Annotated in this window: 59 protein-coding genes, 2 tRNA genes and 1 riboswitch (1 of these 62 running past the window's edge); of the genes, 26 read left to right on the top strand and 35 right to left on the bottom strand. The window is 64.9% G+C overall.

Annotated features, from left to right (window positions below; translation table 11 throughout):
• From V6X73_RS09075 to mutY, 18 genes are all read right to left on the bottom strand, one after another.
• Window positions 1–381, bottom strand: partial view of an ABC transporter substrate-binding protein gene (locus V6X73_RS09075; RefSeq protein ID WP_367959613.1) — the 5' end (the start) only. 633 nt of this gene lie to the left of the window's left edge; 381 of the gene's 1014 nt are visible here — the first part of the coding sequence; it begins with the start codon at window positions 379–381; its stop codon lies beyond the left edge, outside the window.
• Between the two features lie 81 nt (window positions 382–462).
• The gene (gene uraD, locus V6X73_RS09070) at window positions 463–981 is read right to left on the bottom strand and encodes a 2-oxo-4-hydroxy-4-carboxy-5-ureidoimidazoline decarboxylase (RefSeq protein WP_367959611.1); all 519 of its coding nucleotides are present in this window, start codon (window positions 979–981) and stop codon (window positions 463–465) included.
• Window positions 978–2312: a guanine deaminase gene (guaD, locus tag V6X73_RS09065; protein WP_367959610.1), complete on the bottom strand. Its 1335-nt coding sequence runs from the start codon at window positions 2310–2312 to the stop codon at window positions 978–980. Before guaD ends, uraD begins: the two co-directional genes overlap by 4 nt.
• Window positions 2309–4729: a xanthine dehydrogenase molybdopterin binding subunit gene (gene xdhB, locus V6X73_RS09060; RefSeq protein ID WP_367959609.1), complete on the bottom strand. Its 2421-nt coding sequence runs from the start codon at window positions 4727–4729 to the stop codon at window positions 2309–2311. The genes guaD and xdhB overlap by 4 nt, the downstream gene beginning before the upstream one ends.
• Complete coding sequence (xdhA, locus tag V6X73_RS09055; protein WP_367959608.1) at window positions 4722–6176, bottom strand: xanthine dehydrogenase small subunit; 1455 nt, start codon at window positions 6174–6176, stop codon at window positions 4722–4724. The genes xdhB and xdhA overlap by 8 nt, the downstream gene beginning before the upstream one ends.
• Window positions 6173–7006: a xanthine dehydrogenase accessory protein XdhC gene (xdhC, locus tag V6X73_RS09050; RefSeq protein WP_367959606.1), complete on the bottom strand. Its 834-nt coding sequence runs from the start codon at window positions 7004–7006 to the stop codon at window positions 6173–6175. Before xdhC ends, xdhA begins: the two co-directional genes overlap by 4 nt.
• Window positions 7007–7096: 90 nt before the next feature.
• Complete coding sequence (gene uraH / locus V6X73_RS09045) at window positions 7097–7447, bottom strand: hydroxyisourate hydrolase (protein ID WP_367959605.1); 351 nt, start codon at window positions 7445–7447, stop codon at window positions 7097–7099.
• Between the two features lie 57 nt (window positions 7448–7504).
• Window positions 7505–9079 (bottom strand): BCCT family transporter, encoded by a 1575-nt coding sequence (locus V6X73_RS09040; protein ID WP_367959604.1) that lies wholly within the window; start codon window positions 9077–9079, stop codon window positions 7505–7507.
• 11 nt (window positions 9080–9090) lie between these two features.
• The gene (locus V6X73_RS09035) at window positions 9091–9726 is read right to left on the bottom strand and encodes a LysE family translocator (protein ID WP_367959603.1); all 636 of its coding nucleotides are present in this window, start codon (window positions 9724–9726) and stop codon (window positions 9091–9093) included.
• 67 nt (window positions 9727–9793) lie between these two features.
• Window positions 9794–10231: a bactofilin family protein gene (locus tag V6X73_RS09030; protein WP_367959602.1), complete on the bottom strand. Its 438-nt coding sequence runs from the start codon at window positions 10229–10231 to the stop codon at window positions 9794–9796.
• Entirely contained in the window at window positions 10221–11186 is a 966-nt protein-coding gene (locus V6X73_RS09025; protein ID WP_367959601.1) for a M23 family metallopeptidase, read from the bottom strand. The genes V6X73_RS09030 and V6X73_RS09025 overlap by 11 nt, the downstream gene beginning before the upstream one ends.
• Window positions 11179–11574, bottom strand: a complete 396-nt coding sequence (locus V6X73_RS09020) for a bactofilin family protein (protein WP_367959600.1) — start codon at window positions 11572–11574, stop codon at window positions 11179–11181. Before V6X73_RS09020 ends, V6X73_RS09025 begins: the two co-directional genes overlap by 8 nt.
• Window positions 11575–11628: 54 nt before the next feature.
• Window positions 11629–11704, bottom strand: a tRNA-Phe gene (locus V6X73_RS09015).
• A gap of 39 nt (window positions 11705–11743) precedes the next feature.
• Complete coding sequence (locus V6X73_RS09010) at window positions 11744–12571, bottom strand: bifunctional allantoicase/(S)-ureidoglycine aminohydrolase (RefSeq protein ID WP_367959598.1); 828 nt, start codon at window positions 12569–12571, stop codon at window positions 11744–11746.
• Window positions 12568–13101 carry an ureidoglycolate lyase gene (locus tag V6X73_RS09005; RefSeq protein ID WP_367959597.1) on the bottom strand — a complete coding sequence of 178 codons (534 nt, stop codon included), beginning with the start codon at window positions 13099–13101 and terminating at the stop codon, window positions 12568–12570. The genes V6X73_RS09010 and V6X73_RS09005 overlap by 4 nt, the downstream gene beginning before the upstream one ends.
• Complete coding sequence (gene puuE / locus V6X73_RS09000; RefSeq protein ID WP_367959596.1) at window positions 13098–14033, bottom strand: allantoinase PuuE; 936 nt, start codon at window positions 14031–14033, stop codon at window positions 13098–13100. The genes V6X73_RS09005 and puuE overlap by 4 nt, the downstream gene beginning before the upstream one ends.
• Before the next feature lie 10 nt (window positions 14034–14043).
• The gene (locus V6X73_RS08995; RefSeq protein WP_367959595.1) at window positions 14044–14310 is read right to left on the bottom strand and encodes an oxidative damage protection protein; all 267 of its coding nucleotides are present in this window, start codon (window positions 14308–14310) and stop codon (window positions 14044–14046) included.
• Window positions 14307–15344 carry an A/G-specific adenine glycosylase gene (gene mutY / locus V6X73_RS08990; RefSeq protein ID WP_367959594.1) on the bottom strand — a complete coding sequence of 346 codons (1038 nt, stop codon included), beginning with the start codon at window positions 15342–15344 and terminating at the stop codon, window positions 14307–14309. Before mutY ends, V6X73_RS08995 begins: the two co-directional genes overlap by 4 nt.
• 74 nt (window positions 15345–15418) lie before the next feature.
• On the opposite strand from mutY, the gene V6X73_RS08985 reads away from it, so the two are divergent.
• From V6X73_RS08985 to V6X73_RS08965, 5 genes are all read left to right on the top strand, one after another.
• Window positions 15419–15895, top strand: coding sequence for a host attachment protein (locus V6X73_RS08985; RefSeq protein WP_367959592.1), 477 nt, complete (start codon window positions 15419–15421; stop codon window positions 15893–15895).
• A gap of 76 nt (window positions 15896–15971) precedes the next feature.
• Complete coding sequence (modA, locus tag V6X73_RS08980; protein WP_367991097.1) at window positions 15972–16754, top strand: molybdate ABC transporter substrate-binding protein; 783 nt, start codon at window positions 15972–15974, stop codon at window positions 16752–16754.
• Window positions 16751–17422 (top strand): molybdate ABC transporter permease subunit, encoded by a 672-nt coding sequence (modB, locus tag V6X73_RS08975; RefSeq protein ID WP_367959589.1) that lies wholly within the window; start codon window positions 16751–16753, stop codon window positions 17420–17422. The genes modA and modB overlap by 4 nt, the downstream gene beginning before the upstream one ends.
• The gene (gene modC, locus V6X73_RS08970; protein WP_367959588.1) at window positions 17419–18498 is read left to right on the top strand and encodes a molybdenum ABC transporter ATP-binding protein; all 1080 of its coding nucleotides are present in this window, start codon (window positions 17419–17421) and stop codon (window positions 18496–18498) included. The genes modB and modC overlap by 4 nt, the downstream gene beginning before the upstream one ends.
• 90 nt (window positions 18499–18588) lie before the next feature.
• Window positions 18589–18771: a hypothetical protein gene (locus tag V6X73_RS08965; RefSeq protein WP_367959586.1), complete on the top strand. Its 183-nt coding sequence runs from the start codon at window positions 18589–18591 to the stop codon at window positions 18769–18771.
• A gap of 7 nt (window positions 18772–18778) precedes the next feature.
• Here V6X73_RS08965 and V6X73_RS08960 read toward each other — a convergent pair.
• Window positions 18779–18852 (bottom strand) — tRNA-Gly (locus tag V6X73_RS08960).
• A 113-nt stretch (window positions 18853–18965) separates the two neighbouring features.
• Between V6X73_RS08960 and thiS the strand changes: the two genes are divergently transcribed.
• From thiS to V6X73_RS08925, 7 genes are all read left to right on the top strand, one after another.
• Window positions 18966–19187, top strand: a complete 222-nt coding sequence (gene thiS, locus V6X73_RS08955; RefSeq protein ID WP_367959585.1) for a sulfur carrier protein ThiS — start codon at window positions 18966–18968, stop codon at window positions 19185–19187.
• A 9-nt stretch (window positions 19188–19196) separates the two neighbouring features.
• Window positions 19197–19994: a thiazole synthase gene (locus V6X73_RS08950; RefSeq protein ID WP_367959584.1), complete on the top strand. Its 798-nt coding sequence runs from the start codon at window positions 19197–19199 to the stop codon at window positions 19992–19994.
• Complete coding sequence (gene trmB, locus V6X73_RS08945) at window positions 19991–20686, top strand: tRNA (guanosine(46)-N7)-methyltransferase TrmB (protein WP_367959583.1); 696 nt, start codon at window positions 19991–19993, stop codon at window positions 20684–20686. The genes V6X73_RS08950 and trmB overlap by 4 nt, the downstream gene beginning before the upstream one ends.
• A gap of 30 nt (window positions 20687–20716) precedes the next feature.
• A riboswitch (cobalamin riboswitch) is annotated at window positions 20717–20907 on the top strand.
• Between the two features lie 145 nt (window positions 20908–21052).
• Window positions 21053–22933, top strand: a complete 1881-nt coding sequence (locus V6X73_RS08940) for a TonB-dependent receptor plug domain-containing protein (protein WP_367959582.1) — start codon at window positions 21053–21055, stop codon at window positions 22931–22933.
• 17 nt (window positions 22934–22950) lie between these two features.
• Entirely contained in the window at window positions 22951–23772 is an 822-nt protein-coding gene (locus V6X73_RS08935; RefSeq protein ID WP_367959581.1) for an ABC transporter substrate-binding protein, read from the top strand.
• Complete coding sequence (locus V6X73_RS08930) at window positions 23769–24752, top strand: FecCD family ABC transporter permease (RefSeq protein WP_367959580.1); 984 nt, start codon at window positions 23769–23771, stop codon at window positions 24750–24752. The genes V6X73_RS08935 and V6X73_RS08930 overlap by 4 nt, the downstream gene beginning before the upstream one ends.
• Window positions 24749–25510: an ABC transporter ATP-binding protein gene (locus tag V6X73_RS08925; RefSeq protein WP_367959579.1), complete on the top strand. Its 762-nt coding sequence runs from the start codon at window positions 24749–24751 to the stop codon at window positions 25508–25510. The genes V6X73_RS08930 and V6X73_RS08925 overlap by 4 nt, the downstream gene beginning before the upstream one ends.
• Here V6X73_RS08925 and V6X73_RS08920 read toward each other — a convergent pair.
• Complete coding sequence (locus tag V6X73_RS08920) at window positions 25483–26025, bottom strand: hypothetical protein (RefSeq protein ID WP_367959577.1); 543 nt, start codon at window positions 26023–26025, stop codon at window positions 25483–25485. The genes V6X73_RS08925 and V6X73_RS08920 overlap by 28 nt on opposite strands.
• 37 nt (window positions 26026–26062) lie before the next feature.
• On the opposite strand from V6X73_RS08920, the gene V6X73_RS08915 reads away from it, so the two are divergent.
• Window positions 26063–26842, top strand: coding sequence for an exodeoxyribonuclease III (locus tag V6X73_RS08915; protein ID WP_367959576.1), 780 nt, complete (start codon window positions 26063–26065; stop codon window positions 26840–26842).
• Between the two features lie 9 nt (window positions 26843–26851).
• Here the strand turns inward: V6X73_RS08915 and V6X73_RS08910 are convergent, their stop codons facing one another.
• The 3 genes from V6X73_RS08910 to V6X73_RS08900 are packed head-to-tail and all read right to left on the bottom strand — an operon-like array spanning window position 26852 to window position 29547.
• Window positions 26852–27127 carry a glutathione S-transferase N-terminal domain-containing protein gene (locus V6X73_RS08910; RefSeq protein WP_367959574.1) on the bottom strand — a complete coding sequence of 92 codons (276 nt, stop codon included), beginning with the start codon at window positions 27125–27127 and terminating at the stop codon, window positions 26852–26854.
• Between the two features lie 15 nt (window positions 27128–27142).
• Window positions 27143–28132, bottom strand: coding sequence for a thioredoxin-disulfide reductase (gene trxB, locus V6X73_RS08905; RefSeq protein WP_367959572.1), 990 nt, complete (start codon window positions 28130–28132; stop codon window positions 27143–27145).
• Between the two features lie 26 nt (window positions 28133–28158).
• Window positions 28159–29547 carry an AmpG family muropeptide MFS transporter gene (locus tag V6X73_RS08900; protein WP_407810754.1) on the bottom strand — a complete coding sequence of 463 codons (1389 nt, stop codon included), beginning with the start codon at window positions 29545–29547 and terminating at the stop codon, window positions 28159–28161.
• Between the two features lie 164 nt (window positions 29548–29711).
• Here V6X73_RS08900 and ppc point away from each other — a divergent pair, with 164 nt between their 5' ends.
• Together ppc and pyrE are read left to right on the top strand one after the other, a co-directional pair.
• Window positions 29712–32354 carry a phosphoenolpyruvate carboxylase gene (gene ppc / locus V6X73_RS08895; RefSeq protein WP_367959569.1) on the top strand — a complete coding sequence of 881 codons (2643 nt, stop codon included), beginning with the start codon at window positions 29712–29714 and terminating at the stop codon, window positions 32352–32354.
• 4 nt (window positions 32355–32358) lie between these two features.
• The gene (gene pyrE / locus V6X73_RS08890; protein ID WP_367959568.1) at window positions 32359–33000 is read left to right on the top strand and encodes an orotate phosphoribosyltransferase; all 642 of its coding nucleotides are present in this window, start codon (window positions 32359–32361) and stop codon (window positions 32998–33000) included.
• Here pyrE and argB read toward each other — a convergent pair.
• From argB to coaBC, 5 genes are all read right to left on the bottom strand, one after another.
• Entirely contained in the window at window positions 32997–33905 is a 909-nt protein-coding gene (gene argB / locus V6X73_RS08885) for an acetylglutamate kinase (RefSeq protein WP_367959567.1), read from the bottom strand. The genes pyrE and argB overlap by 4 nt on opposite strands.
• A gap of 106 nt (window positions 33906–34011) precedes the next feature.
• Window positions 34012–35091 carry a cytochrome-c peroxidase gene (locus tag V6X73_RS08880; RefSeq protein WP_367959566.1) on the bottom strand — a complete coding sequence of 360 codons (1080 nt, stop codon included), beginning with the start codon at window positions 35089–35091 and terminating at the stop codon, window positions 34012–34014.
• A 91-nt stretch (window positions 35092–35182) separates the two neighbouring features.
• Window positions 35183–36562, bottom strand: coding sequence for a phosphomannomutase/phosphoglucomutase (locus V6X73_RS08875; RefSeq protein WP_367959565.1), 1380 nt, complete (start codon window positions 36560–36562; stop codon window positions 35183–35185).
• Window positions 36563–36585: 23 nt separating this feature from the next.
• The gene (gene dut, locus V6X73_RS08870; protein ID WP_367959564.1) at window positions 36586–37041 is read right to left on the bottom strand and encodes a dUTP diphosphatase; all 456 of its coding nucleotides are present in this window, start codon (window positions 37039–37041) and stop codon (window positions 36586–36588) included.
• A complete protein-coding gene (coaBC, locus tag V6X73_RS08865) occupies window positions 37028–38236 on the bottom strand; it encodes a bifunctional phosphopantothenoylcysteine decarboxylase/phosphopantothenate--cysteine ligase CoaBC (RefSeq protein WP_367959562.1) in 1209 nt (402 codons plus the stop codon). The genes dut and coaBC overlap by 14 nt, the downstream gene beginning before the upstream one ends.
• Window positions 38237–38319: 83 nt before the next feature.
• Between coaBC and radC the strand changes: the two genes are divergently transcribed.
• Window positions 38320–38994 (top strand): RadC family protein, encoded by a 675-nt coding sequence (gene radC, locus V6X73_RS08860; RefSeq protein WP_367959560.1) that lies wholly within the window; start codon window positions 38320–38322, stop codon window positions 38992–38994.
• 19 nt (window positions 38995–39013) lie between these two features.
• On the opposite strand, the gene rpoH is transcribed toward radC, so the two are convergent.
• From rpoH to ftsY, 4 genes are all read right to left on the bottom strand, one after another.
• Window positions 39014–39901 carry an RNA polymerase sigma factor RpoH gene (gene rpoH, locus V6X73_RS08855; protein ID WP_367959558.1) on the bottom strand — a complete coding sequence of 296 codons (888 nt, stop codon included), beginning with the start codon at window positions 39899–39901 and terminating at the stop codon, window positions 39014–39016.
• A 72-nt stretch (window positions 39902–39973) separates the two neighbouring features.
• Window positions 39974–40894, bottom strand: coding sequence for a permease-like cell division protein FtsX (ftsX, locus tag V6X73_RS08850; protein ID WP_367959557.1), 921 nt, complete (start codon window positions 40892–40894; stop codon window positions 39974–39976).
• Complete coding sequence (gene ftsE / locus V6X73_RS08845; protein WP_367959556.1) at window positions 40894–41550, bottom strand: cell division ATP-binding protein FtsE; 657 nt, start codon at window positions 41548–41550, stop codon at window positions 40894–40896. The genes ftsX and ftsE overlap by 1 nt, the downstream gene beginning before the upstream one ends.
• On the bottom strand, window positions 41547–42563 hold the full coding sequence (gene ftsY / locus V6X73_RS08840; protein ID WP_367959555.1) for a signal recognition particle-docking protein FtsY: 1017 nt from the start codon (window positions 42561–42563) through the stop codon (window positions 41547–41549). The genes ftsE and ftsY overlap by 4 nt, the downstream gene beginning before the upstream one ends.
• Window positions 42564–42650: 87 nt before the next feature.
• On the opposite strand from ftsY, the gene V6X73_RS08835 reads away from it, so the two are divergent.
• The 4 genes from V6X73_RS08835 to coaD all read left to right on the top strand — a co-directional run bounded on the left by V6X73_RS08835 (window position 42651) and on the right by coaD (window position 46448).
• Window positions 42651–43994, top strand: coding sequence for a M16 family metallopeptidase (locus V6X73_RS08835; protein ID WP_367959554.1), 1344 nt, complete (start codon window positions 42651–42653; stop codon window positions 43992–43994).
• Entirely contained in the window at window positions 43994–45310 is a 1317-nt protein-coding gene (locus V6X73_RS08830; RefSeq protein ID WP_367981367.1) for a M16 family metallopeptidase, read from the top strand. Before V6X73_RS08835 ends, V6X73_RS08830 begins: the two co-directional genes overlap by 1 nt.
• Window positions 45311–45314: 4 nt before the next feature.
• Window positions 45315–45869 carry a 16S rRNA (guanine(966)-N(2))-methyltransferase RsmD gene (gene rsmD, locus V6X73_RS08825; protein ID WP_367959551.1) on the top strand — a complete coding sequence of 185 codons (555 nt, stop codon included), beginning with the start codon at window positions 45315–45317 and terminating at the stop codon, window positions 45867–45869.
• Between the two features lie 75 nt (window positions 45870–45944).
• Window positions 45945–46448: a pantetheine-phosphate adenylyltransferase gene (coaD, locus tag V6X73_RS08820; RefSeq protein ID WP_367959549.1), complete on the top strand. Its 504-nt coding sequence runs from the start codon at window positions 45945–45947 to the stop codon at window positions 46446–46448.
• Here coaD and V6X73_RS08815 read toward each other — a convergent pair.
• Both V6X73_RS08815 and V6X73_RS08810 read right to left on the bottom strand, forming a co-directional pair.
• Window positions 46445–46822, bottom strand: a complete 378-nt coding sequence (locus tag V6X73_RS08815; protein WP_367959548.1) for a hypothetical protein — start codon at window positions 46820–46822, stop codon at window positions 46445–46447. The genes coaD and V6X73_RS08815 overlap by 4 nt on opposite strands.
• The gene (locus V6X73_RS08810; protein WP_367959547.1) at window positions 46819–47235 is read right to left on the bottom strand and encodes a hypothetical protein; all 417 of its coding nucleotides are present in this window, start codon (window positions 47233–47235) and stop codon (window positions 46819–46821) included. The genes V6X73_RS08815 and V6X73_RS08810 overlap by 4 nt, the downstream gene beginning before the upstream one ends.
• Window positions 47236–47501: 266 nt before the next feature.
• Between V6X73_RS08810 and V6X73_RS08805 the strand changes: the two genes are divergently transcribed.
• Together V6X73_RS08805 and V6X73_RS08800 are read left to right on the top strand one after the other, a co-directional pair.
• Window positions 47502–47783, top strand: a complete 282-nt coding sequence (locus tag V6X73_RS08805; protein ID WP_367959546.1) for an RNA recognition motif domain-containing protein — start codon at window positions 47502–47504, stop codon at window positions 47781–47783.
• 111 nt (window positions 47784–47894) lie between these two features.
• Window positions 47895–48803: a hypothetical protein gene (locus tag V6X73_RS08800; RefSeq protein ID WP_367959545.1), complete on the top strand. Its 909-nt coding sequence runs from the start codon at window positions 47895–47897 to the stop codon at window positions 48801–48803.
• Here V6X73_RS08800 and V6X73_RS08795 read toward each other — a convergent pair.
• The gene (locus tag V6X73_RS08795; RefSeq protein ID WP_367959544.1) at window positions 48773–49519 is read right to left on the bottom strand and encodes a class I SAM-dependent methyltransferase; all 747 of its coding nucleotides are present in this window, start codon (window positions 49517–49519) and stop codon (window positions 48773–48775) included. The genes V6X73_RS08800 and V6X73_RS08795 overlap by 31 nt on opposite strands.
• An 86-nt stretch (window positions 49520–49605) precedes the next feature.
• On the opposite strand from V6X73_RS08795, the gene V6X73_RS08790 reads away from it, so the two are divergent.
• Genes V6X73_RS08790 through V6X73_RS08775 form a run of 4 tightly spaced genes read left to right on the top strand, consistent with a single transcriptional unit; the run spans window position 49606 to window position 53960 of the window.
• Complete coding sequence (locus V6X73_RS08790; RefSeq protein ID WP_367959542.1) at window positions 49606–51405, top strand: PHA/PHB synthase family protein; 1800 nt, start codon at window positions 49606–49608, stop codon at window positions 51403–51405.
• On the top strand, window positions 51398–51889 hold the full coding sequence (gene purE, locus V6X73_RS08785; protein ID WP_367959540.1) for a 5-(carboxyamino)imidazole ribonucleotide mutase: 492 nt from the start codon (window positions 51398–51400) through the stop codon (window positions 51887–51889). Before V6X73_RS08790 ends, purE begins: the two co-directional genes overlap by 8 nt.
• On the top strand, window positions 51886–53025 hold the full coding sequence (locus V6X73_RS08780) for a 5-(carboxyamino)imidazole ribonucleotide synthase (protein WP_367959538.1): 1140 nt from the start codon (window positions 51886–51888) through the stop codon (window positions 53023–53025). Before purE ends, V6X73_RS08780 begins: the two co-directional genes overlap by 4 nt.
• A gap of 41 nt (window positions 53026–53066) precedes the next feature.
• Entirely contained in the window at window positions 53067–53960 is an 894-nt protein-coding gene (locus tag V6X73_RS08775) for a recombination-associated protein RdgC (RefSeq protein WP_367959536.1), read from the top strand.
• Window positions 53961–54211: the final 251 nt, after the last annotated feature.

Below are 54211 nucleotides of genomic sequence, written 5' to 3'. Positions count from 1 at the left end.
ATCCTCGGGCTCATCCACTCCAAGGGATTTGCGGCCGACAACCGAAAACGGGGGCTTGTCATAGACCATCATCACCGCTTTGACCGGTGCGTCCGGATTTTGGTCAAGAAACCGCATCAGCGAGTTGATATCGGCAAAACCAAAGGGGAAAGAGCCGGTGGCTACCTTGGGAATGGCATCCAGTGATCCGGACCCCTCCGAGATTTCGACATCGAGTCCGGCGTCGTCAAAATAGCCGCGTTCTTCGGCCAGAAAATACGGCGCCGCCGGGCCTTCGAATTTCCAGTCCAGTGCAAAGGGGGTATCAAGGCTCTGGGCCTGGGCGCCGGTGGCGGCAAGCCCCACGGCGAGCGCTGCGAGACGGATTGATCGAATCATCATGGTTTCACTCCTCGGACCGTTGTTGGTGCCCCTTTTAAAGCAATTTCGGTGCCACAGCGCATACCGTGAAAAGGGGCTTTTTTATGTCATCTGCACCAGCCGATTTGCCGCGATGCGGTGCGCCTGCACCAGTGCTGTGCGTCGCTCGGTCTCGCGATCGTGTTCGATTCGCGTTCTGAACGCTTCGAGAATGGCATACCGATCCAGTCCCGCGACAGCGATAATAAACGGAAAACCGAATCGCTTTTTATAAGCATTGTTCAGGCGCTCGAATTCGGCAAATTCTTCGGGCGAACATTGGTCAATGCCGGCGCCGGCCTGTTCACGACGGCTCGAGTCGGTCAGCTCGCCGGCCACCGCGGCCTTCCCGGCCAGATCCGGGTGGGCCCGGATGACGCTCAGTTGCGCTTCGTGATCGGCCTCATCAAGGATTCGGGCCATCCTCTCGCGGAGCGTCTCGACTTCATTGAGGCTCTCGTCCACCCCCATGTCATACGCCCGAGCCGCGATCCAGGGGGCATGCTCATAGATGCCGCCGAAGGTCTCGATAAACGCATCACGATCGAGCGCGGTGACGTTGAGGGCACGAAACGTGGTCATGAGGGGATGGCCTCTGCTGTCCGACGATGGGCGACACGACCCGCGGCGATGGTTTGAGCGACACAGCGGTCGTCGCCGAGGGAGAAGATGGTGAAAAGCCGCTCACTGGCATCCCGGGGTGGGACATTGCGCGAGCGCTGATCGGGGGTCGCAAGCGGGTCAAGCACAACGAAATCGGCTTCCTTGCCCACCTCCAGCGAGCCGATCTGGCGCTCCAGGCCCAGTGCCCGGGCGCCTCCCAGGGTGGCCAGATAAAGTGCGTGGGCGGGTTCCAGCCGCTGGCCACGTAGCTTGCAGGTCTTGTAGGCCTCATCCAGGCAGCGCAGCAATGAGAGGCTGTTGCCCGCGCCCACATCCGAGCCCAGGGCCACGCGCAGGCGGTGTTGTCGGGCGGCATCCAGATCGAAAAGACCGCTGCCTAGGGCAAAATTGGACATCGGGCAGAAGGCGACCGCGGCATCATGCTCACCAAGACACGCCTGCTCGCGTTCGCTGAGATGGATCGAATGCGCAAAAACCGACCGCGAGCCCACCAATCCGTGAGCCTCGTAGACCCCAAGATAATCCTCGCAATGGGGAAACTCGCCTTTCACCGCCTGGATCTCGTGGGGGTTTTCGCAAAGATGGGTATGCAGCAGGACATCCGGGTAGGCTTCGAGCAGCCGGCCGGCGCTGCTGAGTTGTGCCGACGAGCTGGTCAGGGCAAAGCGTGGCGTGACCGCATAACCCAGCCGGTCATGGCCGTGCCAGCGCTCGATCAGCGCACGGCTTTGCCGGTCACCGCTATCGGCGGTATCGAGTAATGCCGCCGGTGCGTTGCGATCCATCAAGACTTTGCCGCAGATCATGCGCAGGCCACGGCGGGCCGCGGCGGTAAAGAATGCCTCGACCGATGCCTCATGGACGGTGGCGAAAACCAAAGCCGTGGTGGTGCCGTTGGTCAGCAGGCCCTCGAGAAACTCCTCGGCGACCGAATCGGCATGGGCGCGATCAGCGAAAGCCGCCTCGGCGGGGAAAGCCACTTGCTCGAGCCATTCGAGCAGCTCGCCGGAATAGGCGCCGATGATGCCGTGCTGGGGATAGTGCACATGGGCATCCACCATGCCCGGGATGATGATGTGATCCGGATAATGCTCGATAGGGATGTCGTCGCCCAGGGTCGGCAGAATCCGCTCGGCCTCGCCCACCGCGGCGAAGCGCCCGTTTTCGCAGACCACCACGCCATCGCGGATGAAGTGAAAGGCCTCTGCGGTTGACTCGTGGAATGGATCGGCCGTGCAAAAGGCGAGCTGGCTGCGCCAGGCCCGGCGCGATGAAGCCGTCGTGCTCATCCGGGCATGTCCTCGACCTCGCGGGAGTCGCCCGGCTCGAAGGTGGTGCGCGCATCGCCATCGGCTGGCGGGCGAACGGATTCAATGGCCCACAACACCCGCTCGGGTGTGGCAGGCGCATCCATGCGCGGGTGGACCCGGTAATCGCCGATGCTCGCCACCGCGTCCTTGATCGCCGCCCAGACCGAGATGCCCAGCATCAGCGGTGGCTCGCCGACGGCCTTGGATCGAAATACCGTTTGCTCCGGGTTCTTGCGGCTTTCCACCAGACGGACATGGAAGGCCTCGGGCATGTCCGAGACCGCCGGCACCTTGTAGGTCGCCGGCCCGGCGGTCATCAGTCGTCCCTGTGCGTTCCAGACCAGTTCTTCGGTGGTGAGCCACCCCACGCCCTGGGCGAATCCGCCCTCGATCTGGCCAATGTCGATGGCCGGGTTCAGTGACTGGCCGACATCGTGGAGGATGTCCGCGCGCAGGATGCGGTACTCGCCGGTCAGGGTGTCGACGAGGACCTCCGAGCAGGCCACGCCGTGGGCATAGTAGAGAAACGGCCGACCGGCCGCCTTGTCCCGGTCATAGTAGATCTTGGGCGTGCGGTAGTAGCCGGTGCTCGATAACGAGATCCGCGACAGATAGGCCAGACGGATCAATGCTTCGAAGGTCATGTGCTCGTCGCGGATGCGCACATGGCCGTTGCGAAAGACCACCTCCTCCGGGGTCACCCGGAAATGCCCGGCGGCGAATTCCACAAGGCGCTGGCGGATGGTCTCGGCGGCGTTGCGGGCGGCCATGCCATTGAGGTCTGCCCCCGAGGAGGCCGCTGTGGGTGAGGTGTTGGGCACCTTGTCGGTGTTGGTGGCGGTGATGCGAATCCGGTCGGTTTCTACTTGGAAAACCTCGGCGACAATCTGCTGGACTTTGGTGTTGAGCCCCTGGCCCATCTCGGTGCCGCCGTGGTTTAAATGGATGCTGCCGTCGGTGTAGACGTGAATGAGCGCGCCGGCCTGGTTGAGGAACGTGGTGGTAAAGGAGATACCGAACTTGACCGGCGTCAGCGCCAGGCCGCGTTTGAGGATCTCGCTGCCGGCGTTGAAAGCGGCAATCTCGCGGCGGCGGGCTGCATAATCCGCGCTCGCCGCAAGATCATCGGTCATATCGGCGATGATCGCTTCTTCGACCACCTGGTGGTAATGGGTCACGTTGCGATCGGGCCCGGCATAGTAGTTACGTCGCCGCACCTCAAGCGGGTCAAGATCGAGGTGGCGGGCGATACGATCGATGATCTCCTCGATTACCACCATTCCCTGGGGGCCCCCAAATCCCCGAAACGCGGTATTCGAGGCGGTGTTGGTCTTGCAGCGATAACCGCGGATGCGGGCCTCCCCCAGGTAGTAGGCGTTGTCGATATGGAACATGGCCCGGTCGACAATCGCACCGGAGAGATCGGGCGAGTAGCCGCAGTTGGCCGCCAGATCGATGGCCACGCCGTGAAAACGGCCCTTGGCATCGAAGCCGATGTCATAGCGAGCGAGAAATGGATGGCGCTTGCCGGTCATCATGCCGTCATCGGCCCGTGACAGGCGCATCCGGGCCGGCCGGCCGGTCAGACGCGCCGCCAGGGCGGCCAGACAGGCGGGTGCGGCCGCCTGGGTTTCCTTGCCGCCGAATCCACCGCCCATGCGCCTTGTATCGACGGTGACGGCGTTCATGTCCACGCCAAGCACCTCGCCGACCAGTTTCTGGATTTCGGTGGGATTCTGGGTGGACGAGTGCACCAGCATGCCGCCGTCCTCGGTGGGGACCACGGTGGTGGCCTGGCCTTCGAGGTAGAAATGTTCCTGGCCGCCGATGCGAAGTTCGCCGTCGATGCGATAAGGGGCACTGGCAAGCGCGGCGTCGGCATCACCGCGTTGCTGTTGATGCGGCTCGAGCACGTAATGGGCGTTGTCCAGCGCCTCGCCCAGATCCAGCACCGGGTCGAGGGGTTCGTACTCGATGATGGCCGCATCGGCAGCGGCCCGGGCCTGCTCGGCGGTGTCGGCAGCGACGGCCAGTACCGGCTGACCCACATACTCCACCCGGTCGTCGGCGAGCAGGGGGTCGCCTTCGAACACCGGCCCGATGTCGAGCTTGCCGGGGACATCCGCAGCGGTCATCACGGCGGCGACCCCGGGCATCGCCCGACAGGGCGCGGTATCGATGCGCAGGATCCGGGCATGGGCGTGTTCGCTGAGGCGTGCCTGGATATGGAGCTGATTGGGAAACTGCAGATGGTCATCGACGTACTGCGCCTCGCCGGTGACGTGCTTCTCGCCGCTTTCGTGCTTGACCGCCCGGCTGGCGCCGGTGACCAGAGACTCGCGAAAGGCCGCTTCCATGGCCTGTTGGCTGGGTTGCTGATCGGGGTGGTTACTCATAATCGCTCACCATCACCGCCTGGCGGGGTTCGGCAATCCGGATGAAAACCCGGCGCAGCAGGTTGCAGGCCACGCGCTGGCGGTATTCGCGGCTCGCCCGAAAATCACTGATCGGGGTGAAGTCGCCATCGAGCGCCGCACAGGCGGTCTCGAGGCTGGCCTGGGTAATCGGTGCGCCCTGCAGGGCCGTTTCGCAGGCCCTGGCCCTTGCCGGTGTGGCCGCCATGCCGCCAAAGGCGATTCGCGCCTCGTCTACCCGGCGGCCATCGTCGCCAAGACGGATGGCAAATGCCCCGCAGACCGCCGAGATATCGTCCTCGATGCGCTTCGATACCTTGTAGGCAAACAGCCGGCGCTTGCTTTCAAGCGGGATGAATACCCGCTCGATCAGCTCGCCCGTCCGCAGGTCGGTCTTGCGGTAGTCGAGGAAGAAATCCTCCAGGGCCAGATCCCGGTAACCGTTCGCCGATCGCAGTCTCACGGTGGCCCCGAGGGCGATGAGCAGCGGCGGTGTATCGCCAATCGGCGAGGCCGTGGCGATGTTGCCGCCCAGCGTCGCCCGGTTGCGGATCTGTGTGGACGCAAAGCGCCCCAGCAGTTCGCCAAAATCCGGGAAAGCCGTTGCCAGGGCGTCATAGCAATCGGTAAGCGGAGCCGCGGCGCCGATATCCAGAAAGCCATCCCCCTCGGTGATGGTCTGCAGCGCCTCGACGCGGTCGAGGTGGATCAATGTGGGCAGGGCTTGATGCTGTTGGGTGATCTCAAGCGCCAGATCGGTGGCACCGGCCACCAGGCGCGCGGTGGGGTTGGCGGCCAGGCAGTCGGTGACCTCGTCGAGCGTGGTGGGCAGATAGCCTTGATGATCCCGTTTGCTGAGCGACCCATCATCGGCGGCGATTGTCCGGAGCCGCTCGAGGGTCTCGTCCGCTTGCCGGTCAAACGCATCCACCGGGCCATCGGTGTGCTTGATCTGCTGCATGGCCGCGGCGGTCGCATCGAGGATGGGCCGGTAACCGGTGCAGCGGCACAGATTGCCGGCCAGGGCCTCGAGCGCCTCTTCGCGGTGGTACTGCTCGGTGTTCTTGCTAAGCGCAAACATCGACATCACGAACCCGGGCGTGCAAAAACCACACTGCGAGCCATGCATATCGGCCATGGCCCTTTGCACCGGGTGCAGCGCCTCGCCCTGTTTGAGGTCTTCGACGCTGATCAGCTGCTTGCCATGCAGGGCAGCCACCGGGGTGATGCAGGCGTTGATCGCCCGGTAGCGCAGCCGTCCCGCATGGGGCTCGGCAAGCACGACCGTGCAGGCGCCGCAGTCACCGGAGGCACAGCCCTCTTTGGTGCCGGTCTTGCCGCGCTGCTCGCGGAGGTAGCGCAAAACGGTCAGGTTGGGGTCGAGGTCATCCTCATGACGCAGTTCGTCGTTGAGCAAAAAACGGATCATCCCAGCCCCTCTTTGAGTGTCTGCTTGTCCAGCCCCCGCCAGCCGGCGTCGACCTGGTCCTCGTTGGCCGATGCGATGAGCTCGCCAGCGATTGAAACCGCAACCTCCATGGGGCGTTTGCCGGGGACCTGCGCCAGTCCGATGGGACAGATCAGCTGGTTGATCGTGGCCGGCTCCACCCCGGTCTGCTCCAGCCGGCGCCGAAACCGCCGGGCCTTGGTCTCGGAGCCGATGACACCGACGCTGCCAAGATCGGCGCGATGCAATGCCGCGTGGATGAGCCGAAAGTCCAGGTCATGGTCGTGGGTCATGACCCGCACATGGGCCCCGCTGCGGATCTGGCTGATCCAGCCGACCGGGTCTTTGGCGGGACGCGGGTGAACATTGTCGGGCAGCGAATCGGGGAACAGATCCACCCGTGAATCCACCCACTCGACCCGGTAGGGCAGTTGGCCGAGGATGGTGGCCAGTGCGGTGGCGACATGGCCAGCGCCAAATAGCGCGATGTTGAAATGGCTTGCGCCAAAACTCTCGAGCAGGATGCTCACGCTGCCACCGCAGCACTGGCCCAGTTGCGAGCCCAGTGCGAATTTCTCGATGGCCGGTCCCTGCTCGCCGCTTTCCAGCCGTCGTCGGGCCCGGGTGATGATCTCGTGCTCGAGCCGGCCACCCCCGACGGTGTCATATTGATCGGTGGCGGTGATCACCATCTTGGCGTCGGTGTCCCGGGGCGTTGACCCGGCAGCCGACAGCACCGTGGCCAGCACAAAGGGTTGGTCGGCGTCCTTGCAGGCCTGCAGGGCCTGATGCCAGGTCATTGTTGCTTTCATCACCGCTTCTCACGTCCACCGACGTCAAAATCAGCATACGGATATGAAAAGCGAATGCAAAAGTTTTTGACCGATCGGTCAATGCCTCATTCAGCTGCCCCGGTAGGTGGAATAGCCGTAGGGACTGAGCAGCAATGGGACGTGGTAGTGACCGCTCGCGCCCAGCCCGAAACGGATGGGGATTACATCTAGAAAGGGCGGCTCGGCGAGTATGACCCCGCATGCACGCAGATAGTCACCGGCATGGAAGGTGAGCTCATACGTCCCGGGCGTCGCTTGGCCATCGGCCAGCAAACCGCCGTCCACCCGGCCGTCGGCATTGGTGACGAAATCGCCGATCAGCGCGGCATCGGGGCTGCAGCGCTTTAGCTGGATGGCAAGCCCGGCGGCCGGTACGCCCCGGGCGGTGTCGAGTACATGGGTGGACAGGGTAGCGGTCATGCGGACTCCCAAGATTGGCTTTTCACACGCCCAGTCTACCCTGTCCGCACCCTCTCGCTAGCCGACCAGCCCCTGCTCGCGTGCCATGGCATAAGCCGCCTTGGGCCCGGTCCATAGCGATGGCAGCAGCACTAGCGAGACCGGGATGGCGGTCACGACGATGAACTGTTGCAGCGCCGAGATTTGCCCGGCCCCCATGTAGAGCAGGATGGCCGCCATCAGCGCGAGCGTGCAGCCCCAAAAGGCGCGCAGTGCGCTGCTTGGTTTGTCATCGCCCGAGGTGACCATGGAGATGCTGTAGCTCATCGAGTCTCCGGTGGTGGCCACGAAGATGGTGGTCAGCAGCAGAATGGCCACCGCCATCACGGTGCCCAGTGGCAGCGCCTGGGCCACGGTCAGCGTGGCGACGTCAAAGCGGAAGTTACTGAGTGGCTCGGCCAGATCGATGGCGCCGCTCATCTGATAGAAAATGCCCGAGCCGCCCAGCAGCGTGAACCAGATGGTGGTGGCAATCGGAGCGGTGATGCAGACCGCGATGATCATCTCGCGAATGGAACGGCCTCGCGAGATGCGCGCCACAAACAATGCCATCAATGGCCCATAACCGATGAACCAGGCAAAGAAAAACACCGTCCACCACTTCATCCACCAATCCGGCGCGGTCTGAGCGGTCATGGTGGCCATGCTCATGAACTCGCCCAGATAGGCCCCCATGCCCTGGGTGTAGGCGTCGATGAGATACACGGTCGGGCCGAAGCTGATGATGACAAGGCCAATGGCCAGGGCCAAATAGACGTTGAATCGGCTGAGCAGCTGGATGCCCTTGTGGATGCCGCTGACCGCTGAGCTCACGTAGATGCCCGCCAGTACCGCCAGCACGACAAGCTGCGTGGCAAAGCCATCCGGCAGACCAAAAAGCACACTGCCGCCATAGGCCACCTGGGTCGCCAGAAAGCCAATGGGCCCGACCGTGCCGGCCACCACGGCGATGACGCAGACCGCATCAATCAGGCTGCCGAGCCGGCCATTGATGAGGGCCTCGCCAAAGATCGGGTAGAGCAGTGTCCGGGGCCGCAGCGCCTGGCCGCGGACATAGTGGGCGTGGGCCAGTACCAGGCTGGTCAGCCCACCCAGCACCGCCCAGGCCAGAAAGCCCCAGTGCATGAATGACTGGGCAAGGGCGCCAGGGACGGCCTCGGCGGTCCCGGCCTGGGCGTCGAATGCCGGCGGTGTCTGCGCGATGAAGTGGTAGACCGGCTCGCCGGCGGCGAAAAAGACACCGCCGCCCGCGAGCAGTGTGCAGAGGATGATCGCCAGCCAGCGAAAGGTGCTCATCTCGGGCTGGGCCAGATTGCCCATGCGTGCTCGGCCGGCCGGCGAGGCCGCCAAGCCAAGGGCGATAAAAAAGGTCAAAAGCAGCAGGATCTGGAAGTAAGAGCCCAGATATCGTGCCGTCCAGCTAAACCCGGCCCCGACCAGCGCCGAGACCAGCTCAACGTCGTAGAGGGACAGCCCGACAAAGGCCAGGACAAAGCCCATGCTCAGCCCCAGCACCCAGGGATCCCCGAAGCGGTTGTCGGTCGTTGGGGCATGATCGGACGAACCGATCGCCTCGGCATTACTCGTGGTCATTAACCAATCCTTTATGAAGCGATGATGAGTTCGTAGGTGATGCGCCCGGCAAAGCCCAGAAAGGCAAGTCCGGCGAGTCGTTCGATCCAGTGCTGGTGGTCTTCGAGGCGGACCAGCAGCCCGGTCGAGGCGGTGAGCATGCTCACCAGAGAGAACCAAAGCAGGCCGGCGAGGCCGACCGCGGCGACGATGCCGCCGATTACCCAGGGGTGGGTGCCCGGTTTGATGGCCGCACCAAAGACGCTGGCAAAGAACACGATGGCCTTGGGGTTGGTTAGATTGACCATCAGACCCAGCAGCACCGGGTTGTCGGGGCCGCTGGGCCGGCGGGGTGGCTCGTTTTCGATATGCCGGGCGGGCCCCCGGGTTGTCAGCAACCGCACCCCCAGATACCCCAGAAAACCGGCACCGCCGGCGCGCACCACCCACTCGAACCACTCAACGCGCGCCAGCAGGGTGGACAGGCCCACAGCGCTCAGGCCCGCGTAAAAGCTGATGCCCAGGCTGACACCCAGTGCAGTCAGGATGCCGGCGCCTTGACCTTTAGCGATGGTGTTGCGCACCACGGCGACAAAATCCGGCCCGGGCAGCATCAGGGCCGGAGAGAAAACGCCAAACAGCGCGAGCAAGGAGAGGGCTGATTGCATGAGGCCGGTCAGGGCTGCTTGATCAATGGCCAGCGAAGGGTGATGGTAAACCGCGGTCCCTGCACCGCTACACCCGGTTTTCGACCCGAATCCTGCCCTCGGTAATGGCGCCCGCCTCGATTTGAAGCGTGAAAGCCTCGATGCTTCCGGTGAGTAATGCGGTCGATTGCAAGCTTGCCTGCTCGCATCGCAGCTCGCCATTCACTTGTCCGGCGACGGTGACTTGCCTGGCCTGCACATTCCCCTCAAGGGATCCGTTGCGCCCCACGTGCACGACATCTGCTTCGACATCGCCCGTGAGTGCCCCATTGACATGAACACTGCCCGGGGAGCTGATATCCCCGCGTGCGATGACCCCTTCGCTGATGACCGATGAGGGGTGTTCGGGCTCAAGGGTGGGGCCCAGGGTGCCGTCTGATTTGCTGACCGGATCGTTGTCGCTACGATCGGCTTCGGGACCGGCCGGTGTGGCGGCTCGCAGACAAAACGCGGCCTTATTCCACATCGCCAATCACCTCCAGGACCTTGGCTGGGTCCAGGTGGCGTCCCGCCACCCGGATCTCGTAGTGCAGATGCCCGCCATCGGTCTGGCCCGTGTCACCCATTAGCCCGATCACATCGCCGGCGGCCACCGTGTCACCAACTTCGACATCGATCCGTGCCATGTGCAGGTAGTAGGATTCGACGCCGGCCCCGTGGTCGATGATCACCATCTTGCCCGACGAGCCATCCGCCTCGGCAAAAGTCACCCGTCCGGGCCCGCCGGCGAGGATGGCCGGTTCGTCCCACGAGACCAGGTCGATCCCCCGGTGGGGCAGAAGATGGCCGCTTACCGGGTGCTCGCGCATGCCAAAGCCCGATGTCATGTGACTGGCGGCCATTGGCACGCGGGCCGGCAGCTTGGCCATGAACTCCTCGATACTGCGGATGCGCTGCAGTGACTCGAGCGAGGTCTGCGGGACATGTTGGTTGAGAACATCCGCGGATGCCGACCGCGCGGAGATCATGCCCCCGGTCCCCAGGATCGAGTCGATGCTCTCCTCGACGGTCTGCATGTCGGTGCCAAGCACATCGACTTGTGTCTCGAGCGACTGCGCGTGCTCGGCAACGATGTCAGCGGTGAATTGGCTGTATAGATCCAGTGCCTCGACGGCGGCCTGTCGCTTTTCGGCGAGTGCCTGGTACTTGGCCGACTCGACCACCTGGTGGATGTATTTGTCGAACGTGCCAAGAGTAAACGCCACCAGGCCGGCGCATGCGACGGCCGCGACGCCTTTGTAGAGCCAGCCGCGCATCGCGGCGTGACGTTTTTGCCGCCGGATCATTCGCTCGATATCGCCACGGTCGATGGGAACATGTGTGCTGTCGCCATCGCCGATGATTATGATTTCGCCCCGGCCTTTCTCCGGCAGCTTGCTTTTCAGCGATTCAAGCCATTGATCGCCGTGCAGATTATTCATCGGTGGCCGCCTGCGCACCCGGGTCGTCGATCGCCGCATCGGCCGTCGTCGCGGTTGGCTCGATGCGGGTCAGCGTGGCGTTCAGGGTTGCGCCGGCATCGACCGTTATCGTGGTGTAGCCGATGTTGCCGCGCGCCTCGCTGCCGTCCCGCAAAAGGATGTGGCCGGCGGTGATCTCGCTGGCGGAGTGGCCTTTGATTTCGACCGAATCGGCGATGACCGATCCGCTGATATGCCCGGAGCTGCCAACCAGCAGGGACTGACATCGAATGTCGCCTTCGATGGTTCCGTAGACCTCGATGTCGCCCTCGGCGTGGAGTTCGCTTGCCAGATGCGCCCGCACACCGAAGCCGATGACCGCTGAGGATTCTGTCTCGGGGTTTTTCATGGCTGGGGCGTTGAGCGGACGCTTTGTGGCGCCACTGCTGTGGCGTTGAGTGGGTGGTGGCCAGGGAGAGAATCGAACTCCCGACACGACGATTTTCAGTCGTCTGCTCTACCGACTGAGCTACCTGGCCGCCGGGAAGCCGTTATTCAAACCGATGCGCCCGGGCGGGTCAAGACAGACGCAGGGCCGGGTGGCGATTGACATCCTTGTAGAGCAGATAACGGAAAGGTCCCTGACCACTGGCATAGCAAGCCTGTGGGCAGAATGCACGCAGCCACATGAAATCGCCGGCCTCGACCTCGACCCACTCGCCATTGAGGTAGTAGACGCCACTGCCCTCGAGCACGTAGAGCCCATGCTCCATGACATGGGTCTCGGCAAAGGGGATGCGCCCGCCGGGCTCGAAGGTGACGATATTGATGTGCATGTCATGCCCCATGTCCTCGGGGTCGATCAGTCGCGTGGTGCGCCATAGCCCGTCGGCGTTGTCCATGGCAACGGGCTCGACCCGGTGGGCATCCAGTGCATAGCTCGCCGGCACATCGATATCCGGCACCGGTTCGTAGGCCTTGCGGATCCACTGCACACAGGCGGGGGTCTCCCCCGGGTTGCTGATCCGGTAGCGCTCGCCGGGGGCCATCCAGGCGAAGCCGCCAGGCTCGAGATGCTCGGTGCGATCGGGCAATTCGATGGCCACCTGGCCGTGCATCACAAAGTAGGCCCCCTCGCCCTGCGGATCCGGTTCGGGGCGGTCGCTGCCGCCACCCGGCTGGATTTCAACCATCAGCTGGCTGAACGTCTCGGCAAAACCGCTCAGCGGCCGCGCCAGTATCCAGGCCCGGCTATCCCGCCAATGGGGGAGCTGGCTTGTGACGATGTCGCGCATCACCCCCCGGGGGATCAGCGCATAGGCATGGGTGAACACCGCCCGGTCGGCCAGACGCCGGGTTTGATCGGGGACCTCACCAATGGGTCGGGGGTATCGGGGTTCAGTCATGGTCGTGAATGCTCCGGCAAGGTGACGCGAATATCATCGGCAAGGGGCGCCTCATCGCAGTTCTCGCCGGGGCCATCGCGGTCGACCACCAGGAATTGCGAGGGCGCCTCGAGGGCGATCAACGGATGATGCCAGACGCCCGTGGCGTAGTTGACGCCCTGGTCCGGTCGGGCAACAAAGGCGCGTAGAGCCGCTGGTGCCGGTGTCTCACCCGCCGGGCCGACCACCACGATCCAGGGGTGGTTGCCCAGTGGCATGAATGCCTGACTCCCCAGGGGGTGGCGCTCGAGCATCCACAGCGCGGCGGGCAAGGCATAGGGCCTGGCCTCGAAGAGGCTGATGATGACCTCGGGGGTGGTTGAGTCGGGGCTGTCATCCGCGGCCAGCGCCTCGGCCACCGCCAGTCGGTGGTAGCGCTCGGTGGTGCCGGCGTTAATCGGGTAGTGCCGGGCGCCATCGGTCTGGATGACGGTGCCAAAAGGCGCGAAGCCCGCCGCGGTCAAAGGCGCTGCCTCGAGGGTGATGCTCATGCGCTTTGCGCCGTCGGGGCCGGATGGTGCTCACGCCAGTGCCGGGCGATGTCCACCCGGCGACAGACCCAGACCCGGTCGTGGCCCTCGATATGATCGAGAAAACGCTGCAGCGCCCGAAACCGGCCCGGCCGGCCGATCAAACGGCAGTGCAGCCCGATGGACATCATACCCGGCTGCTCGGCCCCCTCGGCGTAGAGCACATCAAAGGCGTCCCGCAGGTACTGGTAGAACTGCTCGCCGCTGTTAAAGCCCTGTGGCGTGGCAAAGCGCATGTCGTTGTTATCGAGGGTGTACGGCACGATGAGCTGCTGGTGCTCGGCGCCGGCGCGATCGACAACCGGCTGCCAGAAAGGCAACTCGTCGCCGTAATAATCGGCGTCGTACTCAAATCCGCCATGCTCGACCACCAGACGCCGGGTGCGGGGATTATCCCGGCCGGTGTACCAGCCCGTGGGCGGGTTGCCGGTAAGATCGTGAATGATCGCCACGGCCTTTTGCAGGTGCTCGCGCTCGGTGGCCTCGTCGATTGCCTGGTAGTCCAGCCAGCGATAGCCGTGACCGGCGATTTCGTGGCCGGCATCGACAAACGCGGCCGCTGCCTCGGGGTTGAGCTGCAGCGCCCGGGCCACGGCAAAGACCGTCAGCGGCAGGTGGCGGCGTTCAAACTCCCGCAGGACCCGCCACACCCCCACGCGGCTGCCGTACTCGTAGACGGATTCCATGGACATGTGCCGGTCTTCGATGGCCGGCGCATTGATGATCTCGGAGAGAAAGGTCTCGGCATGGGGGTCGCCTTCGAGGACCGAGCGTTCGCCGCCCTCTTCGTAGTTGAGGACAAACTGCACGGCCACCCGGGCGCCGCCGGGCCAGTCAGCCTGGGGGCGTTGGCGGCCGTAGCCGACGAAATCACGATCCATGGGCGTTGGCATGCGCTTGTATCTACTCCGGCTGGTAGTCCGGTGGCGGTGCCGAGCCCTCGCCAAAGAAGAACTTTTCCATTTCCTGCTCGAGGAACGCACGGGCCTTGGGGTCCATGGGCGAGAGGCGGTATTCGTTGATCAGCATGGTCTGGTGGCCAAGCCACATCTGCCAGCCCTCCTGGCTGACATGCTCGAGGATGCGCTCGCCCAGCTCGCCCGGGTAGGGCTGGCGCTTGAGTTTCGGGCCTTCGCGGCCGGTTTTGACGCAGTGAACGGTTTCGCTCATGGCGTGGGCTCCAGTGTTTTCAGCAGGCGTTGCACCGGGGCAGGCATCCCCGGTGGCTCGTCCACTCCCGGGTTATACCAGAGGTGTCGGTCGTCCCGCAGTGCCACGGCGCCTGCGACTCGGCAGTAGACCGGCGCGATGGCCAGGCTGAAGTGGGTGAATTGATGGTGGATCGCTTCACCGGCGCGGGTTGCCTCGAGGGTCAGTCCCAGCCGCTTGGCGGCCCATCGGGCGGGTCGGTCATCGGTCTCGGGCAGGCTCCAGAGCCCCGCCCAGATGCCGGTGGCCGGTCGACGCTCGAGCAGAACGCCGCGGTCGCTCTGGATGATGAGCATGGTGGTTTGCCGATGGGGCTTGTCGCGGCGGGGGCGCCGGCCCGGGTAATCGCCAACCGCACCCTGGGCCAGGGCCTGGCAACCGGGCTCGAGCGGACAGGCGTGGCAGGCCGGCTGTCGTGTGCAGACCGTCGCCCCCAGATCCATCATGGCCTGATTGAATTCGCCGGCCCGAACGGACGGGGTCACTGACTCACTCAACGCCCAGAGCCGACGCTCAACCGATGCCCGACCGGGCCAGCCGGGCACGGCAAAATACCGGGCCAGGACCCGCTTGACGTTGCCATCGAGAATCGCATGGGGCTCGCCGCGGGAGAGCGAGAGGATCGCCCCTGCCGTCGATCGACCGATCCCCGGCAGCGCCATCACCGCTTCGAGGCTGGCCGGAAATTCACCCCGGTGTTCGTCAACCAGCACCCGGGCGCAGCGGTGCAGGTTACGGGCCCGGGCGTAATAGCCAAGTCCTGCCCACAGGCTCAAGACCTCATCCAACGGCGCACGGGCCAGTGCCTGGACATCGGGAAAGCGGTCGATGAACCGCTCGAAGTAAGGGATCACGGTGGTGACCTGGGTCTGCTGGAGCATCACCTCCGAGATCCACACCCGGTAGGGCGTGGCGGGGTGCTGCCAGGGCAGGTCATGTCGGCCGTTTCGCTCGAACCATTGGATAACGCGGCTGGCAAACTCGTTTGTACTCACCGAACGGTCTCCCGCCTTGTGCATCCAACAGCCATAGCCCACAGCATAATCGCCAACCCCGAAGGAGCCTACCGATGAGTGACACCACCGTACTGGTCGCCGACGGCGCCCGCGCCCGATTCTTTGAACTGCGCGGCCCTGAACACACGGGCACCCGGGGTGGGCCGACACTGGTCGAGATCGCCAGCCTGGTCGCGCCGGCACATCAGGCCCGGGGCGGGGCGCTCTACACCGAAGGGGTTACCGGTCACAACCGCGATGCCGGCGGGGCGGGGCATGACTACGACGAACATCGGGAAGATCACGACGCAGCCGTGGAGCGGCGTTTTGCCCGCGAGGTGATGGCCGAGCTGCAGCGTCGTCGCAGCATGCGCAATGTACTGTGTGCGCCGCCGCAGATGCTGGGGTATCTGCGGCAGGCGATGGACGGCGTTGGCGAGATGGACATCGAGGAATGCCCGCGCGATCTCTCGACTCTGGGTGCCCGCGATATCCAATCGCATCTGGCCGGTGCCGGTTTGCTCGCCGAGCGGCGTTTTCCGGCGCGCTAGTCCCAACCCCGCGCATTGACGCCACGGCCCGGTGTGGCGAGCATTGACGGAGGTCGAGTACAAGGAATCTACATTGTTGCCTCTGCGATCCGGGCTGCGGGCGTTTGCCCTGGCGGTACTGCTTATCCTGACCACCGGGGTCAGCCACGCCGACCCGGTGCGTGTTGCGGTGGCCGCCAATTTTCTCTCGCCGGTCGAGGTCATCGCCTCGGCGTTCGAGGCCGCCGGTGGTGAGCCGGTTGAGATTGTCAGCGGTGCGACAGGTCAGCACTACGCGCAGATCATCAACGGGGCGCCGTTTGATGTCTTTCTGGCCGCCGATCAGGCCCGTCCCGCCCGGTTGCTGGAACAGGGCCTGGCCATCGAGGGCAGCGTCTTTACCTATGCCCTGGGACGACTGGTGCTGTGGGCCGGCGACGGCCATCAGCTGCCCGATAACGGCTTTGCCGGGCTGGTGGACCACCCGGTGACCCGGCTTGCCATCGCCAACCCCCGGTTGGCGCCCTACGGGCGGGCGGCCCGGGATGCGCTGCAAGCCACTGGGCAGTGGCAGGCCCTGCAACCACGCCTGGTCGAGGGCCTGAGTGTGGGCCGGGCGTTGCATTATCTGGCCACCGGCAACGTCAGCCATGCCCTGGTGGCCGCCTCTTATACCCATGCCAGAGGTCGTCCCGGTGGGGCCTGGGTGGCGGTTGACCCGAGCTGGCATGAGTCGATCCGGCAGGATGCGGTGCGACTTGTAAACGGCCCCAATCCGGCCGGTGCCCGGGCCTTTATGACTTTCCTCAAAAGCGCCGAGGCCCAGACCATCCTGCAAGGGTTCGGCTACCGGGCCGCTGGCGAAGTGACCGAGCCATGAGCCTCTCGGCGGTGTGGATCAGTCTGCAACTGGCGAGCGTGACGGTGATCGTGTTGCTTGTCATTGGCACGCCTCTGGCGTGGTGGCTTGCCAACAGCCGCAGCCGCTGGCGGGTGCCGGTGGACGCCCTGGTGGCCCTGCCCCTGGTGCTGCCCTCGACGGTGCTTGGCTTTTACATGCTCATCCTCCTTGGGCCGGCGGGACCCATTGGCCGGTTCTGGGTCGCGGCGACCGGCGAGACGCTGACTTTTAGTTTCACCGGGCTGGTGATCACCTCGGTCCTCTACTCGCTGCCGTTTGTCGTCCAGCCCATACGCGATGCGTTTGCCGCGGTGGGGCGGGGGCCCATGGAGGCGGCGGCAAGCCTTGGGGCGAGACCGATTGATGCGTTTTTCAGCATCGCCTGTCCACAGAGTGCCCGGGGGTTTTTGACCGCCGCGGTGCTGGGTTTTGCCCACACCCTGGGCGAGTTCGGGGCGGTGTTGATGGTCGGTGGCAGTATCCCCGGCGAGACCCGAGTGGTGGCCATTGCCATCTACGAGCATGTCGAGATGCTCGAATATGGCGCCGCTCATACCCTGTCGGCCGGGCTGTTGCTTTTCTCGTTTGTGGTATTGGTGGCGGTCTATACAGTCAATCGCGCCCGGCATCCGGTGCTGCTGCGATGAATATCCCACCGGTGGAGTTCGACCTCGCCCTGCAGCGGGATGGATTTGCCCTTAAGGCAGCAGGTGTTGTCCCCACCGGGGTGACAGCGGTATTCGGCCGGTCGGGCTGCGGCAAGACCACATTGCTGCGCTGTCTGGCCGGATTCGAGGCGGGCTGTACCGGGCAGATCCGCCATGGTGATGTGGTCTGGCAATCCGCCCGGGTTCGGCAACCCGCGCATCGGCGACGGGTGGGCATGGTGTTTCAGGATGCCCGGCTTTTCGCTCATCTTTCGGTGAGGCAGAACCTGGGTTATGCGTACAAACGCCGCCGCGGGCGCGGGCCCGACTGGCACGAGGTGGTGGCGGCACTGGGTGTCGAGGGACTGCTCGATCGGTGGCCGGCGGCGCTCTCCGGTGGCGAGGCCCAGCGGGTGGCGCTGGCAAGGGCCCTTCTCACCGGCCCGGCGTTGCTATTGCTCGACGAGCCCCTCGCCGCCCTCGACTATGGCCGGCGCCGCGAGATATTGCCGCTGATCGCCGGGATCCCCGAGCGGTTCTCGATCCCGGTGGTGTACGTCACCCATTCACGCTACGAGGTTCTCGAGTTGGCCGATCGGGTGATGTTGATGGAGCGCGGCAACATTCAGGCGGCCGGATCGGTCAGCGAGGTCTTCTCGAACCCGGATCACTGGTCATTGCTGGGCAACATGGCGCCGACCGTCATCTGGGATGCCCAGGTGGTAGCCCGGGACAATGACTGGGGGCTGACCATCCTGGCCACCGATGCAGGGCGCTTGCGGCTGGGCGGACTGGATGTGCGGCCCGGTCAAAGCCTTAGGTTGCGGCTGACGGCTCGGGATGTGGTCCTTGTCCCCGGCCAGCCGGCGGTGTCGAGTCTGCTCAATACGCTCTCGGTTCAGGTGGACGAGATCAATGACTACCCACGAGGTGTCGTTCATGTGCGGCTGAGGGCTGGGTCGGGGGCGGTTCTGTGGGCCGAAATCACCCGCCAGGCCGCCGCTGGGCTGCGGCTTGCCAGCGGCCGCCGGCTTTATGCATTGATCAGGCCTCAGGTACTGCGCATCAACCATTGATGCGGTGCAAGATTAAAGGCTTTACTCCCGCCGACGCCGGCGTCACACTCCGCGTCCTCAAAACCGCAGATCAACCGTTGGGATGAGCCGATGGCAGCAACGATGCAGTCCGCCTGTCGTGTCGAATATCGGGGTCGGGATATCGTCATCACGGGGCCGGCCGAATCGGCCCGACGCGAGGCGCAACGAATCATCCAGCGTTTTGCCTGCAGCGCGGCACCCTATCGACTGGCCCGGGTCGAAGCCGATCAGGTGATCCTGCAACCCGTCTAGACTGGAGTGGAGCGGCTGACCGGGATCGAACCGGCATCACTGCCTTGGGAGGGCAGCGCTCTACCATTGAGCTACAGCCGCACTACCCCTCTAGTATGCGGTTTTCACCAAATCGGGCAAGCCCCGGATGGATTGCGGGTCGGCAGAGCCTGCGCTGACCCCCGGCCGCTGGCTGCCTGCGTTACAATAAAGCCATGACTGAGACCTCCAGGACCATCCGCGTAACGGTCAACGGCAGTCAGCGCGAGCTGGCGGTTGAAAGCACCCTCGAAGCCCTGCTTGAGGCGCTGGGGATGAACGGCCAGCGGGTTGCGGTGGAGGTCAACGAACAGGTCATCCCGCGCAGTGACTACCCCCGTACCACCCTCCACGATGGGGATGATGTCGAGATTATCCGCGCCATCGGGGGTGGCTGAGAGAACGCAATGGCAGATAACGACAAGTTGATCGTCGCCGGTCGTGAGTATCACTCCCGCCTGCTGGTGGGGACCGGCAAATATCGTGACATGGCAGAGACCGGGCGAGCGATCCGTGCAAGCGGTGCCGAGATCGTCACCGTGGCCATCCGCCGGACCAACATCGGTCAGGACCCGGACGAGGACAACCTGCTGGATGTGATCCCGCCCGATGAGTTCACCATCCTGCCCAATACCGCCGGCTGCTACACCGCCGATGACGCGGTGCGGGTCTGTCGGCTCGCCCGCGAGCTGCTGGATGGCCATAATCTGGTCAAGCTGGAGGTGCTCGGCGACGAGAAGACCCTCTACCCGGATGTGCCCGCCACCCTCGAGGCGGCGGAGAAGCTGGTCGCCGACGGCTTTGAGGTGATGGTCTACACCAGTGATGACCCCATTGCCGCCCGTCGCCTCGAGCAGATCGGCTGCGTGGCGGTCATGCCGCTTGCCTCGCCCATCGGCTCGGGGCTGGGTATCCAGAATCGCTACAACCTGATGACGATCATCGAAAACGCCGGGGTGCCGATCATTGTCGATGCCGGTGTCGGCACGGCCTCGGATGCCGCGGTGGCCATGGAACTGGGCTGCGATGGGGTGTTGATGAATACCGCGATTGCAGCGGCCAAAGACCCGGTGGGTATGGCGCAGGCCATGCGCAAGGGGATCGAGGCCGGAAGAGAGGCGTTTCTTGCCGGCCGGATGCCCATGCGACGCTTTGCATCGGCCAGCTCGCCGCTGGAAGGGACGTTCTGGCAAGGCGGGTCGTGAGTCAGCCCCAACACCGGCCGATTCGCAGTTTTGTCCGTCGCGAGGGTCGCCTGACTGCTGGGCAGCAGCGCGCACTCGACCGGCTGTATCCGCGCTACGGGATCGACTGGTCGGGCGGCCAGATCGATCTGGCCGCCTGCTTCGGGCGACCCGCGCCGCTGGTGCTCGATATCGGATTCGGCGATGGTGACGCCCTGGCCGAGATGGCCGCTGCCCTTCCGCATCGCAATTATCTGGGCGTCGAGGTCTATCGCTCCGGCACTGGCCGGCTGCTGCGCCGGATCGATTCGGAGCAGCTGAGCAATCTGCGGGTGATGCTTGCTGATGCCAGCGAGCTGTTGCGCGACGGCATCGCCTCGGCGTCGCTGGCCGGGGTGCAGTTGTTTTTCCCCGACCCCTGGACCAAAAAGCGCCACCACAAACGACGCATTGTGCAGGCCGACTGGTTGGCGCAGGTGGCAGATCGCCTGCAGCCCGGCGGCTTTTTGCATATGGCCACCGACTGGTCGGACTACGCCGAGTGGATGCTTTCGCTGACAGATGCCGAGCCCCGGCTCGAGAACCCCCATGGCGGCTATGCACCAGATGCCGGAGACCGGCCCGAGACGCGCTTTGAGCGTCGCGGACTGCGCAAAGGGCACGGGGTCTATGACCTGATGCTGCGGCGGGTTCAGTCAGCAGCCCTTCGTTGAGGCGACTTGAACTGACGGGGTGATCTGGGCAGACTTCTCCCCAGCTTCGGTTCTGATGCCAGGGCATCGGATGAAAAGGGAACGCAGTGCAAAGCTGCGGCTGCCCCCGCAACTGTAAGCGGCGAGCGAAGCCCACCAACGCCACTGTCGCAGCGCGATGGGAAGGCCGGGCTAAGTGACGACCCGCAAGCCAGGAGACCTGCCGAGGTGATCACCCATTTCCGGTGCGGGGCGCGCCAGGAAAGCGGCACAACCGCAGAGGTGACAGTCGCCGGTCTGCGGTGGGCTGTCCGATGAGGGCCTTCGCAGACCACGTGTGTCTGTCGGCGGGAGCAATCCCGCCATGCAACAAGGCCTCAGCAACCAATGAACAAATCGGTATCACTCAGTGCGCTGGTCATCGCCGCCAGCGTTTCGACGAATACGTTTGCCCAGGGCAGCGGCACCACCCAAACCACCCAGCTTGAGCCCATCATCGTCTCCGCCGGCATTTCGCCGGTCGCGGCCGACGAGTATGGCCGCTCGCATACGGTAATCACTCGAGATGACATCGAGGAACGCGGCTACGCAACGGTCCAAGAGGCACTGGAGGCGCAGCCGGGCATATCGATGAATGGTGACGCGCCCAGCAACCGACAGATTCGGATCCGGGGGGGTGAAGGTAGCCACACGCTCATCCTTATCGATGGTGTGAGGGCTGCAGCCGGTGACAGTGAATATATCTTTCGTGGGTTAGATACGAGCTATATCGAGCGAATTGAGATTTTGCGTGGTCCGCAGTCCGTGCCCTACGGCACGGACGCGTCCACGGGTGTAATCAATATCGTGACCCAACAAGCGGATACTGGATTCAATGCGGGAGCCGCAGTCGAGATTGGCGAGGGTGACGCTGAGAGTGCCTACATCGCCTATGGAGACACAAAAACCCAAGTTACGCTCAATATCTCTAATCGCTACGACCGTGGGTTCGATTACAGCGGAGACGGGGGCGAGAGTGACTCATCACGGTGGCAGTCCATAACTACGAAAGGCTCGTTTAACCTCACACGCCGCCTCGACACTGGCTTTACCTACCGCATTGCGGACGTAGCCTACGATCTGGACGAGAACGCGGATGGATTCGGTGGACGCCCGTCTTCCGATAACGAGTCAGACTATGTGTTTGACGATCCGTCCGAGTCCTCCGAAGCGTTGGAGCGAGCGGGTAGTGGGTACATCGAGTACCGACCGCATGATCAGATTACTTCTCACAGGGTCAGCTTTAACCGAACATCGAACCAAAGCGATACGGTTACTGATGATGTTACCGAGGTCGCGTCATATCGTCTGCAGTACTCGGCGGATCGGGTAGCAGTAGCGAAGAGCAGGCAATTATTGAGCCTGTTGGTCGAGCGTAAGACGGATAGGGGGGGCGCTGACCTGCCTGATCGCCAAACCGACAGCGTTGCGGTGGAATACACTGGCTGGCTTGCGGATGATTGGTCAGCGCAGGTAGGGGTACGGCATGATTTCAATGAGTCCTTCAGTGATGTGGTCAGTTGGAATGTGGCGAGCAGTTATTTCCTCGCTAATGATATCCGGCTGCATGCATCCGGGGGCCGCGCGATTGTTAACCCGAGTTTCTTTGAATTCACCGGCGGTACATCGAGGGCGTTTAACGCTGATCTGGAGCCAGAGGAGAACCAGGGGTTCGACATCGGAGTAGAAGTACCGCTGTCTGGTCTGAGCGGATCAGTAGGGGTGACCTATTTCAAAGAGACGCTCACTAATGAAATCTCCAGTGACGACCTCAGCGCGCCCTTCACCTATGAAAATGATGAGGGTGAGAGTGATCGCGAGGGTGTTGAGCTGGCCGCGAGCATTGCGGTCAATCCATCGCTGGATCTCCGCGGCAATTACACCTATCTGGATGCGACCAATGCCGATGGGAGCATTGAAGTCCGCCGGCCGCGGAATGAGTTGAGTCTGGGGTTGACTTGGCGGGCACGGCAAATACCAGTCACCATCAATGGCGATCTTCGTCACGTCCGTGGGCTCTACGATACGCAGTTCTGGGAGCCAACCCCTCGTCCGACAGAAGAGCTCCCCAGCTTCACGACCGTCGATTTATCCGGGCAGCTTGATGTTCTGCCAGGGCTGACCCTGACCGGGCGCGTGACAAACTTAACGGATGAGGAAAATAAGGAAGTCTGGGGTTACGCCACCCGCGGCCGAGCCGGCTTCGTTGGTGTGAGGGCGTCGTGGTGAGGGGGCTGTTGGCATGGGTGTTGGCACTGATCTTGTCGCCAGCGCATGGTCTGGCCCAAGCGGAGGAAGCGCCGCCCCAGCGCGTTGTGTCCATGAACCTCTGCACCGACCAGCTGGCGATGCTGGTTGCCGATGATGAGCAGCTGATCTCGGTCTCGGCGCTGGCGGCGGATCCGCTGAACTCGGCCATGGCGGATCAGGCTGAGAAGTATCCGCTCAATCACGGCCGGGCCGAAGAGATTCATCTGCTCGACCCCGGCCTGGTGGTGACGGGACGTTTTCATGCCGGGCCGACGGTGGATATGCTCCGGCGGCTGGGCATTCCCGTGGTGGTGTTCGACCCGGCCAACTCGCTTGAGGCGATCCGGGAGAACATCGCCCGCATGGGCGAGGTGCTTGGGCAGCCCGGTCGGGCCGCTGAGATCGTCCGGGCCTTTGACCAGCGCCTTGCCATGCTAAAAGCGCCGGTCATGCGCCCCCTGCGGGCAGCGCTTTACTTCCCCAACGGCTACACCCGCGGCGAGCAGACCCTGCTGGGCGATATCGTGCGGACCGCCGGTTTTGCCAATATTGCCAGCGACGCCGGGGTGCGGACGGGGGCACATATGCCGCTGGAGCGGCTGGTGCTGGCCGAGCCCGATGTGATTATCACCGGTAGTCGGCACGACGGTAAGTCGCGTTCTGAAAACATTCTCCAACATCCGGTGCTGGAGACAGCGGCCCGCTGGGACCGGGCCCATCAGCTTAAAACCAGCGACTGGGTGTGCGGCACGCCCCAGGCACTTGCCGCGGTTGAGCGCATCGGTGCGCTGCGCGGCACGTTGATGGGCGGGCGATGACACGGCTGCTGTTGGCTCTGGGGCTATTATCGCTGGGGCTTTTGACGGTCTCGTTGCTGATCGGCCCGGCGGCCATCGGACCAGTTGAAAGCCTCACCGCTATGATGGCGCCGGCGGATACACCACTGGCGCTGGTGATGCAGGAAATTCGCCTGCCGCGGGCCATCCTGGCTTTCATGGTCGGGGCCAGTCTGGGCCTTGCCGGCGCCGCCATGCAGGGGTATCTACGCAACCCCCTCGCCGAGCCCGGGTTGCTCGGGATCTCCGGGTCGGCCGCGTTGGGTGCGGTGCTGGCCATCCAGTCCGGTCTGGCTGCCGCATTTCCGCTCGGGCTGCCGCTTGCCGCCCTGAGTGGTGCATTGATGGGTGTGCTGCTGATCACCCTGCTCGCCGGTCGCCAGGGCGGCACCTTGAGTCTGATCCTCGCGGGTATCGCCATCTCGGCACTGGCCAGTGCCATGGTCTCGCTGGTGCTCAATCTCTCGCCCAATCCCTTCGCCACCAGTGAGATCGTGTTCTGGATGATGGGCTCGCTCGCCGATCGGTCCATGGAACATGTTGTCCTGGCGCTTCCGTTCATTGTGATCGGCGCGGTGATGCTGCTCGGCCTTGGCCGGCCGCTGGATGCCATGACCCTGGGTGAGGATGCCGCTGAGGCCCTCGGGATGCGGGTGGCGAGTGTCCGGCGGCGGCTGATCGTGGGTGCGGCCCTTGTGGTGGGCGCCAGCACAGCGGTGGCCGGCACCATTGGTTTTGTCGGGTTGGTGGTGCCGCATTTGCTGCGGCCGTTGGTCGGGGCCATGCCCGGGCCTTTGTTGCCCGCGAGTGCCCTGGGCGGGGCGATCATGGTGTTGCTGGCGGACATTCTGGTGCGGGTGATCGTGCCCGAGGCCGATCTCAAGCTCGGCGTGCTCACGGCGTTAATCGGTGCGCCGCTTTTTTTGCATTTGATCTATCAGACCCGCAGGACGCTGGCATGAGCCTGCTCGAGATGCGGGATCTGTCGGTTTCGCTGGGCGGCCGCCCGGTCATCCGCCACGCGGACCTAGCCATCGGCGCCGGCGAAGTCGTGGGGCTGATCGGCCCCAATGGTGCCGGCAAGACAACGCTCATGCGGGCCGCCCTCGGCCTGATACCGGCAAGCGGCGAGAGCACGCTGGCGACACTGGATGAGACCGCCCGGGCCCGCGCCGTTGCCTGGATGCCGCAGGATCGTCATATCGCCTGGCCGGTGGCGGTGGAAGCGCTGGTTGCCCTTGGCCGGCTGCCCCACAGGCCCTGGCGCGCTTCACTGACCACCGAGGACCACCGCATCGTCGCCGATGCCCTGCGTCAGGTGGGCCTCGCGGGTTTCGAGGCACGAGCGGCCACCAAGCTCTCCGCCGGCGAGCGCACCCGGGCACTGATTGCTCGCGCGCTCGCCCAACAAACACCGCTTGTCATGGCCGATGAGCCGATTGCCGGGCTGGATCCGGCCCACCAGATGAGCACCATGCAGACCTTTTGTGATCTGACTGCACAGGGCCGATCGGTTTTCCTTTCTATCCACGACCTGGGGTTGGCCGCCCGCTACTGCACCCGGTTGGTGCTTGTCGGCGAGCAGGGGATTGCCGCCGACGGCTCGCCCGGCCAGGTGCTGACACCACAGCACCTGGCGCGGATATTCGGCATCGAAGCGCATCTATCGAATGGCAAAGAGGGCCCGGTTTTTCAGCCATTGCGGGTTCTGGGGCCGTAGCTTTTCGACTCAAAGGGTATCTCGTCGATCCCACGACGCTGGTTGATGACAAGGATCATCGCGAAAAACAGGTTGCACAGCAGGTTGCAAAACCGCGGCAGCACCGGCGGGATTTCGCCGCCGGCTTCTTCGATCCGCACCATCTGCCGGATGGCCTTTTTAGCCCCCGAGCGGGCCAGGTTCAAAAACGGCACGGGCAGCTCGCCACGGGGCAGGACAAAACCCTTGGCGCGGCCATCGGCCTCGCGGCGATAGGCTGAAAGTCGCTCGCCAGCCCAGCTGATATCCGCCTCGGTGATGGCAAGCCGCCCCCGTAGCGAGCCATTGAGATGAAACGCCATGGGCTGCAAGGCCTCGAGATCATCGCGCAGGTCGGGGAATGCCGATGGCATCTCGGAGATGGCCGCGCCGATGTTGCCGCAGAGCTCATCGGTGATCACTTCAAAATCACACAGTGGCCCCGACTCGTGGATGAACGGATAACAAACCTCGTCCAGGTTTTTGCTTCGTTCCATGCCGACTCCTGTTATTTGTTCCGCTATCCTACTGCCCATGAGCATTTCCATCATGACCGCCAATCTCAATGGCATTCGGGCGGCTCAGCGCAAGGGCTTTTTCGAGTGGTTTGAGGCGCAGAAGCCGGATGTTCTCTGCATCCAGGAGACCAAAGCCCAGCGTGGGCAGCTCGAGGGTGGGCCGTATTTTCCTGATGGGTATCACGCCGAGTTCGTCGACGCGGAGAAAAAGGGCTACAGCGGGGTCGCGCTATACAGCCGCCGGCAGCCGGATGAATATCACCGGGGCATTGGCATCCCCGAGATCGATTCCGAGGGCCGCTGGCTCGAGGCGCGATTCGGCAACCTGAGCGTGATCTCTTTTTACATGCCTTCGGGCAGCTCCGGAGCGCACCGACAAGGGGTGAAGGATGCGTTTCTCGAGCCGCTACTCGAGCGGCTCAAGGCCATGGTCAATGACGGACGCGAGTATGTGATCTGCGGCGACTGGAACATCGCCCATACCTGGCGCGATCTCAAGAACTGGCGTTCCAATCAGAAGAACTCGGGTTTTCTGCCCCACGAGCGGGAATGGATGGACCGACTGTTCGGTGAGGCCGGATTTGTCGACGTCTTCCGCGAGGTCAATGATCAGCCCAATGAATACACCTGGTGGTCATTCCGGGGCCAGGCCTGGGCCAACAACACCGGATGGCGCATCGATTATCATGTCGCGACCCCGGGGGTTGCCGCCACTGCGCAGTCAGCGGATGTCCATCGCGCCGATCGTTTCTCGGATCACGCGCCGCTGACGATCCGCTACGACTGGCCGGATTGACGCCGGTCTTTAATCAGCCTGCAGTTGCCGCAGGTACTCAATGATATCGGCCGACTCGTAGAGCCAGTCCACTGCGCCGTCCGGGTATTCTATGCGCAGACACGGCACCATCCCTTTGCCGCCGCCCTCGACAAGCTCCTGACGTCGGTGCGGCTCGCGCATGGTATCCCGTGACTCGATGGTGAGATCCAGATCGGCCGTGGCCTGGCGTACCATCCGGCAGAAGGGGCAGAGCGCTTGCTCATAAAGTGCCAGATGGGCGGGTTTCGGGCTTTTCTCGCTCATTGGGCAATCCCTTGATCAGGAGGCGGCGGCGGTCTCGGGGGCCGGCGCCTCGGCGGCCAGCGCATCGAGGTACTTTTCGGCGTCCAGGGCGGCCATGCACCCGGTCCCCGCCGAGGTGATGGCCTGACGGTAGACGTGGTCCATGACATCACCGGCGGCGAACACCCCCGGGATGCTGGTGGCGGTGGCATTGCCATCGAGTCCGCTTTGAACCCGGATATAGCCGCCCGCCATATCCAGCTGGCCGGTAAAGAGCTCGGTATTGGGGCGATGGCCGATGGCGATGAAAACGCCCGCCAGACTCAGATCCTCGGTGCTTTGATCGGTGGTGCTTTTGATCCGGGCACCGGTGACACCGGTTTCGTCGCCTAAGACTTCATCCAGCGTGGCGTTCCAGCGAATGGTGATGTTGCCGCTCTGCGCCCGCTGCATGACCTGATCCTGGAGGATTTTCTCGCCGCGGAAGGCATCCCGGCGGTGGATGATGGTGACCGACCGAGCGATGTTGGATAGATAAAGGGCCTCTTCCATCGCGGTGTTGCCGCCGCCCACCACGGCCACGTCCTGGTTGCGGTAGAAAAACCCGTCGCAGGTCGCGCAGGCCGAAACGCCCTTGCCGGCGAATCGGGTCTCCGACTCCAGGCCCAGATACATCGCCGAGGCGCCGGTGGCGATGATCAGCGCATCCGCGGTGTACTCGCCGCTGTCGCCCACCAGTCGGAACGGTCGCTGCGTGACCTCGGCGGTGTGGATATGGTCGAAGACGATATCCGTGCCAAAGCGCTCGGCGTGCTGACGCATGCGCTCCATCAGATCCGGGCCCTGGAGCCCCGAGACATCCCCCGGCCAGTTGTCCACGTCTGTGGTGGTGGTCAGCTGTCCGCCCATCTCAAGCCCGGTGACCAGGACCGGATCGAGGTTGGCGCGCGCGGCATAGACGGCGGCGGTGTAGCCGGCTGGGCCGGAGCCCAGGATCAGCAAACGGCAATGGCGGGCATCGGACATGGTCAGGCTCCTAGGGGTCAGTCCGCCTATTGTCCATCCGTGGACGGCGCGGCGTCCACCGCCCCGGGCTTTGTGGCACGCCGCATCAAAAACACGATCAACAGAATGGCCGGCAGCCCGAGCACCGCCGAGATGACAAAAAAGCTCGGGTAGCCCAGCGCATCCACCACGATCCCGCCAAAACCACTCAGAAACTTGCCGGGCAGGGTCATGAGCGAGCTGAAAAGCGCATATTGCGTTGCCGTATAGGCGGTGTTGGTCAGACTCGACAGCCAGGCGATGAACACCGAGCCGGCCAACCCGCCCGAGAGGTTGTCGGCGCTGATGGTGATCACAAGCGCCCAGGCGGCGCCGCCCTGTCCGGCCATCCAGGCAAACAGCAGGTTAGTGGCCGCCGCCAGCACTGCCCCCAGAAGCAACGGCCGCATCAACCCATACCGGGCTGCCAGCGCACCGCCCAGAACAGCGCCGATCATCGTCATGGCAAGCCCATAGGCACCGCTGATGTTGGCGATCATGGCCTTGCTGTAGCCAAGGTCGATGTAGAGCGGATTGGCCATGCTCGCCATGGCGATGTCGCTGATGCGAAAGCTCGCAACCAGCGCCAGCACAACGAGCGCCAGCCAGCCAAAACGGCCAAAGAAATCGGTCAGTGGGCACACCACCGCGCCGATCAACCACGCCAGCGTCTGCCGCAGCCACCCCGGCATGTCCGGGTGGGCATCGACAAAGGCCACCACCCGCGGCTCTTGCGCGGCGGTGAGTCGATCGACGCGGGCCACCGGTTCCGGTCGCAGCAGCACCGTGACCATGCCCACGCCCATCAAACCGGCCATCACCAGATAGGCGATGGTCCAGCTGCCAAGATCGGTTAGATACAGCGCGCCGGTATACGAGGCGAGAATCGCCATGCGGTAGCCCATCTGGTAGGTCGCCGCCAGCGCCCCCTGGTAGCGGTCGATGTCCGATTCGATCCGAAAGGCATCGATGGCGACATCCTGGGTGGCCGAGGCAAACGCCACCAGCAAAGCGAGTAATGCCACCGGCAGCAACGCGGTGCGCGGGTCAGTCAGGGCCATGCCCACCAGACCAGTGGCAATGCCCAGTTGCCCGAGCACAATCCAGGATCGTCGCTGGCCCAGCCAACGACCGAGGACTGGCAGCGGCATGCGATCGACCACCGGCGACCAGATGAACTTGATCGAGTAGGTGATGCCCACCCAGCTGAAAAAGCCGATGGCGGTGCGGCTGACATCCAGCTCGCGCAACCAGGCCGAGAGGGTGGCGAACACCAGCATGAAGGGCAGGCCAGCCGAAAACCCCAGCAACAGCATGGTGATCACCGTGGGACGGCGGTAGACGGCAAGCGCCTCGCGCCAGCTCTGCTTGGGGGCGGTGGCGTCCATGCCCGGCATCCTCCGGCATCCCGATGACCGGGGCAAGCCTGTCGACGCCGCGGCGTGCGGCAACCGGCCGTGCTTGATCGCGCCCCGCGCGTTGGCCAGAATGCCAGGCAATGGGGAGAGTCCGGGCGGTGTTTCACCGGTCGGGCTTTTTTATGTCCAGTAAAGGGGGCGATATGAGCGACAACCGCAGCGATGCCCCGTTGCGTGAGGATATCCGCCAGCTGGGCGGCCTGCTTGGTAGCACGATTCATGAGCAAGCCGGCGAAGGGGTTTATGAAACCGTCGAGGAGATTCGCGGCCTGGCCAAGGAGGCCCGGGCCGGCGATGCCGAGGCGGGACGGGCCCTGGAGGCGCGCCTTGGCCAGTTGCCGGATGAGCTCATCATCCCGGTGGTCCGGGCGTTCTCGCAGTTTCTCAACCTGGCCAATATCGCCGAGCAGCATCATCGGGTGCGTCGCAGCCGCGCTTGGGTTCGTGACCCGGAGACCGGTCCGCTGCGCGGCTCGCTCGAGGAGTTTTTCAACCGCATGCTCGATGGGGTCGAGCCGGCGGCGCTCCACGAGACGGTCAGCCAGCTGGATATCGAACTGGTCCTCACCGCCCACCCCACCGAGGTGATGCGGCGTTCGCTGCTGCAAAAGTACAACCGCATCGCCGAGCTGCTGGGCCAGGGTGATCGGCTCGACCCCACCCCCGAGGAAATCGAAGAGGTCCATCAGTCACTCAAGCGCGAGATCACCGCCGCCTGGCAGACCGACGAAATCCGCCGCCGACGGCCGGACCCGCAGGACGAGGCGCGCTGGGGCCTGGCCGTTATCGAGCAGACCCTCTGGGATGTCATCCCGCATTATCTAAGACGCCTGGACCGTATCCTGCAGCGCCGCACCGGCGAGCCCCTGTCGCTGGATGCCGCCCCCATCCACTTTGGCTCATGGATGGGTGGTGATCGCGATGGCAACCCCCGGGTGACGGCCGAGGTGACCCGCGAGGTCTGCCTGCTCAACCGCTGGAAGGCCGTCGAGCTCTACGAACGCGAGATCAACCAGCTCATCGAAGAGCTCTCGCTGCAGTGCGCCAGTGCGGCGCTGCGCGACTGGGTCGGCAACGCCTGGGAGCCCTACCGTGCCGCGCTCAAGCAGGTCCGTGACCGACTGCACGCCACCCGGGCCTGGATCGACGCCCGGCTCGCCGGCCGACGCCCCTCGGATGCGCCCATCTACTGGCGGACCGCCGAGCTAGCCGAGCCATTGATGATCTGCTATCGATCGCTGCAGCAAAGTGGCGGGGGTGTCGTGGCCGAAGGCCGGCTCAAGGACCTGTTACGCCGGCTTTCGGTATTCGGCTTAACCCTGATGCGCGTGGATATCCGCCAGGAGTCCACCCGACATACCGAGGTGCTCGACGCCATCACCCAGGCTTTGGGGATTGGCAGTTACAGCGCCTGGGACGAGGCCGAGCGTCAACGCTTTCTGATCCGTGAGCTGGATAACCGCCGGCCGCTGATCCCCCGTGACTTCGCCGGTGATGAGGCCGTCGCCGAGGTGCTGGATACCTTCTCGGTCATCGCCGAAATGGGGGCCGACTCGCTGGGCGCCTATGTGATTTCGATGGCCTCCAAGCCCTCGGATATCCTGGCGGTTAAGCTGCTGCAAAAGGAAGCCGGCGTTAAAACCCCGCTGCGGGTTGTGCCGCTTTTTGAAACGCTGGACGATCTCAACGGCGCTCAGTCGTGTCTGGAGGCTTTGCTGGCGATCCCCTGGTACCGGGCGCATATCGCCGGCGAGCAGGAGATCATGATCGGCTACTCCGACTCGGCCAAGGATGCCAGCCACCTCACCGCCACCTGGGCGCTCTATCAGACCCAGGAGCAGCTGGTGCAGACCGCGCGCAGGCATGACATCCAGCTCACCCTCTTCCATGGGCGGGGTGGATCCATTGGCCGCGGCGGCGGCCCCACCCACGCCGCGATCCTCTCGCAGCCACCGGGCTCGGCCGCCGGGCGGTTGCGGGTCACCGAGCAGGGCGAGATGATCCAGGCCAAGTTCGGGCTGCCGGGCATCGCCGAGCGCAACCTCGAGCTCTATACCACCGCCGTGGCCGAGGCCACCCTGGCGCCCCCCGCACCGCCCGAGGATGAGTGGCGGGCGGTGATGGATGAGTTAGCCGAGCGCTCCTGCCGCGACTACCGTGCCATGGTCCGCGAGACCCCGGCGTTCATCGATTATTTTCGCCACGCCACGCCGGAGCACGAGATCAGCCACCTGGCCATCGGCAGCCGGCCGGCCCGACGCAAGCCCACCATCGGGGTGGAGAGCCTGCGTGCCATTCCATGGATCTTCTCCTGGACCCAGACCCGGCTTTTGCTGCCCGCCTGGCTCGGTGCCGGCAGTGCGCTGGCCGAGGGGCTTGCCGGCGGCCGCGAGTCGCAGCTAAGGCATATGTACCAGGCCTGGCCGTTTTTTCGCGCCTTTATCGATATGCTCGAGATGGTGCTGGCAAAAAGCGATCCGGCGGTGGCGGCCTGGTATGACCTGCGGCTTGTCCCGGATGAGCTGCGCGGCCTGGGTGAGACGCTGCGCGAGCGGCTGGCCGAGACCCGGACCTCGGTGCTCGGGGTGAGCGGTCATGACAATCCGCTGGATGAGGCGCCGGTGGTGCAGCGCTCGGTGGGAGTTCGCAACCCGTATGTGGATCCGCTCAACCTGTTGCAGGTGGAGTTGCTCGACCGGGTCCGAAATGGGCACGAGGAGGATCTGCGCGAGGCGCTGATGATCTGCATCAACGGCATCGCTGCCGGCATGCGCAACACGGGGTAGCAAGATGGAGGATTACCAGCGAGCGCTTATTGAATTTGCACTCGACCGCCAGGTGCTGCGCTTTGGCGAATTCACCCTCAAGTCGGGTCGGCGCAGTCCCTATTTTTTCAACACCGGGTTATTCAACACCGGCGAGGCGCTGCAACGCCTGGGCTCGGCGTATGCCCGGCGCGCCATGGACGCCGGGTTGGGCTTCGACATGCTCTTCGGGCCGGCTTACAAGGGCATCCCACTGGTTTCGGCGGCGGCCGTCGCGCTGGCCTCGGAGCAAGGGGTCGACTGTCCCTGGGCATTCAACCGTAAAGAGGCCAAAGACCACGGCGAAGGCGGTGTGGTGGTGGGTGCCCCGCTGGCCGGCCGGGTGCTGGTGGTCGACGATGTGATCTCGGCCGGGACATCCGTTGCCGAGAGTGTCCAGCTGATCGAGGCTGCCGGTGCCCGGCTTGCCGGTGTGCTGGTGGCCCTCGACCGGCAGGAGCGCGGCGATGGGGCGTCCTCTGCGACCCAGGAGGTGGCCGAGCGCCATGGCGTCCCGGTTGTCGCCATTCTCACGCTCGAGACGCTGATGGCTTACCTGGCCGATCGCCCGGACGGGGCGGAGCGTCTTGCCGCCATGCAGGCCTATCGCGACCGGTATGGCGCCTAGCCGCCCGCGGCGGCTCCGTGGATTAGTGTTCCCACGCCACTGTCGGTGAAAAGCTCCAGCAAAACGGCATGCGGCACCCGGCCATCGATGATGGTGGCCGCACCGGCGCCGTGGGTGACCGCCTCGAGCGCGCAGCTCACCTTGGGCAGCATCCCGCCGTGGATGGTCCCGTCGTCGATGAGCTGCTGGACCCGGCCGGCGTCGAGTCCGGTGAGCAGTTGTCCGTCGCCATCCAGCAGCCCCGGGGTGTTGGTCATGAGGATGAGCTTCTCCGCCCCCAGGGTCTGGGCCAGATGGCCGGCCACCAGGTCGGCGTTGATGTTGTAGGACACCCCCTCTTCATCCACGCCGATGGGCGCGACCACCGGAATGAAATCGGCGCCATCGAGCAGCGACATCAAGGCCGGATCGACCCCGGTGACCTCTCCGACGTGTCCGATATCGATGATCTCCGGCGCCTGTTCGGCCGGCCCGGGCCGGGTCAGCTGCAGGCGGCGTGCCTTGATCAGCCCGCCGTCCTTGCCGCTCAGCCCCACGGCCCGGCCGCCCTGGGTGTTGATCAGACTGACAATCTCTTTGTTGACCAGTCCGCCCAGGACCATCTCGACCACATCCATGGTCTCGGCATCGGTGACACGCATGCCCTGGACGAATTCGCTTTCCTTGCCAATGCGATCGAGCACATTGCCGATCTGCGGGCCCCCGCCGTGGACCACCACCGGGTTGATGCCCACTAGCTTCATTAACACCACATCCCGGGCAAAGCCGCGCTTTAGCTCGTCATCGACCATGGCGTTGCCGCCATACTTGACCACCACCGTGCGGCCGTGGAACCGGCGGATGTAGGGCAATGCCTCGGTGAGGACATGGGCGACCTGGCTGGGTGGGGTGCGCTCGGCAGTCATGATGGGGTTCTTGCTGTTGTCGTGGCCCAAATAAAAAGACCGCACCCGAAGATGCGGTCTTTATGGTCGCGCCCCGCGCGCCGGGGCGCAAGCGCTGCGTGTGGCGTCAGCCCTCGGCGCCGGTCGGCCGCGGATAGTCCGGGATATCCGGCATCGGGGTCTCGTCCGTGCTGATCGGCAGCACCGGATACTCCACCTCGGGCTGCTTGCCGGTCAGCGACCGGAGGAAGGCCGTGACGTTGTCCACGTCCTCTTCGGTGAGCAGGCTGTTGAGCTGGGCGTCGTTCATGATCGACACCGCCTCGCGCAGGCTCCAGACGTTGCCTGAGTGGAAGTAGGGTGCGGTCAGCTCGACGTTGCGCAGCGACGGAGACCGGAAGACGTACTCATCCGCTGCCGTCTCGGTGACCTGGGCCCGGCCCCGGTCCGCCTCGGGCAGGATGTCCGCACCGGGGCGGTTGATCACGCCAAAGGGGTAGTAGCCCTGACCGCCGACGTTGACGCCGTTGTGACAGGCCACACAGCCTTTGTTCATAAACGCATCCAGCCCGGCCAGCTGCTGGTCGGTCAGCGCATCGGTATCGCCTTTGAGGTACTGGTCAAAGGGCGAGTCCGGGGTGATCAGCGTGGCCTGGTACACCTCCAGCGCCTTGGCGGTGTTATCAAAGCTCACCGCGTTCTCCGACTCGGGGAAGGCCGCCTCGAAGGCACCCACGTATTCATCGATGCTGTTGAGCGTGGCTTCGAGGTTGCTGGGGGTGTTGTTCATCTCGACACCCGCCTGGATCGGGCCCTTGGCCTGCTCGGTCAGGTCCTCGGCCCGACCGTCCCAGAACTGGGCGACGTTGAACACCGCGTTGAAGATGGTCGGCGAGTTGCGGGGCCCGCGCTGCCAGTCGTGGCCGACCGAGCTCGGGATGTTGTCATCACCGCCCATCCCCACGTTATGGCAGGTGTTGCAGCTGATGGTCTGACTCGCCGAAAGCCGCGGGTCAAAGAACAGCATCTTGCCAAGCTCGACCTTCTCGGGGGTGATCGGGTTGCGATCGCCGATATGATCGGCGGCACTCTGCGGGATGGGCTCAAAGAGCATCTGGGCCCGCTCGAGCATCGCGTCCTCGGCGGCGACGGCCCCACTGCCAAGTCCGAGCAGGGCGGCGGCGGTGAGTGAGTGGACGGCTTTCATGGGTCAAGCTCCTCAGTGGAAGTGATTGACCCCGAGGATAGGACCGTCGTTTATCGGGTGGTAGCGGAACCGAAGGCTTCCTTGATCCGGATCAAATCGCGATGCCAACTTCCTGGCCGGCGTCGTGTATTAGCGCCTCGAAGCGCCGCCGAATCGACTCGAGCGCCGATTGATCGTGACCCTCGAAGCGCATGACCAGGCAGGGTTGGGTGTTGGAGGCGCGCACCAACCCCCAGCCGTTGTCAAAATCCACCCGCAGCCCATCGATGGTGGTTACCCGGGCATTGTCAAAGCCCTGGGCCTTGTCGAGTAACGCCGAGATCAACCGATGGGGTTGCCCCTCGCTGAGATCGAGCCGGATCTCGGGGGTGCTGACCGGCTCGGGCAGCTCGCCGAACACCCTGCTCGCCGCCCGGCCGTCGGCGGCGAGGATTTCCAGCAGACGGGCGGCGGCATAGATGCCATCATCAAAGCCGTACCAGCGATCGTTGAAAAAAAGATGACCGCTCATCTCACCGGCCAGCGGTGCGCCGGTCTCGCGCAGTTTTTCTTTGATCAGCGAATGGCCGGTTTTCCACATCACCGGTGTGCCGCCGGCGGCGCTGATGGTCTCGGCCAGGGTGCCACTGCATTTGACATCGAAAACGATATCCGCCGACGGCTGCCGCTTTAGGATATCGCCGGCGTAGAGCATCATCTGCCGGTCGGCCCAGATGATATGGCCGGTTTCATCCACCACCCCCAGGCGGTCGCCATCGCCATCGAAGGCCAGTCCCAGATCGGCGCCTTCGCTGTCCACCGCCTCGATGAGATCGTTGAGGTTTTCCGGCACGGTGGGGTCTGGATGATGGTTGGGAAAACGCCCGTCCACTTCGCAGAAAAGCGGGATTACATCGGCCCCCAGCGCTGCGAGGATCGCCGGGGCGATCGCCCCCGCCACGCCATTGCCGCAGTCCACCGCGACTTTGAGCCGGCGGGCCAGTTGGATGTCATCGGTGATCCGCGCCTGATAGGCCGGCAGGACGTCGACGCGCGTCTCGCTGCCCTCGCCGTGGACCAGATCACCGGCCTCCAGCCGCGCGCCCAGCGCCTGAATGGCCTCGCCCCACAGCGGCCGGCCATCGAGCATGGTTTTAAGCCCGTTGTACTCCGCCGGGTTGTGGCTGCCGGTCACGGCAACGCCGGCGCCGGTGGCCAGGTGATAGGTGGCGAAATACATCACCGGTGTCGGCACCTCGCCGATGTCGATGACCGTCCGTCCGGCGGCGGTTAACCCGGCCCGCAGTGCGGCCGCCAGGCGCGGACTCGAGGCCCGGCCGTCATAGCCCACCACCAGTGTGGACTGCCCGGCTTCGGCGGCGGTGCTGCCGATGGCATGACCCAGTGCCCGGGCGGTGGCCTCGGTCAGGGTCTGGTCGACCACGCCGCGGATGTCGTAGGTGCGCAGGATGGATGGATCGATCCTCGTCATGGCCCTTCCCTGTGCTCGAGCGTTCAATGACGACCGGTGTGCCCGAAGCCGCCCTCGGCCCGCTCGCTACTAGCGAAGGCCTCGACCTGTTTGAAAGCGGGCCGGGCCACGGGCAGGAAAACCAGCTGGGCGATCCGCTCGCCGGGTTCGATGACAAAACTGCTTTCACCCCGGTTCCAGCACGAGATCATGATCTCGCCCTGATAGTCCGAGTCGATCAACCCGACCAGGTTGCCCAGGACAATGCCGTGTTTGTGGCCGAGCCCCGAGCGGGGCAGGACCACCGCGGCGTAGCCCGGATCGGCGATGTGCACGGCCATGCCCGAGCGGATCAGCTCGGTGTCGCCGGGGTCGAGCGCAAGCGGGGCATCCACACAGGCGCGAAGATCGATGCCGGCGGATCCGTCGGTGGCGTAGTCGGGCAGCGGGAATGCCTGCCCCAGTCGGTCATCGAGAATGCGCAGTTCAATCGGCTGCATGAAAGCGTTCTCCCACCAGATCAATCAATTCAGCGGCCAGCTGCGTCTTGGCCTTGTGGCCCAGCTCGCGGTGCCCGCCGGGCCAGAGCACGGTCAGGGCGTTGTCCGCCACCTCAAACCCCTTGCCCTCGCCGACCGCATTGGCGGCGATCATGTCGATGCCTTTGGCAGTGAGCTTGTCGTGGGCGTTATCGAGGACATCATCGGTCTCAGCGGCAAAGCCAACGGTCAACGGCCCGTCAGTCAGCCCGGCCACGGCCTTGAGGATGTCCGGGTTGGGCACCAGCGAGAGCTGGTCAGGTTGATTGTCGCGTTTGATCTTGTGCATTGCCCGCGCCTCGACCCGGTAGTCGGCAACAGCGGCCGCCGCAATGAACACCGCGGCCTGCGGGGCGCGGTCGAGTACGGCCTGGTACATCTGCTCGGCGGTCTCGACGTCGACGCGCTCGACCCCGGCGGGGGTTGGCAAGCGACTCGGCCCGCTGATCAGACAGACCCGGGCGCCGACGTTGGCCGCGGCCGCGGCGATGGCAAACCCCATCCGGCCGCTGCTGCGATTGCCAATGAATCGCACCGGATCAATGGGTTCATGGGTGGGGCCGGCGGTGATGAGCACCGATTGACCCGCCAGCGGCGATGGCCGGGTCGAGGGTGCGGCGCTTTGTTCGAGGGCGGTGACGATGTCCGCCGGCTCCATGAGACGGCCCGGGCCGGACTCGCCCTCGGCCAGCGGCCCGCTCATCGGCCCGAGGACGGTCGCGCCGCGTTCGATCAGTTGCCGGGTGTTCTGCTGGGTGACGGGGGCCTGCCACATGATGTGGTTCATGGCCGGACACAGGGTGAGCGGCGCCCGAGTGGCCAGGCACAGGGTGGTCAAAAGATCATCCGCCAGCCCGGCCGCGAGCCGCGCGATGGTGTCGGCGCTGGCCGGGGCGATGACAATACGATCCGCCCAGCGGGCGAGCTCTAGATGACCCATGCCGGCCTCGGCGTCGGCGTCGAGTAAATCGGTGTGGACCGGCTGGTGGGATACCGCCTGGAAGGTGAGCGGTGTGACAAACGCCTGAGCACCGTGGGTTAGCACCACCCGCACCGTCGCGCCGGCATCACGCAGCCGCCGGACCAGATCCGGTGCCTTGTAGGCGGCGATGCCGCCGCTCACGCCAAGCAGGATGTTCTCGCCGCGGATGCTCATGATGGAACGATGTCGCAAGTTGTCTCGATGGCGGCAACTTACACTGTTGCGCCCCTTGAGGAAACGTTCAACGGAGGTTAGCCATGGCGATTACCGATTGGCCGGCCACCGAACGGCCGCGCGAGAAACTGCTGCAGACCGGCCCGTCGGCTTTGTCCGATGCCGAATTGCTGGCCATTTTTCTGCGTACCGGCGTGCCGGGGCGCTCGGCGGTGACCCTGGCCCGGGAGCTGTTGAGCGCGTTTGGCGGTCTGCGCCCGCTGCTCGAGGCCGATGTCCGGTCCTTTACCGGCTATCACGGTCTGGGGGTTGCCACATATGCCCAGCTCCAGGCCGTGCTTGAGATGGGGCGTCGTCACCTGCAGGCGCGCCTCGAGGCCCGCGATGCCCTGAGCGGGCCGGAGGACACTCGCCGGTTTCTCACCGCACGGCTGCGGCACCTGCCCTATGAGGTGCTCGCCTGTCTTTTTCTTGACAACCGCCACCAGATCCTGGCTTTCGAGGAGCTTTTTCGCGGCACCATCGATGCCGCTAGCGTCTATCCCCGCGAGGTGGCCAGACGGGCACTTGAGCTCAACGCCGCGGCGGTGATTTTGGCCCACAACCACCCCTCGGGGGTCGCCGAGCCAAGCCGGGCGGATGAGCTGATGACCGGACAGCTCAGCGAGGCCCTGTCCATGGTGGACGTACGGGTGCTGGATCATTTTGTCGTGGGTGAGGGTCGGCCGGTGAGCTTTGCCGAGCGGGGACTGTTGTAGCCTGCAGGTGCCCGCCGGGTCAGGCGGGCAGGTCGGCGGATGAGAGGTGATCGCGGAGTTTTTTCATGGCGCTTTTCTCGAGCTGGCGGATCCGCTCGGCCGAGACGCCAAACTCATCGGCGAGATCGTGGAGGGTGGCTTTGGGCTCGGTCAGCCAACGGCGCCGGAGGATGCTCCGGCTCCGCGCGTCCAGTGACTCGAGCGCGCTGCTCAACGCCTGGCCCTGCCAGCCATCCCAGTCCGCGTCCTCGATGGTATGAGCCGGGTCACTGGAGTGGTCTTCGAGATAGGCCGCCGGTGCTGGCGCGCTGGCCTCTTCGTCTTCCGACTCGGGCCCCGGGTCGAAGCCCACATCCTGTCCGGCAAGGCGCGATTCCATCTCGAGGACGGTCTCGGGTTTGACACCCAGATCGGCGGCGACAGCCTCGACTTCGTCGTGGTTCAGCCACCCAAGGCGTTTCTTGGCGCTGCGCAGGTTGAAAAACAGCTTGCGCTGGGCCTTGGTGGTGGCGACCTTGACGATGCGCCAGTTGCGCAGCACGAACTCGTGGATTTCGGCCCGGATCCAGTGCACGGCAAACGACACCAGCCGCACCCCGACCTGAGGATCGAAGCGTTTGACCGCCTTCATCAGCCCGACGTTGCCTTCCTGGATAAGATCCGCCAGCGGCAGCCCGTAGCCGGTATAGCTCCGGGCCACGTGGACGACAAAGCGCAGGTTGGAGAGCACGAGCCAGCGCGCCGCCTCGAGATCGTCAGCCTGCTGGTAGCGCTGGGCGAGCTCGCGCTCTTCCTCGGCACCGAGTGCCGGGATGGCGTTGACCGCCTGGATGTAATGATCCTCGCTGCCCGCGCGAAGGGGCAGCCGGTCATAATCCGCGCTCACCAGTGCCGTAGCTGCCTGCATGAATGGCTCCGTCATCGGTATGAAGTTGATTTTACCACGGTTTATTGGATCGCAATGCGCCGGGCAAGTTCCTTAACGCGGTTCGATTTCGGCCAGATGTCGACCCACCGCCAGCCACGCACCGGCCAGCCCCAGAGCGAGCCCACTGCCGATGATGGTCAGCGCGCTGGAAAGCCCCGGTCCGCCCGGGGGCTGGATGCCGTCATAGATGGCGGCAAGCTCGCGCGCAGGGCCGGCCATCGCCAGCAACCCGATCATCAGAATGAACAGCGCCAGCAGGCCGCCGGCGGCGCCGTACCACAGGCCGGTGTAGAGAAAGGGCCGCCGGACAAAGGCGTCGGTCCCGCCGATCAGCTTGCTGATCTCGATCGCTGCGCGACGGTTTTCGATATCCAGCCGGATGGTGTTGCCCACCACCAGCACCACCGCCAGGGCCAGCGTTGAGGCGATCAACAAGCTGATGCGATCGACCATCGCCACCACGGCGTTGAGTCGCTGCAGCCATTCCCGATCCACCTGCACCTCATCCACATCCGGCAGCGCCGCAAGCCGCTCGGTCAGCCGATCGATATCGGCGCTCGTAAGCCCCTGGCGGATTTCACCGACGACCACGGCCGGCAGCGGGTTTGTCTCGAGCATCGCCAGCGTCTCGCTCATCCCGGCGGCCTTCTCGAACGCTTCGAGCGCCTCGTCCGGGTGGATCAGCTCCACCGCGGTGATGGTGTCCATGGCCTCGACCGCGCGGGCGGTGGCCTCATGGGATGAGGTTGGTGCCCCCGGCACCAGAAACACCGACGCCTTGGGCGCGCCCTGCCAGTTGGCGCTCACGGCCTGGAGGTTGTCGGTGAGGATGAAAAACCCGGCGGGCAGGGCCAGCGCGATGCCGATCACCGCGGTGGTCAGGCCATTGGCCACTGGCCGTTGACGCCACTGCTCAAGAGATTCCCGGGCGGCCCGCCGATGCAGCTCGAGCCCGCGTTTCATGGCGGCCATCAACCCCATGCAAGCCGACCCGCTTCGAGATGAATGCGCCGATACCCCAAGCTTTCGATCAGCGACAGATCGTGACTTGCGATCACCGTGGTCACCCCGACCTGGTTGAACTGCTCGAACAATTGCATGATCTCCTGTGACAGCGCGGGATCAAGATTGCCGGTGGGCTCGTCGGCGATGAGGATGGGGGGACGGGTGACCACGGCCCGGGCAATGCCCACCCGTTGCTGCTCCCCGCCCGAGAGGGTCACCGGCAAGGCGTGCTCTTTGTGCAGCAGACCGACCTTGTCCAGCGCAGCCCGGACACGGCGGCCGATGTCGTCACGACCGCGGCCGGCGATGATCAACGGCAGGGCAACGTTATCGAAGACGTTGCGGTCGTCGAGCAGCCGATGATCCTGGAAGATCATGCCGACGCGGCGACGCAGGTAGGGGATACGGTGCCCGGGCAGGCCGCCCAGGTCGGCGCCGTCGATGAGGACACGTCCGCGGCTGGGTCGCTCCAGCAGCGGGATGAGCCGCAGAAAGGTGCTCTTGCCCGCCCCGCTCGGGCCGGTGACGAACACCATCTCGCCGGGTTCGATATGCAGATCGAGGCCGCGCAGCGCCTCATTGCCGCCGGGATACTGCTTGCCGACCCCTTCAAAACGGATCATTCCGCGTCCGCCGCCTCCCGGGTCTGGGCGAGCAGGGCATCGACAAAGGCCTCGGCGTCGAAGGGGCGCAGATCGTCAACGCCCTCGCCGATCCCGATAAAGCGCACCGGCACGCCAAAACGCTGGGCGAGTGCAAAGACGATGCCGCCCTTGGCGGTGCCATCGAGCTTGGTCATGGCAATGCCACTGACCGGCGCGGCCTGGCTGAACTGCTCGGCCTGCGCCAGGGCGTTCTGTCCGACGCCGGCATCCAGCACCAGCAACACCTCGTGGGGCGAGGCCTCGTCCTGCTTGCCCAGCACGCGAGCGATCTTGCGCAGTTCTTCCATCAGATTGCCCTGGGTGTGTAGCCGGCCGGCGGTATCGGCAATCAACACCGTCGCACCCCGGGCGAGGGCTGCCTGGTGGGCGTCATACACCACCGAGGCGGCGTCGGCCCCGGTCGGCTGGCTGATCACCGGTGTGCCGGTCCGCTCGCCCCAGGCCTGGAGCTGCTCTACCGCCGCGGCCCGAAACGTATCGCCGGCCGCCAGCACCACGCTGTGCCCCTCGCTTTTGAACCGCTCTGCCAGCTTGCCGATGGTGGTGGTCTTGCCGGCCCCGTTGACGCCCACGGTCAGGATGACAAAGGGTTTGTCGCCGGCGGGGATGGTCAGTGGCTGGGATACCGGCTCGAGGATCGAGCGCATGTCCTCGCGCAGGGCATGCTGGAGTGCCTCGATGTCGGTGAGCTGATTGCGTTTGAGCCGGTCGGTGAGGTCGTCGATGATCCGGGTTGTGGCCTCGACGCCGACATCGGCCATCAGCAACAGGGTCTCGAGCTCCTCGAGCAGATCGGCGTCGATCTGCTTGCGCCCCAGAAAGAGCTGTCCGATCCCGCTGCCGGTGCGCTGCAGACCCCGCCGAAGGCGCGAGAAAAGCCCGCCTGACGGGTCCGGGCCATCGGGTGCTGCGGTGTCGTCCACGGATGGCTCGGCCGGTTGGGATTGACGCTTGCGTCGAAACGGCAGCATGGAACTCTCGAGGGTTGTCGCCGAACAAAGTGGCATTATGGTAGCACTGCCGGATGCGGCGTTCGTGATTGGCAAACGAGGCATGTGATGACAAAAACCAATGCGGTTCTCGCCCTGATCCCCGCGCTGATGGCGGTTCCGGCGCTCGCTCAGGAGCGCGGTGCGGTCACTGAGTTCACCCTCGATAACGGCATGCAGGTGCTCGTTCGGCAGGACCACCGGGCCCCGGTGGTGGTCTCGCAGGTCTGGTACCGGGTCGGTTCGAGCTACGAGAGCCGGGGTGAGACGGGGCTTTCGCATTTATTCGAGCACATGATGTTCAAGGGCACCGAGCGCTACCCCGAGGGGCGCTTCTCCGAGATCATCTCGCGCGAGGGGGGGCGCGAGAACGCCTTCACTGGGCGGGATTTCAGTGCCTATTTCGAGATCATGGCCGCCGACCGCCTGCCCGTGGCGCTTGAGCTCGAAGCCGACCGCATGGCCAATCTCCAGATCAGCGACGAGGCGCTGGCGACCGAGCGGCAGGTAGTGCTGGAAGAGCGCCGTCTGCGGACCGAGGATCGGCCGGAAGGCCGGTTTGGCGAGCGCTACGCCGCCATCGCCCACCCGGGGACCGGTTACGCCCATCCCATCATCGGCTGGGCGGATGACATCGCGGCGCTGGATAAGGCGGATCTGCAGGGGTGGTACCAACAGTGGTACACCCCGTCCAACGCGACCCTGGTTGTCGCCGGTGATGTCGACCCGCAGGCGGTCCATGACCTGGCCAGGGAGTATTTCGGGCCCATTCCGGGCCGGCCGGTGCCATCGGTAGCCGACCCGGACAACCTGGATCCGCCCGGTGAGCGGCGTTTGATCTATCGCGACGACCAGACCCGGGTGGCGCAGCTGCGCATGGGCTACGAGGTGCCGTCGCTGGCCACCGCCGAGCACGCGCGCGACCCCTATGCGCTGATGATGCTCGCCAGCGTGCTCGACGGCGGCGAGGGGGCGCGACTGGCCGAAAAGCTGGTGCGCGGCAGCGGTGTGGCTGCGGCCGCCGGCGCCGGATACAACGGCATGACGCGCCTGGATACTGAGTTCTCGCTATTTGGTGTGCCCGCCGATGGCGATATCGAGGCGGTGGAAAACGGCCTTCGTGAGGCGGTGGCGCAGCTGCGCCGCGAGCCGGTTAGCCCCGAAGAGCTCGAGCGGGCCCGAAGCCAGCTGCTGGCGGATCACCTGTTTGAACTCGATTCGGTGTTCTACCAGGCCATGCAGGTCGGCATGCTCGAGACCACCGGCGCGGGCTGGGAGACGCTTGCCGCGTTCGAGGACAACATCCGGGCGCTCACCGCCGAGGACCTCCAGGCGGCCGCCCAGCGCTATCTCCAGCCCGAGCGATTGACCGTGGGCATTATGCAGCCGGCCGAAGGGGGCGAGCAGGAATGATGCGGTACTGGCTAGGCCTGGGTCTTTTGATCATGAGCGCGACGGGGGGCGCAATGGAAGCCGATATCACGCAATGGACCACCGAGCAGGGGAGCGAGGTCCTCTTTGTAGAACGCCACGAGCTGCCCATCGTCGATATCCGCATCGCCTTTGATGCGGGCAGCGCCCGGGACGACGACCACCCGGGGCTGGCACGCATGGTGAGCAATTTGCTGCTCGAAGGCACCGCCGAGCGCGATGCCGGCCGCATTGCCCGACAGTTCGAGCGCTACGGGGCCCGGGTCTCGACCAACAGCGGCCGGGACACCGCCGAGGTTAGCCTGCGCGCACTCAGCGAGCCGGCGCGGCTCGACCCGGTGGTCGAAAACCTGGCCCGGGTGCTTGCCGGCGCGGCCTTTCCTGATGATGCCATCGAGCGGGTGCGTCAGCAGATGCTGCTGGGGTTGCAGCAGGCCGAGGCATCGGCCAGTCAGCAGGCCGAGAAAGCCTTCACCCGCGCGATCTATGGCGATCACCCCTATGCAACGCCTCCCAGCGGGACAATCGACAGCGTCGACTCCATTTCGCAGCAGATGATCCAGGACTTTCATCGGCGCCACTACACCGCCGCCAACGCAACGGTCGCCATCGTCGGTGATCTGGACCGGGATCGGGCAGAGGCCATCGCCGGCAGCATGCTTGCCGGTCTGCCGGCCGGCGAAGTCCTTGAGCCGCTACCGGCGGTGGACCTGTCGGATGCGCCCACCACCGTGCGGGTGCCGTTCGAAGCCGAACAGACCCACGTGGTGATCGGTCAGCCCTCGGTGCGGCGCGGACACGAAGACTACTACGCGCTGTATCTGGGCAATCATATGCTCGGCGGCGGGGGGCTGACCTCGATGCTTGCCGAGCGGATGCGCGAGGAGCGGGGGTTGAGTTATAGCAGTGGCTCGCGGGTGACCACCGGGGCGCGGCGGGGTCGATTCCAGATGTCCACCCAGGTCCGCAGCGATGCCCTGCAAGAGGCGCTATCCGTGCTGCGGGGCAGTCTGACCGAACTCAGGGATGAGGGCCCCGCCGCCGAGCGACTGGATGCCTCGCGGCGCAATATCACCGGCAGCTTTCCGTTGCAGCTCGACAGTAACCGCGATCTGCTCGGCTATGTCAGCAGCATCGGCTTTCATGATCTGCCCCATGACTATCTGAGCCGGTTTGTCGAGCGTATCGAGCAACTCGACGGGGCGGCCGTCCAATCGGCCCTGCGCGAGCATATTGACCCGCAACGCATGGTCACCGTGCTGGTGGGACCGGAGGCGGCGATTAACGCGGTGGAATGACCGGGTGGCCGGGCAGCTACGGATCATTGGCGGGCAGTGGCGGGGTCGTCGGTTGCGATTCGCCGGCGGCCCGGGGCTGAGGCCGACCGCCGATCGCAACCGCGAGACCCTTTTCAACTGGCTCCAGGGGCAGGTTGATGGCGCGCGGGTGCTGGATCTGTTTGCCGGCAGTGGAGCGCTCGGCCTCGAGGCGCTCTCGCGCGGGGCGGCGAGTGCCGTTTTTGTTGAGCACTCCCGCGGGGCGTGCCGGTCCCTTGAGCAGAACATCGCCATGCTGGATGCCGCCGGCCGGGCGGAGGTCATCAGCGGCGATGCCCGACGGTTTCTGCGCGATCGCCCCGCGCCGTTTGACTTGATTTTCCTCGACCCCCCCTTTGCAGCGGATCTCCTCGACCCGGCGCTGGCGGCCCTCGCCGCCTGGTCGCTGCCCGGGCACAGCCGCATCTATGTCGAAGCGCCCCTTCATCCGGCCCCGCCTGAGTTGCCGACTGGTTGGGGGCTTTGCCGGGAGCGAAGCGCCGGCGCGGTCTGGTTTGCGTTGCTTCGACCGCTGAGTTGATGGGCCGCGGCCATGTCGGGGTGGTATTTTGCTCCGCCGGGCACTACGATGCTGCGCTGCAACGAAGGAGGGGCCATGGCGATTACTGCCGTCTATCCCGGAACGTTTGACCCAGTCACCAACGGCCATAGCGACCTGGTGGAGCGCGCATCCCGGTTGTTCGATCGGCTGATTGTGGCCGTGGCCGGCTACCCGAGCCCCAGCAAGCACCCGGCCTTTGAGCTGGAAGCGCGTGTCGAACTGGCCCGGCATGTCCTCAAGCCCTATGAAAACGTCGAGGTGATGGCCTTTGAGAGCCTGCTGGTGGATTTTGTCGAAGCCCAGCAGGCACGGGTCATCCTGCGCGGGCTGCGAGCGGTATCCGACTTTGAGTACGAGTTTCAGTTAGCGAGCATGAACCGCCAGCTGGTCCCCCGGGTCGAGACGGTGTTCCTCACCCCCGCCGAGCAGTACGCCTACATCTCCTCCAGTCTAGTCCGCGAGGTGGCGGCGCTGGGGGGGGATGTCAGCCGATTTGTCCACCCGAGCGTGCAAAAGGCACTGCGCCAGCGCTACGACAACGCCCCAGCCGCCGACTAACCTTCGTCGGCGCGGTCGGCCTCGGGCATGCCTTCGGGTACCCCCTCGGGCATGCCTTCCGGTGTCGCCTCGGGCAGGCCTTCGGGGAGCCCCTCCGGTGCGCCCTCTGGCATGCCTTCCGGCACGCCCTCCGGCATCCCCTCCGGCGTCGCGGCCGGGGTTTCGTCGGTCGCGCGGCTTGCCGGCTCGGGGATACTCGTGCGATCAGCCCTTGTGCCCAGACGGCCATCGCCGATGTCGCTGACCACCCCGTGCAGGCCCGCGGCGCCGGTGACGGCCATGAGCAATGGCGTGGTGTAGGCAACGCTGCGGGATAGCCGCCGGCGGAGTTGCTGGCGTTTCTGCCGGGTTTCGGGGTTCTCGGGCGCGCTCATGTCTGGTTGCCCCGCGCCAGCAAGTAGGTCGCGATCCCCAGCCAGGCGATCGTCAGGGCCACACCGCCGTGGGGGTGGCTTGCACTTGCAAGCGGCTGCCACTGCCCCCAATGGAGGTGGAACAGCAACCCCACTAGCACGGGCAGGCTGCAGGCGGCCCCCGCTCGTGTCACCCAGTCGCTGGTCACCGCGCCGATCAAAAGCAGGGCCGCCGCGGCCATTTGCAGGCCGATCATGACCGACACCACCGTCACCGGCAGTTGCAGTGACTCGGCATAGGGGGTCGGGCCCATGCGCCATGCGTGGGCGGCGTTGTAGAGCATGGACAGGGCCAGCGGCCCGCGCAGCAGCCAGTGGAGGTGGCTGGCCTGGCGGTCGAGGACCCGGTCGCCGGTGTCAAGCGGAGCAGTCATGGTTGCAAGCGGTTGCCGATCGTATGGGTGTTGCCGCACAGCATAGCGTCTCAGCGGCGGTTGAGTCCTGCCCCCGCCAGTCAAAATACCGATTGCCACGGGGGTTGGGGTCCCGTATGGTCGAAGCCAAGTTGTTGATCGCACGGCGGTGGACAACCCGGCGGCCCGACGATCGGACCGTCCGAAGGGGCGCCATTTGCACCCCGCGATGTTTGACCTGCCCATGCCTTGAACAAGGCGCGGCAGCGTATGATGAGACTTGAGTGATGAAATCGATTTACGTGGGCAACCTGCCCTTTTCCGCCTCCGAAGACGAAGTCCGCGAGCTTTTTAGCGCCCATGGTGACGTCAAGGAAGTTCGCATGATCTCCGACCGTGAGACTGGCCGCCCCCGTGGCTTTGGCTTCGTCCGCATGGATCCCCCCGAGGCGGATGCCGCCATCGAGGCCCTCAATGGCACCGAAATGGGCGGCCGTACCCTGCGCATCAACGAAGCGCAGGATCGCAAGCCCGCCGGTGGCGGAGGTGGCCCGCGCCGCTCCTGGTAAGCGCGGATCGCTGATCCTCTAAGGCCCGGGCCGCTTGCGGCCCGGGCTTTTTTTTGCCCGAAATCTCCGCTCGGGGTGACCTGTGTCAGTCGAATTGGCCACAATGCGGTCATGGTGACACCGGTAGATGAACGTCGATATCGCGCCTTTCTGGCTGCTGCACAGCTGCGCCATGCCTGGCAGTTTCAGCGTCGGGGCCGAAGCGAGACCGATGACCCGGTGGAAATCGAGATCCCGCCGGGTTGGTACGGACTGATGGACCGGCTGTTCGATGGCGTGGCCGAGGCGGTGCCCGCCGCCGAGCGGGGTGGTTTTCGCTGGCGCCGGCTGCGGGTGGTGCATGGGGTGCTCGAGATCCGCTTTGACGGGGTGCGAGATCGTATCCTGCCCATCGTCACCCGCACCCGTGACGAGGCGGCCGTGACCTGTCAGGCCTGCGGACAGCCCGGCACGCGCCGACAGATTGCCGGTGATTATCGGGTCAACTGCGATCGCCATTTCATCGAGCTGCTGGTGGACGCGCACCCGCGCGGCGAATCCGGCGCCCGGCGATGGTGGCAGACACCCCAGCCCGCCCTGGGGCGGCGTTCGCCGGCGTCGCTGCTGCAAGCCGGCCCGCCCTCGGAGCTGCTCCTCGATCAGGCCCTGCGGCTTGCCATGCCTGCTGCACCGCGGCTCAATGGCGCCCACCGGCAGCGTCTGCAGGGTGTCTGGCCGGTGCTTCGCGAGGCCTTTGGTGAGCGCCTGCGCAGCCTGCGTCTTGCCGAGTTTGAGCCCGAGACCGGACCCAACGGCACCCTGCTTGCCATGTTGGCCGGCGAGCCGGATACCGCCGCGCGCACGGCGGCGGCCAATCAGCTGGCCCGAGCCGGCTACAGCGACCTGCGGTTGCGACTGATCGGTCAATCCGATCTGGATAACCCGGTCCGCGCTGCCGATCCATGGTCTTGCATGCTGGCCCTCGAGGCCTCGGTGAGCATCCCCCGGTATCAGCCGTCCGCCCCCTTTGACGGGCGGTAGATGTCGAATCGGGTGCTCCGCCCCGTCAGCTGGTGATCCGGCGCTCGCCCGGCGAGGGGCCGGGCCCGGCGCTGGCGTTTGACCACAACCCGCTGCGGGGCCAGTGACAGCGCCCAGTCCAGAAGCCCCTGTTCATCATCGGGCGCTGGCAACAGGGCCTGCAGCATGGCGAGCTCCTTGCCGGCGGCGGCCCGGCGTCGGCCCGGATACATGGGGTCGAGATAGACGGCCAGAAGCGAACCGGCCCGCCGCTTGGTGCCGGTCTGACGGGCATCCCCCAGAGACAGGGTCATGCGCTGGATGATCTCGGGTAACTTCTCGCGGGCCCGCGCCAGGCCGTCGGCGAGCAGGGCATGCACTACCGGGTCGCGCTCGAACAACTCGACGCTGGCGCCCAGGCTTGCCAGCACAAAGGCATCCCGTCCCAGTCCGGCGGTAGCGTCGATGATCGGCAGGCGGGCGTTGTGGCCAGACAGGCCGCAGGCCCGGGCCACCAGCTCGCGTTGCTGCCCGCGCCGGGCCGTGCGATAGCCCTGGGCACCGGCAAGAAAATCCACCCGAAGCCGCATCGGCGGTCTTGTGTCGCTGATCAGCGTCAGCCCCGGTTTGGCGAGTTCCAGCCAGTAACCGGATGGCGGCGGCTGATTGACCGCCCGGGTGCCGATCGAGGCGGCGAGCGCGGTCGCCTCGGCGGCCCGGGCGGGGGTGGCTGCCACAACCGGGGGTGTCGAGCCGGTTTGTGAGGTTTTGTCGCGGTGCCGTATGATCGCTATCACCCATTTGTGCCCGGAGGGCCGTCGCTATGTCGGAACACAAGGATACCGAAGCCGTCACAATCGACCCCAACGAACTGACCCGCTCGCTGTCGGAGATCGCCGAGCGCAGTCAACAGCTGGTCAAAGACTTCATTGCCCGCCAGGAATCGGGCCAGCAGCTGTCAATGGACGATGCGCTGCACATGAGCAAGCTCTTCCAGGACCTCTACGCCCGTTTGATGGCGGATCCGGCCCAGCTGGTGCAGGCACAGGTGGCCTTCTGGCAGGACTACATGGCGCTGATGCAGAACCAGACCCTGAGGATGATGGGGGTTGAAAGCGAGCCGGTGCGGCAGCCCGATAAGGGAGACAAGCGTTTCACCCATGAGGGCTGGGAGGACAACCCGTTTTTCGACTTCATCAAGCAGTCCTATCTGCTGACCGCCGACTACCTGCATCACACGGTGGACAATGTTGAAGGCCTGGATGAGAAGACCAAACGCAAGATCGACTTCTACACCCGGCAGTTCATCAGCGCCACCTCGCCATCCAACTTTCTGGCCACCAACCCCGAGGTGCTGGAGAAGACCGTGGAGACCCGCGGCCAGAACCTGTTGGATGGACTGAACAAGCTGCTCGAGGACCTGGAGCGGGGCAATGGCCAGCTCAAGATCCGGCAGACGCACCCCGAGGCGTTCCAGGTGGGCGAGGATCTGGCCGTCACCCCCGGCAAGGTCATCTATCAGAACGAGCTCATGCAGCTCATCCAGTACGCCCCGGCCACCGAGGAGGTCGCCCGGCGGCCGCTGTTGTTCGTCCCGCCCTGGATCAACAAGTACTACATCCTTGATCTGCGGCCGAAGAACTCGCTGGTCAAGTGGCTGGTCGAGCAGGGCTATACGGTGTTTGTGATCTCGTGGTGCAACCCGGACGAGGATCTCGCCGGCAAATCCTTCGAGGATTACATGACCCAGGGGCCGCTGGCAGCGCTGGACGCGGTCGAACAGGCGATCGGCGAGCGCGATGTCAACATCGTCGGCTATTGCCTGGGGGGGACGCTTTTGGCCTCGACACTGGCCTATATGGCTGAACGTGGCGAGAAGGGGGTCAACAGCGCCACCTTCCTGACCACCCTGCTGGATTTCGACAGCCCGGGTGAGCTCGAGGTGTTCATCGACGAGGAGCAGCTCAACGCCCTTGAGAAGCAGATGAACGAGCGCGGCTATCTCACCGGCAACCAGATGGCCAGTACCATGTCGAGCCTGCGCTCCAACGATCTGATCTGGTCGTTTTTCGTCAACAACTACCTCAAAGGCGAAGACCCCTTCCCCTTTGATCTTTTGTTCTGGAACCAGGACTCCACCAACATGCCGGCGCGGATGCATGCCTTCTATCTGCGCAAGATGTATCTCGAGAACAAGCTGCGCGAGCCGGGCGGCATCGAGCTTGGCGGCGTGCCCATCGACCTGGGCAAGGTCCAGGTGCCGTCCTATTTTGTCTCGGCCAAGGAAGACCATATCGCGCCGTGGCACGCCTGCTACCGCGGCTCCAGGCTGCTGGGTGGCCGGACCCGGTTCGTGCTCGGTGGCTCGGGCCATATCGCCGGTGTGATTAACCCGCCCGAAAAACAGAAATACGGCTTTTGGCTGAACCGCAACACGCCGGCCGATCCGGATGCTTGGTTCGAAGGCGCCGAGCACCATGAGGGTTCCTGGTGGTTGGACTGGGTCAAGTGGCTCCAGCCCAAGCAGGGCGGCAAGGTGCCCGCGCGGGTCCCTGGCGATGGCAAGCTCAAACCCATCGAGGATGCACCGGGCAGCTACGTCAAGGCGCCGGCCAATGGTTGATGCCATGCCAAAGGTTGGCGTGATCATGGGCAGCCGCTCCGACTGGGAGACCATGGCCCATGCCGATGCGGTGCTCAAAGACTTCGGTATCCCCCATGAGTGCCGCATCGTCTCGGCCCACCGCACCCCGGCACGAATGAATGAATACGCCGCCTCGGCCCGTGAGCGGGGGCTGCGCGCAATCATCGCTGGCGCCGGCGGCGCGGCCCATCTGCCCGGGATGGTTGCGGCACAGACCACGGTGCCGGTGCTCGGTGTGCCCGTCCAGAGCCGGGCACTGAAGGGGCTGGATTCGTTGCTCTCAATCGTGCAGATGCCCGGTGGCGTGCCGGTCGCCAGCTTTGCAATCGGTGAGTCCGGGGCCCGCAACGCGGCGCTTTTCGCCGTATCACTGCTCGCCGTCGATGATGCCGATCTGGCCGAGCGGCTCGATGCCTTTCGGCGGCAACAGGCGCAAAAGGTCGAGGAGGACGAGCTGCCTTGACCCGGCCGATCCTGCCCGGCGCAACCATTGGCATCCTGGGCGGTGGTCAGCTCGGGCGGATGCTCGCGCAGTCCGCACGCCGCATGGGCTATCGGGTGCATACCCTAGCGCCGGGCGCCGACACGCCCACCGGGCAGATCGCCGATGAGGTGGTGGATGCGCCGTTCACCGATCTGGATGCCATCGACCGGTTCGCCCGTGGCGTGGATGTCGTCACCTTCGAGTTCGAGAACATCCCCTTCGAGGCCACGCGGGTCGCGGCGGCCCATGCCCCGGTTCGGCCCGACGGCGAGGTGCTCTATACCACCCAGCACCGGCTGCGCGAGAAGCGCGCGCTGGCCGCCGCCGGCTTGCCCACCGCACCTTTTCAGGCGGTGGAGACCTCGGCCGAGCTCGATCACGCCGTTGAGACGATCGGACGGCCCGCCATCCTCAAGACCGCGGGGTTTGGTTATGACGGCAAGGGCCAGGTCCGCATCGAGGCGCAAACCGATCTCGAGCAGGCCTGGGCAGAGATCGGCAATCAACCGGCGATCCTCGAAGGACGAGTGGATTTTGCTGCCGAGGTCTCGGTGGTGGCAGCGCGGGGCGTGGATGGAAGTCTCGCCGACTTTGGTGTGATCGAGAACCGGCACGTCAATCACATCCTCGATCTGTCCATCGCCGACATGCCCCTCGAGCCGGCGCAGACCGCCGCAGCCCGTGAGATGGCCGCCGCCGTGATGGATGCCCTGGATGTCGTGGGTGTGCTGTGTGTCGAGATGTTCCTCACCCGCGATGGCTCGTTGCTGGTCAACGAGCTCGCGCCCCGGCCGCACAACTCTGGCCATCTGAGCATCGAGGCCTGCCCGAGCAGCCAGTTTGATCAACAGCTGCGGGCGGTCTGCGGGCTGCCCCTCGGGTCGACCGCGCGCCGCGTCCCCACGGCGATGGCCAACCTGCTGGGCGACGGCTGGGCCCGGGGCACCCCGGACTGGATGGCGGCGTTGCGAGACCCGGGCGTTAACCTGCATCTCTACGGCAAGGCCGAGCCCCGCCCCGGCCGCAAGATGGGGCATCTCACCGCCGTGGGTCGGGACCGGGCGGACGCCGAATGCCGGGCACTTGCCGCGCGGGCGGCCCTGACCGATCGATAGCACACACTTTCAGCCCCTGATCAAAGGAACGTCCTAGACCGATGTGGTTTCGCAATCTCTGCGTCTATCAACTCGCCGATGGCTTTCATCTGGAGCCGGAGAGTCTCGAGGAAAAACTCCAGGCCGGCGCCTTTCACCCCGTCGGCGGGCATGATCCCGAGTCGCGGGGCTGGGTGGCGCCGCTTGTGCCCGGTGGCGAGACGCTTGTCCACGCCAGCGGCCAGCGATTGATGATCTGTCTTCAGACCGAGACCCGCGTCTTACCGCCGGCGGTGGTCAACGAAACCGCCGAGACGCGGGCTTCGGAGCGCGAGGACGCCATGGGCCGGCCGCTGGGGCGGCGGGAGCGGGCCCGTCTGAAAGAAGAAATCACCATGGAACTCCTGCCCCGGGCGTTTACCCGCAGCAAGCGCTGCTATGCGTATTTTGACCTTCAGGGCCGATGGCTGGTGGTGGATGCCGCTAGCTGGCGGGAGGCCGAAACCCTGGTCGAGGATCTGCGGGCATTGCTCGGCAGTCTGCCGGTCCGGCCGCTACAGACCGATAGCGCCCCCAATCAGGTGATGACCGAGTGGCTGGCCCATGACCGCTTTCCCGGCGATGTCGAGCCCGGCGAGGAGGCGATTTTCGAAGACCCGCGCAGCGAGGGCGCCGAGATTCGCTGCAAGCGTCAGGATCTTCGCAGCGCCGAGATGCGCGCCCATGTCAAAGCCGGCAAGCGGCTGCGGCGCCTGTCGCTGACCTGGGATGGCCGGCTCAACCTGGTGCTCGATGCTGATTTGTCGGTCAAGCGCTTGCGCGCCACCGATGTGGTGCAATCCGACGCCGGCGACCGCGAGGCCGACTCGGCAGCCGAGCGCTTCGATGCGGATTTCGCGTTGATGGGCGGTGAGCTGGGCCGGCTTCTGCCGCGGATCCAGGGGTGGTTTGCCTGACCAACCCGAGGGCAGGCCATATATTTTGGCCGGGCAAAAAAAAGCCGGCTTTGCGGCCGGCCAAGAGGAGGAGAGTCGATAGGAGCCATCGGCTCCGAATACGGATGAAATAATAGGTCCTCTCATGAAGACTGGGAATAGCGTCGCAGGATGACCAGTTGTGCTTCTCGGTCATTAATCCTATATAACCGAAAGACCTATCCATAAGACAAATCATTCCTTTGCTGGCTGAGTGACTCCGGTAGCCTTGG

The sequence above is a fragment of the Spiribacter pallidus genome, assembly GCF_040838495.1.
In the GTDB taxonomy this organism is placed as follows: Bacteria; Pseudomonadota; Gammaproteobacteria; order Nitrococcales; family Nitrococcaceae; genus Spiribacter; species Spiribacter pallidus.
Note: the sequence above shows the minus strand (reverse complement) of the source record. Positions and strands in the feature narration are given on the sequence as shown.

Excerpts from the sequence above, each read along its gene's own strand:
- uraD (WP_367959611.1), bottom strand. The coding sequence starts at position 981 with ATGACCACGTTTCGTGCCCTCAACGTCACCGCGCTCGATCGTGATGCG.
- guaD (WP_367959610.1), bottom strand. The coding sequence starts at position 2,312 with ATGAGCACGACGGCTTCATCGCGCCGGGCCTGGCGCAGCCAGCTCGCC.
- xdhB (WP_367959609.1), bottom strand. The coding sequence starts at position 4,729 with ATGAGTAACCACCCCGATCAGCAACCCAGCCAACAGGCCATGGAAGCG.
- xdhA (WP_367959608.1), bottom strand. The coding sequence starts at position 6,176 with ATGATCCGTTTTTTGCTCAACGACGAACTGCGTCATGAGGATGACCTC.
- xdhC (WP_367959606.1), bottom strand. The coding sequence starts at position 7,006 with ATGAAAGCAACAATGACCTGGCATCAGGCCCTGCAGGCCTGCAAGGAC.
- uraH (WP_367959605.1), bottom strand. The coding sequence starts at position 7,447 with ATGACCGCTACCCTGTCCACCCATGTACTCGACACCGCCCGGGGCGTA.
- V6X73_RS09040 (WP_367959604.1), bottom strand. The coding sequence starts at position 9,079 with ATGACCACGAGTAATGCCGAGGCGATCGGTTCGTCCGATCATGCCCCA.
- V6X73_RS09035 (WP_367959603.1), bottom strand. The coding sequence starts at position 9,726 with ATGCAATCAGCCCTCTCCTTGCTCGCGCTGTTTGGCGTTTTCTCTCCG.
- V6X73_RS09030 (WP_367959602.1), bottom strand. The coding sequence starts at position 10,231 with ATGTGGAATAAGGCCGCGTTTTGTCTGCGAGCCGCCACACCGGCCGGT.
- V6X73_RS09025 (WP_367959601.1), bottom strand. The coding sequence starts at position 11,186 with ATGAATAATCTGCACGGCGATCAATGGCTTGAATCGCTGAAAAGCAAG.
- V6X73_RS09020 (WP_367959600.1), bottom strand. The coding sequence starts at position 11,574 with ATGAAAAACCCCGAGACAGAATCCTCAGCGGTCATCGGCTTCGGTGTG.
- V6X73_RS09010 (WP_367959598.1), bottom strand. The coding sequence starts at position 12,571 with ATGACTGAACCCCGATACCCCCGACCCATTGGTGAGGTCCCCGATCAA.
- V6X73_RS09005 (WP_367959597.1), bottom strand. The coding sequence starts at position 13,101 with ATGAGCATCACCCTCGAGGCAGCGCCTTTGACCGCGGCGGGCTTCGCG.
- puuE (WP_367959596.1), bottom strand. The coding sequence starts at position 14,033 with ATGCCAACGCCCATGGATCGTGATTTCGTCGGCTACGGCCGCCAACGC.
- V6X73_RS08995 (WP_367959595.1), bottom strand. The coding sequence starts at position 14,310 with ATGAGCGAAACCGTTCACTGCGTCAAAACCGGCCGCGAAGGCCCGAAA.
- V6X73_RS08985 (WP_367959592.1), top strand. The coding sequence starts at position 15,419 with ATGAGTGACACCACCGTACTGGTCGCCGACGGCGCCCGCGCCCGATTC.
- modB (WP_367959589.1), top strand. The coding sequence starts at position 16,751 with ATGAGCCTCTCGGCGGTGTGGATCAGTCTGCAACTGGCGAGCGTGACG.
- modC (WP_367959588.1), top strand. The coding sequence starts at position 17,419 with ATGAATATCCCACCGGTGGAGTTCGACCTCGCCCTGCAGCGGGATGGA.
- V6X73_RS08965 (WP_367959586.1), top strand. The coding sequence starts at position 18,589 with ATGGCAGCAACGATGCAGTCCGCCTGTCGTGTCGAATATCGGGGTCGG.
- thiS (WP_367959585.1), top strand. The coding sequence starts at position 18,966 with ATGACTGAGACCTCCAGGACCATCCGCGTAACGGTCAACGGCAGTCAG.
- V6X73_RS08950 (WP_367959584.1), top strand. The coding sequence starts at position 19,197 with ATGGCAGATAACGACAAGTTGATCGTCGCCGGTCGTGAGTATCACTCC.
- V6X73_RS08940 (WP_367959582.1), top strand. The coding sequence starts at position 21,053 with ATGAACAAATCGGTATCACTCAGTGCGCTGGTCATCGCCGCCAGCGTT.
- V6X73_RS08930 (WP_367959580.1), top strand. The coding sequence starts at position 23,769 with ATGACACGGCTGCTGTTGGCTCTGGGGCTATTATCGCTGGGGCTTTTG.
- V6X73_RS08925 (WP_367959579.1), top strand. The coding sequence starts at position 24,749 with ATGAGCCTGCTCGAGATGCGGGATCTGTCGGTTTCGCTGGGCGGCCGC.
- V6X73_RS08920 (WP_367959577.1), bottom strand. The coding sequence starts at position 26,025 with ATGGAACGAAGCAAAAACCTGGACGAGGTTTGTTATCCGTTCATCCAC.
- V6X73_RS08915 (WP_367959576.1), top strand. The coding sequence starts at position 26,063 with ATGAGCATTTCCATCATGACCGCCAATCTCAATGGCATTCGGGCGGCT.
- V6X73_RS08910 (WP_367959574.1), bottom strand. The coding sequence starts at position 27,127 with ATGAGCGAGAAAAGCCCGAAACCCGCCCATCTGGCACTTTATGAGCAA.
- trxB (WP_367959572.1), bottom strand. The coding sequence starts at position 28,132 with ATGTCCGATGCCCGCCATTGCCGTTTGCTGATCCTGGGCTCCGGCCCA.
- V6X73_RS08900 (WP_407810754.1), bottom strand. The coding sequence starts at position 29,547 with ATGCCGGGCATGGACGCCACCGCCCCCAAGCAGAGCTGGCGCGAGGCG.
- ppc (WP_367959569.1), top strand. The coding sequence starts at position 29,712 with ATGAGCGACAACCGCAGCGATGCCCCGTTGCGTGAGGATATCCGCCAG.
- pyrE (WP_367959568.1), top strand. The coding sequence starts at position 32,359 with ATGGAGGATTACCAGCGAGCGCTTATTGAATTTGCACTCGACCGCCAG.
- argB (WP_367959567.1), bottom strand. The coding sequence starts at position 33,905 with ATGACTGCCGAGCGCACCCCACCCAGCCAGGTCGCCCATGTCCTCACC.
- V6X73_RS08880 (WP_367959566.1), bottom strand. The coding sequence starts at position 35,091 with ATGAAAGCCGTCCACTCACTCACCGCCGCCGCCCTGCTCGGACTTGGC.
- V6X73_RS08875 (WP_367959565.1), bottom strand. The coding sequence starts at position 36,562 with ATGACGAGGATCGATCCATCCATCCTGCGCACCTACGACATCCGCGGC.
- dut (WP_367959564.1), bottom strand. The coding sequence starts at position 37,041 with ATGCAGCCGATTGAACTGCGCATTCTCGATGACCGACTGGGGCAGGCA.
- coaBC (WP_367959562.1), bottom strand. The coding sequence starts at position 38,236 with ATGAGCATCCGCGGCGAGAACATCCTGCTTGGCGTGAGCGGCGGCATC.
- radC (WP_367959560.1), top strand. The coding sequence starts at position 38,320 with ATGGCGATTACCGATTGGCCGGCCACCGAACGGCCGCGCGAGAAACTG.
- rpoH (WP_367959558.1), bottom strand. The coding sequence starts at position 39,901 with ATGCAGGCAGCTACGGCACTGGTGAGCGCGGATTATGACCGGCTGCCC.
- ftsX (WP_367959557.1), bottom strand. The coding sequence starts at position 40,894 with ATGGCCGCCATGAAACGCGGGCTCGAGCTGCATCGGCGGGCCGCCCGG.
- ftsE (WP_367959556.1), bottom strand. The coding sequence starts at position 41,550 with ATGATCCGTTTTGAAGGGGTCGGCAAGCAGTATCCCGGCGGCAATGAG.
- ftsY (WP_367959555.1), bottom strand. The coding sequence starts at position 42,563 with ATGCTGCCGTTTCGACGCAAGCGTCAATCCCAACCGGCCGAGCCATCC.
- V6X73_RS08835 (WP_367959554.1), top strand. The coding sequence starts at position 42,651 with ATGACAAAAACCAATGCGGTTCTCGCCCTGATCCCCGCGCTGATGGCG.
- V6X73_RS08830 (WP_367981367.1), top strand. The coding sequence starts at position 43,994 with ATGCGGTACTGGCTAGGCCTGGGTCTTTTGATCATGAGCGCGACGGGG.
- coaD (WP_367959549.1), top strand. The coding sequence starts at position 45,945 with ATGGCGATTACTGCCGTCTATCCCGGAACGTTTGACCCAGTCACCAAC.
- V6X73_RS08815 (WP_367959548.1), bottom strand. The coding sequence starts at position 46,822 with ATGAGCGCGCCCGAGAACCCCGAAACCCGGCAGAAACGCCAGCAACTC.
- V6X73_RS08810 (WP_367959547.1), bottom strand. The coding sequence starts at position 47,235 with ATGACTGCTCCGCTTGACACCGGCGACCGGGTCCTCGACCGCCAGGCC.
- V6X73_RS08805 (WP_367959546.1), top strand. The coding sequence starts at position 47,502 with ATGAAATCGATTTACGTGGGCAACCTGCCCTTTTCCGCCTCCGAAGAC.
- V6X73_RS08800 (WP_367959545.1), top strand. The coding sequence starts at position 47,895 with ATGGTGACACCGGTAGATGAACGTCGATATCGCGCCTTTCTGGCTGCT.
- V6X73_RS08790 (WP_367959542.1), top strand. The coding sequence starts at position 49,606 with ATGTCGGAACACAAGGATACCGAAGCCGTCACAATCGACCCCAACGAA.
- purE (WP_367959540.1), top strand. The coding sequence starts at position 51,398 with ATGGTTGATGCCATGCCAAAGGTTGGCGTGATCATGGGCAGCCGCTCC.
- V6X73_RS08775 (WP_367959536.1), top strand. The coding sequence starts at position 53,067 with ATGTGGTTTCGCAATCTCTGCGTCTATCAACTCGCCGATGGCTTTCAT.